We start from the raw sequence: 56,686 nt of genomic DNA, 5'->3' as shown, positions 1-56,686 counted from the left end.
TACGTCCCGGTCGCCGTCCTGCTCGGCATGATCGCCGCCGGCCTCCAGTCGATGCCGCCGATCCTCGCCGGGTACCGCGAACACGGCATCCTGCGCCGCATGTCCACCACCCCGGTGCGGCCCTCCGCCCTGCTCGGCGCCCAGATGACCATCCACGGCGCCGCGATCCTGATCTCCGCCGCGCTCTGCCTCGCCGTCGGCCGGATCGCCTTCCACGTCGCGCTGCCGCGCCAGTTCGCCGGGTACGTCCTCGCGCTCCTCCTCGCCGTGGCCGTCGCCCTCGCGCTCGGCGCCCTCGTCAGCGCCCGGGCGACGACCGCCAAGGTCAGCGCCGCGATCGGCACGGTCGTCTTCTTCCCGTCCATGTTCACGGCGGGCGTCTGGCTCCCCGTACGGGCCATGCCGCACACCCTGGGCCGCATCGTCGAACTCACGCCGTTCGGCGCCGCGTCCCGCGCGCTCGACCAGGCCGCCGCCGGGCACTGGCCGGGCCTCGTCCATCTGCTCGTCGTCGCCGGGTGGGCGGTCCTCCTGAGCGGGGCGGCGGCCCGCTGGTTCCGCTGGGAGTGAGCATGACGCGGCGCCCGCCGATGCAGACTGGGGCCATGCCCGTCCCACCCATGGACCCCGCCCCCGACACCGGCACGGGCCCCGCCCCGGGCTCCGGTGCCGGGGTCTCCGTGCCGCCCGCCGACGCCCCCGTACCGCCCGCCGGTGCCGCCGCGGCCGGCGGGCTGCCCGGCGACTCCTGGCACGTCGTCCACCGGTACGGACCCTACGTCCTGCTCGCCGTCAGCCTCCTGCTGAGCGCCGCCACCTCCGCCCTCGTCGGCATGGACCGCCTCGACTGGACCGTCGTCGGCGCCCTCAGCGTCCTCGCCCTCGGCGTGCAGCTCTGGCTCGGGCGGCACGAACGGCTCCGGCCGGGCCAGGACGCGGCCACCACCTGCGCGTACGCGGTCCGCTGGGGCGCCGCCTTCGTGTGCGCGCTCGCCAACCCGTTCTTCGCGTTCTTCGCCGCCTGCGGCTACTTCGACACCGACCGCTTCCTGCCCCCGCGCCTGCGCACCGCGGGACTGTTCGGCTCGGTCGTCATCGTCGCCGGCGCCCAGAGCGGCGGCTTCCCGCCCGGCAGCCCGCTCGGCTGGGGCGTCTTCGGCGGACTCGTCGTCGCCAACATGATCTTCGTGGTGGTCAGCGGCCGGCTCCAGGAGAAGGAGCAGGAGCGCGCCCTCGTCCAGCACCGCACCATCCAGGAACTGGAACGCACCAACAAGGCCCTCCAGGCGGCCCTCGACGAGAACGCCCAGCTCCACGCCCAACTCGTCCTCCAGGCACGGGAAGCGGGCGTCGCCGACGAACGCCGCAGGCTCGCCGCCGAGATCCACGACACCATCGCGCAGGGCCTGACCGGCATCATCGCCCAGCTCCAGGTCGTCGCGGGCGCCCGCACCCTGGAGACCGCCCGCACCCACCTCGGCCGCGCCAGCGACCTCGCCCGGCACAGTCTCGGCGAGGCCCGCCGCTCCGTACGCAACCTCGCGCCCGCCGCCCTCGACGACGCCACGCTCGCCCAGGCCCTGGCCCGCACCGTCGCCGACTGGTCCGAACGCACCGGCGTCCGCGCCGACTTCACCCTCACCGGCCCCGCCGAACCCCTCCACGACGAGATCGAGGCGACCTTGCTGCGCATCACCGAGGAGGCCCTGTCCAACGCCGCCCGGCACGCGGGGGCCGGCCGTGTCGGCGTCACCCTGTCCTTCATGCCCGGCGAGGTCACCCTCGACGTCCGCGACGACGGGCGCGGCTTCGACCCGCTCGCCGTCTCCCACCGCACCGCCCGCTCCGGCGCCACCGGCGGCTTCGGCCTCGACGGCATGCGCGCCCGCGCCGAACGCCTCGCGGGCGAGGTCACCGTCGAGTCGGAACCGGGCGGGGGCGCCGCGATCTGCGCTCGCGTACCGTTGGTGCGCCATGACTGACTCCGTGATCACCCTGCTGATCGTCGACGACCATCCCGTCGTACGGGACGGCCTGCGCGGCATGTTCGACTCCGCGCCCGGCTTCACCGTGCTCGGCGAGGCGGCCGACGGCGTGGAGGGCGTCGAGCGGGCCCTCGCCCTCGACCCGGACGTCGTCCTGATGGACCTGCGGATGCCGGGCGGCGGCGGGGTCGACGCCATCAAGGAGCTGGCCAGGCGCGGCGCCCGGGCCCGCGTCCTCGTGCTGACCACGTACGACACCGACTCCGACACGCTGCCCGCGATCGAGGCCGGCGCGACGGGCTACCTCCTCAAGGACGCGCCCCGCGAGGACCTGTTCACGGCCGTCCGCGCCGCCGCCGACGGCCGCACCGTGCTCTCCCCGGCCGTCGCGTCCCGCCTGGTCAGTGCCGTACGCGCGCCCGCCGCACCGGTCGACGACACGCTGTCCGCCCGCGAACGCGAGGTCATCGCCCTGGTCGCGCGCGGCACCGCCAACAAGGAGATCGCCCGCGAGCTGTTCATCAGCGAGGCGACCGTGAAGACCCATCTGACGCACATCTACACCAAGTTGGGCGTCAAGGACCGCGCCGCGGCCGTCGCCGCCGCCTACGACCGGGGCATCCTCGGATAGGGCCGAAAACTGGCCGGGCGGCCCGCCCGCTTCCATACTGGAGGCATGAGCACCGGCTCCCGCGCCTTCGTGCGCGCCGCGCCACGGCCCGGCGGCCCGGTCGTCTCGGCGGTCGGCTACCGCACCCGGGGCGTGCGCCCGGCGCTCCACCGCGGTCTGCCCTCCCCGTACCTCACGGTGATCTTCTCCCTGGACGGGCCCGTCGTCAGCGGCGCCACCCCCGAGCAGGCCACCGGCCCGGACGCGGACCGCACCGAGATCGTCGTCGGCGGGCTGCACCAGAGCCCCGCGTTCATCGCGCAGCCCGCCCACGAGGCCGGCGTCCAGCTCGCCGTGCACCCGCTCGCGTCCCGCGCCCTGTTCGGCGTGCCTGCCGCCGAGCTGACCGGGCGGACCGTCACCGACGGCAGGGATCTGCTCGGGCCCGAGGCCGCCCTGCTGCACGAGCGGCTGTGCGAGACGCCGGACTGGCGCGAGCGCTTCGACCGGCTCGCCGGGCGCTTCGCGCGCCACGCCGACGACCCGTACGCCGGGGTGCGGCCCGAGGTCGCCGAGGGGTGGGCCTGGCTCACCGCGCGCCGGGGCGCGGGCCCGCTGCCCGCGCTCGCCGCGCACGTCGCGCTCAGCGAACGCCGGCTCACCACCCTGTTCCGTGCCGAGACCGGGCTCAGCCCCGGGCAGGCCGGGCGGCTGATCCGGTTCCAGCACGCCAAGGCGGCCGTCGTCGCGTCCGTCGCCGCCGGCGCCGCGCCCGACCTCGCCCGGGTCGCCGCCGAGCACGGCTACAGCGACCACTCCCACCTCGTACGGGCCTTCCACCGCTACACCGGGCTCAGCCCCACCGCGTGGCTCGCCGAGGAGTGCCGGAACATCCAAGCCGGGGGGCATCTGAACGGCGAGAGTGGACCCCATGGACACCGACCGCAGCAGTGAGAACAGCGCCCCGCGCCCGCCCGCCGTCTGGCCCACCCTCCAGGCCAGGGACGCGCCCGCGCTCATCGACTTCCTCGTCGACACCGTCGGCTTCACCCGGACCGCCGTGTACGAGGACGGCGGCCTCGTCGCCCACGCCCAGCTCGACTGGCCCGAGGGCGGCGGCGTCATGCTCGGCTCCCACAAGCCCGACGCCGAACCCGGCACCTGGTGCCTCGCGCCGGGCACCTTCGGCTGCTACGTCGTCACCGACCACGTCGACGCCCTGTACGAGCGGCTCGTCGCGGCCGGGGTGAAGATCCTCCGCGAGATCGCCGACCAGCCGTACGGGAACCGGGAGTTCGCCATCCTCGATCCCGAGGGCAACCGCTGGTCCTTCGGCTTCTACCGCGGCGAACCGGCCCCGCCCGCCGCCTGAGCCCGCCCCGCAGCCTGAACCGACACCGCCCGCCGTCTGAGGCGGCCCCTCACAGGACGGCCTCGAACAGCAGGACCGTACGCGGCGCGAGCGTGACCGTCGCGCCGGGCGCCCATGTCTCGTCCGGTGCGGCGGCCTGCTCCTCGCGCGCGGTGTCGACCACCAGCCGGTACGAGGACGCCCACGGCCCGGCCGGCAGCACGAACGGCTGCGGATGGGCGCCCGCGTGCAGCACGGCGAGGAAGCTGGTGTCGCGCACCGGCAGCCCCTGCTCGTCCCGGCCCGGGATGTCCCGACCCGACAGATACATGCCAAGCGTGGCGGCAGGCGCGTACCAGTCGCCCTCCGTCATCTCCGTGCCCCGCGCCGTGAACCAGGCCAGATCCCGCAGCCCGTCCGCCGCGTGCGCCCGCCCCGAGAAGAACGAGCGCCGCCGCAGCACCGGATGCGCGCGCCGCAGCGCGATCAGCCGCGCCGTCAGCTCGTACAGCGCCCGCCAGCCCGGCTCGGCCAGCAGCTCCCAGTCGACCCAACTCGTCTCGTCGTCCTGGCAGTACGCGTTGTTGTTGCCGCCCTGCGTACGCCCGAACTCGTCGCCCGCGACCAGCATCGGCACGCCCGTCGACAGCAGCAGCGTCGTCAGCATGTTCCTCAACTGCCGCCTGCGCAGGGCCCGTACGGACGCGTCGTCGCTCTCGCCCTCCGCGCCGCAGTTCCAGGAGCGGTTGTCGTCGGAGCCGTCCCGGTTGCCCTCGCCGTTCGCCTCGTTGTGCTTGCGCTCGTAGCTGACGAGGTCGCGCAGCGTGAAACCGTCGTGCGCCGTCACGAAGTTGACCGACGCGTACGGCCGCCGCCCGCCCCACGCGTACAGGTCGCTGGAGCCCGACAGGCGGTACCCGAGGTCCCGCACATCGGGCAGCGCGCCGCGCCAGAAGTCCCGTACGGCGCCCCGGTAGCGGTCGTTCCACTCCGTCCACAGCGGCGGGAACGCGCCCACCTGATAGCCGCCCGAGCCCACGTCCCACGGCTCCGCGATCAGCTTCACCCGGCGCAGCACCGGATCCTGCGCGATCACCGCGAGGAACGGCGAGAGCATGTCGACGTCGTGCATCGAGCGGGCCAGCGCCGCCGCGAGGTCGAAGCGGAACCCGTCGACGCCCATCTCGGTCACCCAGTACCGCAGCGAGTCCGTGATCAGGCGCAGCACATGCGGCTGCACGACGTGCAGGGTGTTGCCGCAGCCGGTGTAGTCGGCGTAGCGGCGGGCGTCGCCCTGGAGGCGGTAGTAGCCGCGGTTGTCGATGCCCTTCAGGGAGAGCGTCGGGCCCAGCTCGCCCGCCTCCGCCGTGTGGTTGTAGACGACGTCGAGGATGACTTCGATGCCCGCCGCGTGCAGCGCCCGCACCATCCGCTTGAACTCGCCGACCTGCTGCCCGGCCGTCCCGAACGCCGCGTAGCCCGCGTGCGGCGCGAAGTAGCCGATCGAGTTGTACCCCCAGTAGTTGCGCAGGCCCCGGCGCAGCAGATGGTCCTCGTGCGCGAACTGGTGCACCGGCAGCAGCTCAACCGCCGTCACCCCGAGCCGCGTCAGATGCGCGAGCGCCGCCGGGTGCGCGAGACCGGCGTACGTGCCCCGCAGCTCCTCGGGGACGTCCGGGTGGAGGCGCGTGAAGCCGCGTACGTGCAGCTCGTAGATGACGGTGTCCGCCCACGGCGTCTTCGGCCGGTGGTCGTCCGCCCAGTCGTCGTCATCGTGCACGACGACGCCCTTCGGCACGTACGGCGCCGAGTCCCGGCCGTCGCGCACGGTGTCCGCCACATGCTGCTCGGGCCAGTCCCGGACATGCCCGTACACCTCCGGCGGCAGCGTGAACTCCCCGTCCACGGCACGGGCGTACGGGTCGAGGAGCAGCTTCGCCGGGTTCCAGCGGGCGCCGGTCCACGGGTCCCAGCGGCCGTGCACGCGGTACCCGTAGCGCTGGCCGGGCAGCACCCCGGGCACGAAGCCGTGCCAGATCTCGTGCGTCGAGTCCGCGAGCGGGGAGCGGCGCTCGCGGCCCGCCTCGTCGAACAGACACAGCTCGACCCGCTCCGCGCCGCCCGCCCACAGCGCGAAGTTGGTGCCCGCGACGCCGTCAGGGCCCACCCGGAAGCGGGCGCCGAGCGGCACCGGCGTACCCGGCCTGAGCGGCGGCAGCGGGGGAGTGCGCTCACGGCGCTCCCTCGCCGCCCTCGGGGTCACCACGCTCCGGGCGTCCGGCCCGGACCGCACTTCCTCCTGCTCGGGTGCGCTCGACACCGGTCAGCCTCCCGCGGCTCCACGACTGCGGGGAGCTGCGGCGTCCCGGCCGCGGCTCCCCGACACAACGTCCTCCCTCTGTTCTGCCCACAGCGCGCCTCGCACTCACGTTTCCCCGCCGGGGCCCGCGTCGTTGGGCTCACGTGACAACTGCTGTGAGACGCGCGCGACGCGCGAAAGCGGCCCTGGCCGCCCTGCTGACCTGGGCCGCACTGGCCGGCGGACTCGCCGGCTGCGACGGAGACGGCACGTCCGACAAGCCGCGCGGACCGAAGGAACTGATCCAGGTCACCCCCGACGACGACACCAAGGACGTCAGAAGCGACGACACCCTCCAAGTACGCGTACCCGAAGGCAGGTTGGAGACCGTCACGGTCGTCCGCTCGCGGGACGCCCAGGACGCGCGGGTCCCCGGCAGGATCGACGACGACGGCACGCGCTGGCGCCCGAGCGGCCCGGGCGCCCACCACCTCTCCCTGTCCGCCCAGTACACCGTCGACGCGGTGGCCGTCGACGGCACCGGGCGCCGCGTCGCCCGGCACACCACCTTCACCACGTCCGTCCCCGCCCGCCGCTTCATCGGCTACGTCACCCCGGAGGACCGCGCCACGGTCGGCACCGGCATGATCGTCCGTCTGCGCTTCAACCGGGAGATCCGCGACCGCGCCGCCGTCGAGCGCGCCGTACGCGTCACCGCGCGCCCCGCCGTCGAGGTCGCCCCGCACTGGTTCGGCCGCACCCGCCTCGACTTCCGGCCCCGCGCCTACTGGAGACCCGGCACTCAGGTCACCGTCCGGCTCGGGCTGCGCGACGTGGAGGCGGCGCCCGGCGTCTTCGGCCTCCAGCGCAAGTCCTTCACCTTCACCGTCGGCCGCAGCCAGGTGGCGACCGTCGACGCCGCCGCCCACACCATGCGCGTCGTGCGCGACGGACGCCCCCTCGCCACCGTGCCGATCACCGCCGGGGCGCCCTCGTCCACCACGTACAACGGCAAGATGGTCGTCTCCGAGAAGCTGGAGGTGACGCGCATGAACTCCCGCACGGTCGGCTTCGGCGGCGAGTACGACATCCCCGACGTGCCGCACGCCCTGCGGCTCACCGACTCCGGCACCTTCCTGCACGGCAACTACTGGTCCGGAGGCGTCTTCGGCACCGCCAACGTCAGTCACGGCTGCGTCGGGCTGCGGGACGTGAAGGGCGGCGCCGCGACCACCCCGGCCGGCTGGTTCTACGCCCGTACCCTCGTCGGCGACGTCGTCGAGGTCCGCCACAGCGCCGACAGGACGGTCGCCGCGGACAACGGGCTCGGGGGCTGGAACATGAGCTGGGCGGCCTGGAGAGCGGACGGCGTACGGGGGTGACGCGGGGCCCGCGTTGGAACGGAACGGTGACACAACGGGGGCTCCGTTTCCCCAGGTCGTGCGGTTAATCTGACGCTGTGCGCGGGGACGCGCGGGGGTGCGGGCCCTGGACCTGGGCCCGGCGAGGGGAGAAGACCATAGTGAACGGGCGACGGCCGATATCGGCCACTCTGCTGGGATCGGCGCTGCTGTTGGTCACCGCATGCGGGGGCGGTTCGGACGCGGGCGACGACGGCAAGAACGACAAGGCCGGCGAGGCGAACAAGCCGTCGGTGGCCGTCGTCACCGTCGCGCCGAGGAACGGCGCGGACGACGTGGCGACCAGCGGGGCGCTCCAAGTCAGCGCGGCCAAGGGCAAGTTGACCGAGGTCAAGGTCGCCGACACCAAGGGCAACGAGGTGCGGGGCGCGCTCGGCGCCGACGGCACGAGCTGGAAGCCGGCGCATCACCTCGCGGCCTCCACCACGTACAAGGTGCACGCGGTCGCCAAGGACAAGGACGGGCGGCAGTCCGCGAAGGACTCCACGTTCACGACGCTGACGCCGAAGAACACGTTCGTCGGCACGTTCACGCCGGAGGACGGGTCGAAGGTCGGCGTCGGCATGCCGTTCTCGGTGCGGTTCACGCGCGGCATCACGAAGCCGGAGGACGTCGAGAAGGCCATCACCATCAAGACGCGGCCGTCCGTCCCCGTCGAGGGCCACTGGTTCGGCAACGACCGGCTCGACTTCCGCCCCGAGAAGTACTGGGCGCCGGGCACCAAGGTCACCGTCACGATGAACCTGGACGGTGTCGAGGGCCGGCCCGGCGTCTACGGCAAGCAGGTGCGCACCGTCGACTTCACCATCGGGCGCAGCCAGGTCTCCACGGTCGACGCCAAGACGCACAAGATGACCGTCCGCCGCGACGGCAAGGTCATCAAGACCATCCCCGTCACGACCGGCAAGCCCGGGTACGAGACGTGGAACGGGCAGATGGTCATCAGCGAGCGGCTCCGGGTGACCCGGATGAACGGGGAGACGGTCGGTTACGGCGGGGAGTACGACATCAAGGACGTGCCCCACGCGATGCGGCTCACCGACTCCGGCACGTTCATCCACGGCAACTACTGGGGCGGGGGCGCCTTCGGCAACTTCAACGCCAGTCATGGGTGTGTGGGGTTGCGGGATGTGCGGGGCGGTTACGACAAGAAGATCTCCGCGGCCTGGTTCTTCGACCACTCCATGGTGGGGGACGTGGTGATCGTCAAGCGCTCCCACGATCGTACGGTGGCCCCTGAGAACGGCTACAACGGCTGGAACATGCCCTGGTCCGCTTGGAAGAACTGACCCGCGTCCTCTGACGGGGGGTCCTCCAGCACGGGCCCGCTGCCCTGACCGTTCGCGCAGTTCCCCGCGCCCCTATCGAGGCTGCCCCTTCGGGCGGTTCTTCGACTGCGGGCGCGTCGTGGCCGCTCGCGCAGTTCCCCGCGCCCCTGAGGGAGCGGGGCTTCGCCCCAGCTCCCCAGGGGAGGAGGTGGCGACGAAGTCGCCCCTCCAGGGGCGCGGGGAACTGCGCGAGAAGCCCCCACCCACCCGCAGGTGATCGACTACTCAGGGGCGCGGGGAACTGCGCGAGAAGCCCCCACCCACCCGCAGGTGATCGACTACTCAGGGGCGCGGGGAACTGCGCAATACGGTCACTGCAACTGGCCCGCACCCGAGAACCGCCCGACCAGCCCCGCCGGAGGCCGGAGGCGCCCCGTGATGAAGGACTCAGCGTCCCCGGGCCGGGAGGCCGTTAGCCTGCGGGCATGACTGTTCACCTGGAAGTCGCCGAAGGCGTGGGCACGATCCGCCTGGACCGCCCCCCGATGAACGCCCTGGACATCGCCACCCAGGACCGCATCAAGGAACTGTCCGAAGAGGCCACGACCCGCGCCGACGTGAGAGCCGTGGTCCTGCGCGGCAGCGAGAAGGTGTTCGCGGCCGGCGCGGACATCAAGGAGATGCAGGTCATGGACCACGCGGCCATGATCTCCCGGGCCCGCGCCCTCCAGGACGCGTTCACCGCGGTGGCCCGCATCCCCAAACCGGTCGTCGCCGCGGTCACCGGCTACGCCCTGGGCGGCGGCTGCGAACTCGCCCTCTGCGCGGACATCCGCATCGCCGCCGACAACGCGAAACTGGGCCAGCCCGAGATCCTGCTCGGCCTGATCCCCGGCGCCGGCGGCACCCAGCGCCTGTCCCGCCTGGTGGGCCCCTCCCGCGCCAAGGACCTGATCTTCACGGGCCGTCAGGTCAAGGCGGACGAGGCGCTCGCCATCGGCCTCGTCGACCGTGTCGTACCCGCCGCCGAGGTCTTCGACGCGGCACACACCTGGGCGGCGAAGCTCGCGCAGGGCCCGGCCATCGCGCTGCGCGCCGCGAAGGAGTCCATCGACGCGGGCCTGGAGACGGACCTGGAGACGGGTCTCGCCATCGAGCGGAACTGGTTCGCGGGCCTGTTCGCCACCGAGGACCGCGAGCGCGGCATGCGCAGCTTCGTCGAGGACGGTCCGGGCAAGGCCAAGTTCGTCTGACGGGACACCCCGGGGGCGTGGTCAACTGCCGGGCGTGGACACCGAGTTGATCACGTACCCCGTTGGGGCGCATTATCCCTGCCTTAAGGCAACCTTAAGAGATCCTCACCGGAGTCGATCCAGCAGCGAGTGTCCGCCATCGGTCGCCGCAGGTCAGATGGGCCGTATCGCATGCTGGCATGCCATTGACATATGCCGGAACGCCCCTCCGGAATGGAGCGTTCCGGGGGGCTTATTCCTCCGGAACGGCCCCACGGACCCCGCCGGGCGGCCATCATGGGGGGCATGGCGGGGCTTGAGGGTGTCGAACAGCCGCGGCCGAACGGGAGTGCGACCGCGGCGCGCTGGTCTCCCGCGGTCGAGGACGAACACGCGCTGCGCGCACTGGAGTTGTTCGGAAATCCGACCGAGGGCGAGGTGTCGTTGCCCTCGCGCCCGGAATCCGCGGCGACCGCCCGCAGGCTCGCCCAGGTCGTCGTCCTGCGTCAGTGGGGCCTCAGCCCGAAGATGACCGAGGACGCGGTCCTGCTCGTGTCCGAACTCGTCGGCAACGCCGTCCGGCACACCGGCGCCCGCGCCTTCGGCCTGCGCATGACGCGCCGGACCGGCCGGCTGCGGATCGAGGTCCGTGACCCCTCGCGCGGCCTGCCGTGTCTGATGCCGGTGCATGAGCTGGACATCTCAGGGCGCGGCCTGTTCCTCGTCGACAAGCTCGCCGACCGCTGGGGCGTGGATCTGCTCCCGCGCGGCAAGACCACCTGGTTCGAGATGCGCGTCAGCGACCGCTGAACCGCGCGCCCCCGGCCACCGAGTCCCGCGGCCCCCCTCCCCGGGACGCGCGGAAGCCCCCGTTCTCGCCGTCGTGCGGCGCCGCGGGGGCTTCCGTGTGATGCGCCGCGGACAGTGGGGGTGTAGTCCACGGCGTCTGATGACGACCTGGCCCGGGTCAATGGGGGTCGTGTTCACTGATCATGACAGAAGGACCCGGGAAGGTCCAAATGAATCATTGGTGACATGAGCCACCAGCCTCGTAAATGAAGATTAATTACAGCGGGCATCCAGTAAACGTTAAGGCCCTCGGGTCGATAGGCGGCTTTTGTCGCTTCTCGCCCTTAAATGGGGCGGGTGACCCAGGCCGAACCGATCCCACGCCGGTCGGCGCTGCTCCTCGGCGCCTCGCTCACCGCAGCCGCCGCCACCGGCTGCGCCGCCACCGCGCGCACGTCCACCGCACCTCCCGCCCCCGCGACCGCCGACCCGTCCGCCGGCCGCACGAGCACCAGCCCCGCACCGGCCCCCGGCCCGCGCCGGCTGCCCGGCCTCCCCGTACAGATCGACCACGGGCCGCGCACCCGCGACCGGGTCGCCCTCACCTTCCACGGGCAGGGCGACCCCGCCGTCGCCCGCGCGGTGCTCGCCGAGGCCGAACGCGCCCACGCCCGCGTCACCGTCCTCGCCGTCGGCACCTGGCTCGACGCCCACCCCGAGATGGCCCGGCGCGTCCTCGACGGCGGCCACGACCTCGGCAACCACACCCTCCACCACCGCGACATCAACGCCATGTCCGAGGCCGACGCCACCGCCGAGATCACCGGCTGCGCCGACCGCCTGCGCCGGCTCACCGGATCCGTCGGCACCTGGTTCCGGCCCTCGCGCACGCCCCGGGCCAGCCCGCTGGTCGCCCGCCTCGCCGCCCGCGCCGGTTACCCGCACGTCCTGTCGTACGACGTCGACTCCCTCGACTTCACCTCGCCGGGCGCGGGCACCGTCGTACGCAACGTCGACACGGCGGTGCGGCCCGGCTCCATCGTCAGCCTGCACTTCGGGTACGCCGACACGGTCGCCGCGCTGCCCGCACTCCTGGACCACCTCCACCGCCGCGGGCTCACCGCGGTCACCTGCACGGAGCTGCTCACATGACACCCATCCGCCGCACCGGACCGCTGTCCCTCGCCGCCGCCGTCCTCGCCCTCGCCGCGCTCGCCGGGTGCGGGGCCGCGCAGGACGCGGGGCACTCCACGCAGGACGCCGTGAAGCCCGTCAAGCCCGCCGCGCCCGCCCGGCAGGAGGTCAAGGGACTGCCGGGCATGCCGCCCGTCCTCGACCCCAAGGACGTCTACGCCGCCGACCGGCCCGGCCGCCTCTCCCCGGTCGTCAAGGACTTCCCCTCGCGCGTGTACGTCCCCAACACCGAGTCCGACTCGGTCTCCGTCATCGACCCGAAGACCCACAAGGTCATCGAGACGATCCCGGTGGGGCGGCAGCCGCAGCACGTCGTGCCGTCCTGGGACCTCAAGACGCTCTGGGTCAACAACGACCGCGGCAACACGCTCACGCCCATCGACCCGAAGACCGGCAAGGCGGGCAAGCCGGTGGACGTGCACGACCCGTACAACCTGTACTTCACGCCCGACGGCAAGCACGCCGTCGTCATGGCCTCGCTCGACCGGCAGCTCGTCTTCCGCGACGCGCACACCATGAAGATCGACCACACCGAGCCCGTGAGCTGCTACGGCGTCAACCACGCCGACTTCTCCCTCGACGGGCGCTACTTCATCGTGAGCTGCGAGTTCAGCGGCGAACTCCTCAAGGTCGACACCGCCCGCATGAAGGTCGTCGCGCAGCAGAAACTGCCGTTCCACGGGGCGATGCCGCAGGACGTCAAGATGTCGCCGGACGGGAAGAAGTTCTACGTCGCGGACATGATGGCGAACGGGATGTGGGTGCTGGACGGCGCCACGTTCTCCAAGCCGGAGCTGCTGCCGACGGGGAAGGGGGCGCACGGCCTGTACGTCAGCCGCGACTCCCGCGTCATGTACGTCTCCAACCGGGGCGAGGGGTCGATCTCCGTGTTCGACTTCGCGCATGGCAAGGTCGTCAAGAAGTGGCACCTGCCCGGGGGCGGCAGCCCCGACATGGGGGGCGTCTCGGCGGACGGCAACACGCTGTGGCTGTCCGGGCGGTACGACTCCGAGGTGTACGCGATCGATACGCGGAGCGGCGCCGAAGTGGCCCGTGTTCCGGTGGGCCGGGGCCCGCACGGTCTGGCGGTCTACCCCCAACCGGGCCGCTACTCCCTGGGCCACACCGGAATCTTCCGCTAGCAATTCCGATCCCCACTCAGGTCAGCGCCCTCAGGGGCGCGAGGAACTGCGCGAGCAACCGACGACGACTCGCAGCCGCGAGGGGCGGGTCATGTGGCAGACGCGTCTGCGGGTCGGTCGTGGCGGGCCGCGCAGTTCCCCGCGCCCCTGGCGGGGCTGGTTTGCACCGGAGTCCCCGGGTGCGGTCAGCGCCCTCAGGGGCGCGAGGAACTGCGCGAGCAACCGGCGACGACTCGCAGCCGCGAGGGGCGGGTCATGTGGCAGACGCGTCTGCGGGTCGGTCGTGGCGGGCCGCGCAGTTCCCCGCGCCCCTGGCGGGGCGGTTCGCCCCGGAGTCGCCGGGTGCGGCCAGCGCCCTTGGGGGCGCGGGGAACTGCGCGAGTAACCGGCGACGGGTCGCGGCCGCGATGGGTCGGTGATGTGGCAGACGCGTCTGCGGGCCGGTCGTGGCCGATCGCGCAGTTCCCCGCGCCCCTGGCGGGGCTGGTCGCGCCGGAGTCCCCGGGTGCGGCCAGCGCCCATGGCGGGGCTGTTGGACCCCGGTGACATAGAACGGCTCAGGTGCGGAGCATGAGGGCCTCGGACGCCACCGGAACAAACCCCGCCCCAAGGAACGCGCGGACACTGCGGGCGTTCCCCGGCGACGTCTGGGCCCAGACGAAGTCACCGCAGACCAAGTGCCGCGCCGCAAGCGCGAGTTGGCGACCGAGCCCCCGGTGCCGTACCGCCTCGTCGACCTCGACGGCCACCTCCCACCGCCCTGCGATCCCACGCCCGAGCACAAGAACCCCCGCACCCCCGACCGTCTCCCAGACCCGCACCTCGTCCCGGTGCGTGAGCGCCCGCACGACCCGGGGGTGCTCCCGGTCCAGGATCTCCCGCAGCGCGACCGGCGCCGCCCCCGGGAGTGCCGGAGCCACGCTCAGCAGATCGATCGTGTCGTGCGCCCGCCCGGTCCTGTCCATGAACTCCGTGAGGAACCGCGCGTTCATCGTCGCCGCGAACGCGTCACAGTCGAGGGCGGCCAGCCGTTCCCGTACCCACTCCTCCGGCTCGTCCGTGAAGATCACGGAGTGCGCCGTGAACGCCAGCACCCCCGCGTCCCGCGCGCACGTCTGCGGCACGACCGTCGTGCCCCCGTCCGGCGGCGGGAAGACACCCTTCGCCGCCGCGTCCAGAATGTCCCGCAACCCCTCGCCCACGCCCGTCCCCGCTCCTCGCTTGAGTCTCCACCCACTGGAAGGCACAGACTCCCAGACATGACCGACGACGGCTCCCCCCTGCTCACGATCGGCCGGCTGGCCCGCCGTACGGGGCTGACGGTACGCACGATCCGGTTCTGGTCCGACGCGGGCGTCCTGCACCCCGTCGCCCGCAGCTCGGGCGGCTACCGGCTCTACGACGCCGAGTCCGTGGCCCGCCTCGAACTCGTCCGCACGCTGCGGGAGCTGGGCCTCGGTCTGGACGACGTACGACAGGTGCTCGCGGGGGAGAAGGACCTCGCCGCCGTCGCCGCCGCGCACGTGGCGGCGCTCGACGCGCAGATCCGTACGCTCCGGCTAAACCGGGCCGTCCTGTCGACCGTCGCCCAACGGAACTCGACCACGAAGGAGACAGCCCTGATGAACAAGCTGGCACGGCTCTCCGCCGCCGAACGCAAGCACATCATCGACGACTTCATGGAGCAGACCTTCGGCGGCCTCGACGCCGCCGACCCCGACATCCGTACCCGGATGACCATCATGGTGCCGGACCTGCCCGACGACCCGACCGCCGAACAGGTCGACGCGTGGGTGGAGTTGGCCGAGCTGATGCAGGACGCGGACTTCCGCGCCCACATGCGCCGCATGATCGAGTTCAACGCCGCCGACCGGGGCCCCGACGTGCCGCCCGGCAGCTCCCTGTGGTTCATGAGCCGGCTCGTGCAACTGGCGGGGGAGGCCCGCGAGCGCGGCGTCGCCCCCGAGTCGCCGGAGGCCGCCGACGTGCTGCGCGGCCTGATCGGCGACGGCGACCCCGGCGAGGTCCTGGAGCGTCTGGAAGCCGCCGCCAACGAGGACGTCGCCCGCTTCCGCGATCTCGTCTCCCGCGTACGGGGCATGGAGCCCGCGCCCCGGCACGAGGCGGAGTTCGCCTGGGTACTCGCCGCACTGCGCGCCGCCACCGCCCGCTAACCTTGCTCCGTCAACACGGCAGTACGTACAACGAGGGGTTGGTCGCGGTGGCGGACATCGAGGCGGCACGCAAGGCGTTCGAGCGGTTCGACGCGAACGGCGACGGCTACATCACGCCGGCCGAGTACAAGAGCGCCATGGCGCAGATGGGCGACTTCCACGTCACGGAGGCCGTGGCCGAGGCGCTCATAGCCAAGCGGGACACGGACGGGGACAAGCTCCTCTCGTTCGACGAGTTCTGGGCCGACCTGAACAAGAACTGAGCCCCGCGCACCGCGCACCATGCCACGTCCGCCGCTCCCGCCCGGGACCGGCGGACGTGGCATGTGTGCGGAGAGCGCCGGAATAGGCGACCCGGCAGGGGAGTTGAGCGGTCGTACGCGGCCCGGGGACCCGAACCCGGACCCGTATGCGAACCGGGAACCGGGAACCGGGACCTCTGATTTCGAAGGGCACGCCACGACATGAAGATCGGCATCATCGGCGCGGGCAACATCGGCGGCAACCTCACCCGCCGCTTCACGGCCGCCGGCCACGACGTCCACGTCGCCAACTCGCGCGGCCCGCACACCCTCACCGCGCTCGCGGAGGAGACCGGCGCCACCCCCGCGACCATCGAGGACGCGGTGCGCGACGCGCGGGTCGTCGTCGTCACCATCCCGCTGGGGGCCGTCGCCGGGCTGCCGAAGGGACTGCTCGACACGGCCGCGGCGGACGTCACCGTCATCGACACCGGCAACTACTACCCGCAGCGCGACGGCCGGATCGACGCCGTCGAGGACGAGGGGCTGACCGAGAGCCGCTGGACCGAGCGGCAGATCGGGCACCCGGTCGTGAAGGTGTTCAACGGGACGTACGCCCAGGACATCATCGACAAGGCGCGCCCGGCGGACGACCCCGAGCGCGTCGCCCTGCCCGTCGCGGCCGACAGCGCCGACGACCGGCGGACCGTCGTCGCCCTGCTCGACGAGATCGGCTTCGACGCGGTCGACGCGGGCGGCATCGACGACTCCTGGCGCCAGCAGCCCGGCACGCCCGTCTACGGCCTGGCCGGCGACGCGGACGCGGTCCGCAAGGCGCTCGCCGACGCGTTGCCCGAGCGGACCGCGGAGTGGCGGGCCTGAACCGCCGCCGGCCTCAGGGCGTGGCCCACTCCCGCAGCGCGGCGCGGGTCGAGAAGTGGGCCACGTTCTTGTCGAGCGGGTGGTCGGTGTACTGGTGGAACTTCCAGGACGCCTTGATACGGGGCTTGCCCGCGCTCACGTAGTCCGCGATCCACAGGCCGTCGCCCGCGTACGAGGTCGTGTCCACGTTCAGCCAGTAGTTGCGGTTGGTGTAGAGCAGCACCCGGTGGTGCGGGCGCAGCCGCTTGACCTCGCGGATGAACCGGTCCTTCTCCGCGTTGCTCGCGTGCGTGCCGTCGCCCGTCGTCTCCCAGTCCACGGCGAGGAGGTCGCCGGCGCGCTCGGGGGCCTTGCTGACGAAGTACTCGGCCTGGGCGGTCAGGTTGCCGGGCCACAGGAAGTGGTAGAAGCCGACGACGCAGTGGCCGTCGCGGGCGAGTTTCGTCTGGGCGGCGAGTCTCGGGTTCACGTAGGAGCGGCCCTCCGTGGCCTTGATGAACACGAAGGAGACTCCGTCGGTTTCGAAGGTGTGCTGGTGGGAGCTTACGTCGATGCCGTGGATCATGCGGGCTCCTGGTCGGTGGGGCGACTGGGGGTCCCCCCCATCGTCCCCGACGCCACCCTGTCCCCGGGCCCACTCTCCCCAACTCACCCGTAAGGGGCGGCCCCTTGACCGCCCCCCCGCGCGCCTGGGCAGCCGATCACCTTTCGGCCGGTGGGAGCTGATCGCGCAGTTCCCCGCGCCCCTGGGGAGTTCTCCAGCGGAGGCTGCTTGTAGCTGAGGTTGCGCAGTTCCCCGCGCCCCTGGGTGAGTGGGTGGCTCTGCCGGTGGGGATCCTCGACTCTCGTCGTGGCTGGTCGCGCAGTTCCCCGCGCCCCTAGGAGGGGCGGCTGCGCCGCCACCTCCTCCCCTGGGGAGCAGGGGCGAAGCCCCGCTCCCTCAGGGGCGCGGGGAACTGCGCGAGCGACCACGACGAGACCGCCAGTCGAAGAACCGCCCGAAGGGGCAGCCCCGTGAGGGGCGCGGGGAACTGCGCGAGCGACCACGACGAGACCGTCAGCCGAGGAACCGCCCGAAGGGGCAGCCCCGTGAGGGGCGCGGGGAACTGCGCAAGGTTGTGGCGCGGGGCACCCACCCAGCCGGCGGGCGCGATAGTCCAGGTCAACCCCGGAGGGACCCCGTTCCGTCGTCACGGTGGTTTGACCCCCCCGGCGCCCCCCGGCCCACCCCCCTCACCCCCACACTGAACCACCGCGGCAGCGAGAGCCGCAGCGGACGGCGGGAGCGCACATGACCGACAGCAAGATCCTGGTCGCGGTACCGGAACACCCCCGGGGCGAGGACGCCGGAGCCCAGCAGTTACGTAAGATCCGGGACGCGATCGAGGCGGCCGGCTTCGAAGTCCGCTGGGCGCTGACGGCCCAGGACGCGGAAGCGGTACTGCGCACGGAGGCCGGCCTCGCCGCGGCACTGGTGGCCTGGGACCTCCCCGGCACCGACGACGCCGAAGCGGACGGCACCCCCGGCGGCGGAGCAGTACTGCGTCGGATCGGACGACGGTTCAGGGACCTGCCGGTCTTCCTGGTGATGGCGGACGAGGGCCTGGGCGCCCTGCCCCTGTGGGTGTCCGAGTCGGTCGTGGGCTATGTCTGGCCGCTGGAGGACACCCCGGGCTTCATCGCGGGCCGCATCACCACCGCCGCCCGCGCCTACCGCGAAGCCGTGCTGCCGCCGTTCTTCCGTGCCCTGCGCCGCTTCGACGACGCCCACGAGTACTCCTGGCACACCCCGGCCCACTCCGGCGGCGTCGCCTTCCTCAAGTCGCCCGCGGGACGCGCCTTCCACGACTACTTCGGGGAGCGGCTGCTGCGCAGCGACCTGTCGATCTCCGTCGAGGAACTGGGCTCGCTGTTCGAGCACACCGGCCCGATCGGCGACGCGGAGCGCAACGCCGCCCGCGTGTTCGGCTCCGAACTCACCTACTTCGTCCTGCACGGCGACTCGACGTGCAACCGCCTGGTGGGCCACTTCAGCGTCACCCGCGACGAGATCGCCCTGGTGGACCGCAACTGCCACAAATCCGTCCTGCACGGCCTCGTCGTCTCCGGTGCCCGCCCGGTCTACCTCGTCCCCACCCGTAACGGCTACGGCCTCGCGGGACCGCTGCCCCCGGCCGAGATCGGCGCGGACGCGGTCGCGGCCCGTATCGCCGCGCATCCGCTCACCGAGGGCGCGGTGTCCCCGCACGCGCAGTACGCCGTGTTCACCAACTCCACCTACGACGGCCTGAGTTACGACGCCGTGGCCACCGCCCGCGCGTTCGCCGCCAGCACGCCCCGGGTGCACTTCGACGAGGCGTGGTTCGCGTACGCCCGCTTCCACCCGCTCTACGCCGGGCGCTACGGCATGTCGGTGGACGAGGACGCGTTCCCCGGCGAGGACCGCCCGACCGTGTTCGCCACCCAGTCCACGCACAAGCTGCTGGCGGCGCTGTCGCAGAGCGCGATGGTGCACGTGCGGTCTGCGCCGAGGGCACCGGTGGAGCACGACCGGTTCAACGAGGCGCTGATGATGCACGGCACCACCTCGCCCCTGTACCCGATGATCGCCTCGCTCGACGTGGCGACGGCGATGATGGACGGCCCGCAGGGCACGTGGCTGATCGACGAGGCGGTGACCGAGGCGGTCCGCTTCCGCCAGGAGATGGTGCGCCTGCGCCGGCGGATCGAACGCGCCGGCGACCGGCCGCCCTGGTTCTTCGGGGTGTGGCAGCCGGACACGGTCACCGACCCGGCGACGGGGGAGCGGCTGCCGTTCGAGGAGGCCCCGCCGCAACTGCTGCGCACCGAGCAGTCCTGCTGGCTGCTGGAGCCCGGCGCCGACTGGCACGGCTTCCCCGGTCTTACCGAGGGCCACTGCATGCTGGACCCCGTCAAGGTCACGCTGACCTGCCCGGGGATCAGCGCCACCGGCGAGATGGCCGATGAGGGCATCCCGGCCCGGGTGCTCACCGCGTACCTCGCCACCCGGAAGATCGTGGTGGAGAAGACCGACAGCTACACCACGCTGATCCTGTTCTCCATGGGCATCACCAAGGGCAAGTGGGGCACCCTGCTGGACGCCCTGACGGACTTCAAGGCCCTGTACGACGCCGACGTCCCGCTGGAGCGGGTCCTGCCGGAGGCCGTCGCCGCGCACCCCCGCCGGTACGCGGGTCTGACGCTGCGCGCGCTGTGCCGGGAGATGCACGAGCAACTGCGTTCGGCGCGGCTGGTGGCGCTTCTCGACACGGCCTTCCAACAGCTCCCGCGGCCCGTGGCGCCGCCCCAGCACTGCTACCAGCGGTTGGTACGGGGTGGGACCGAGCGGGTGCGGATCGCGCGGGCGGCGGAACGGGTGGCCGCCGCCATGGTGACGGTCACCCCGCCCGGCATCCCGGTCCTGATGCCGGGCGAGTCCACCGGCGCCTCCGGCGGGCCGCTGCTGCGCTATCTCATGGCGCTGGAGTCCTTCGACCGGCGCTTTCCTGGGTTCCGCAGCGAGACGCATGGCGTGACCATCGACGAGGACACCGGCGACTATCTGATCGAGTGCCTGCGCTAGGGCGTCCCGCCCGTGGTTCCTCGCCTGCGGGCCGGTGGGGGCTGATCGCGCAGTTCCCCGCGCCCCTATCGGGGCACGACCGTGCGTTGTTTTCTGCGGGCCGGTGGGGCGTCTCGCGCAGTTCCCCGCGCCCCTGAAGCATGCACTTCGTGCAGCTTCCCCAGGGGGGAGGTGGCGGCGCAGCCGCCCCTCCAGGGGCGCGGGGAACTGCGCGGCCAGCCACGACCGGAGTCGAGGCCGAGGAATCCACCCGAAGGGGCACTCACCCAGGGGCGCGGGGAACTGCGCGCTCAGCCACGACGCGAGTGGAGGCCAAGGAACCCGTCCGAAGGGGCTGTCACCTCAGGGGCGCGGGGAACTGCGCGGCCAGCCACGACGAAAGCCGAGACCGAAGAACCCGTCCGAAGGGGCTGTCACCTCAGGGGCGCGGGGAACTGCGCGATCAGCCACGACGAAAGCCGAGGCCGAAGAATCAGCCGCCCGCGCCCAGCGCCGCGTCGAAGCGGGCGCGGTGGGCCGACACCTCGTCGCAGTGTTTCCCGGCCCAGTCGATGAGCGCCGTGACCGCCACGATGAGGGACGCCCCGAGCGGCGTCAGTTCGTACTCGACCCGGGGCGGCACCTCCGCGTACGCCGTCCGCGTCACCATCCCGTCCCGGCGCAACTGCCGCAACGTATGCGTCAGCATCCGCTGCGAGATCCCCGGGACCCGGCGCTGCAACTCCGTATAACGCAACGGCCCGCCCTCCAGCGCGCCGATCACCAGCACCGCCCACTTGTCCCCGGCCCGCTCCACGAGCTGCCGGATCGTGTCCGCCTTCGCGGCGGGCCAGCGCGCGCACGGCCCCGACACCGCCGCCGCTCCCTCCGAGACCTCCATGACCGTCCCGCCCTCCACTCGACTCCCCGCTCACGCACACCGGTGTGCCTTTTGTACCGGCTCCCATACTGACGCACAGTGGGGCTACGCACCAACGGTAAGTGTCCAGCTCACCGCCCCATGTACTCCTACGTCTCCCCATGTCTTGGAGGTCCCCCCGTCATGTCCCTCACCCCTGTCCCCACCATGCGCGCCGCCGCGGTCACCCGTTTCGGCGGTCCGGAGGCCGTCCTCGTCGTCCGCGCCGAGGTGCCCGCGCCCGGCCCCGGCCAGGTCCGTATCAAGGTGAGCGCCGCCGCACTCAACCCCGTCGACGCCGCCATGCGCGAGGGCGTCTTCGGCCCCGGCGGCGCCCGGATCGGCCTCGGCTGGGACGTCGTGGGGACCGTCGACGCGGCCGGCGAGGGCGCGCCCTTCGCGGCGGGTACGCGCGTCGTCGCCCTCGCCACCGGGCACCACAAGCCGCTCGGCACCCACGCCGAGTACGTCGTCCTCGACGCCTCCGCCGTCGCCCCCGCGCCCGCCCGCCTCGACGACGCGCACGCCGCGACCCTGCCCCTGAACACCCTCACCGCCGCCCAGGCCCTCGACCACCTCGCGCTCACCGCCGGGCAGCACGTCCTGGTCACCGGCGCCGCCGGGGGAGTGGGCGGCCACGCCGTCGAACTGGCCTACCACCACGGCCTGACGGTGACCGCCCTCGACAACGCCGAGACCGCCGACGCCGTACGCGACCGAGGCGCCGACCACTTCCTGCCGCGCGGCACGGACCTGCCGGACGCCACGTACGACGGCGTCCTCGACGCTGCGGGCCTCGGCCGGGCCGCCCTCGCCGCCGTCCGCGCGGGCGGCACCTACGTCAGCCTGTGGCCCGGCTCGGAGCCCGCCGCCGCACGCGGCATCCGGGTCCACGCGCTCAGCGTGCGGGCCGACGGGGCCCGGCTCGCCGAGCTGAGCCGCCTCGCCGACCAGAACGTCCTGACCACCCGCGTCGCCGAGGTCCACCCCCTCGACGAAGCCGCCCGCGCGCACGCCCGGCTCGCCGAGGGCGGCCTGCGCGGACGCCTCGTCCTCGTCCCCTGACCCCACCGCCTCGCCCCCTGACACCCATCGCCCCCGCCCGTGCGCGCATGACCTGCGGCAGACTTGGAACACGCTTTGCACGCAGGGACGCAACTACCACCGCCACCGCGACTGTCTGAGACAAGGACGCCCCGCGGGAACGCCCGCCATCAGGGCGGGGACCGCGGGGGCGCGAGTGACGGAGACTTGGGGGCAGGCCGTGGAACGGCGCACGGGCAGGGGCATGGGCATCGCACTGGCGACCATCGCCGCACTGGTGGGCGTGAGCGCCTGCGGAGGCGGCGCGCAGAGCGGCGCCGACGCGAAGACGCCCGGCAAGGACAAGGCGAGCGCGGCCTCGCCGAAGCCGGCGAAGCCCAAGGGCCCGCCGATGCTGCTGGAGACGATAATGCCGCAGACGGGCGCCACGGTCGGCGTGGCCATGCCCGTCTCCGTCGTCTTCACGAACCCGGTCGCCGCGAAGGCCCGGGCGAACGTCGAGAAGCACCTGAAGGTCAGCGCCTCCAAGCCGGTCGAGGGTGCCTGGCACTGGTTCGGCGACAGGCGCGCCGACTGGCGCCCCAAGACGTACTGGCCCTCCGGTACGAAGGTGAAGGTCGACGCCGACATGAAGGGCGTCAGCAACGGCAACGGCCGCTACGGCGTCCACGGCTACACGCACACCTTCACCGTCGGCGACGACGTGCGCGCGGACGTCTCCGTCACCGGCCACACCATGAAGGTCACGAAGAACGGCAGCACGCTGCGCACCCTGTCGATCAACGCGGGCAGCGCCCAGTACCCCACGTGGAACGGCACGATGGCCGTGATCGACAAGCAGGAGAAGGTCCATATGACCTCCTGTAGCGTCGGCATAAGCTGCGACAAGGGCAGCCCGAACTACTACGATCTGACGCTGCCCTGGGACGTCCACCTCACCCAGTCCGGCACGTACGTCCACTACTCCACCGGCGACCCGAACCCGGGCAGCGGCAGCGCGCGCGGCTCGCACGGCTGCGTCCATCTGTCGATGTCGGACGCCAAGTGGTTCTACGGACAGGTCAAGCAGGGCGACCCGGTCACCATCACCGGCTCGCCCCGCGCCAAGGCCCCCGCCGACAACGGCTACGCCGCGTTCAACCTGAGCTGGGACCAGTGGCTCCAGGGCAGCGCCTCCGGCGAGGGCACTACGGCGTCGCTGTGAGCGTGCGCCACGGCACCGCGCCGATGTCGGCCGGCGTACCGTCCAGCACGCGGGCGGTACGCGCGGCCGGGTCCAGGGTGACCGTGGCGAGACTCGCCCAGCGCTGGCCGAGCGGCTTGTCCGGGTCGGGCACACAGGTCACCGGCGGCTCGCCCGGCCCGGTCACGAGCAGCGCGGCCATCGCGTCCACGTCCGCCGGGAGCGACTTCGCGGCCGCGAGGCGGGCGGCCACGAAGTCGCGGCGCTCGCAGGAGTCCGGCTGGTAGAGCCACGACTTCTCCTCGGCCGTCAGCGACGGCGTCAGGAAGTGGTTCGTGCGCAGCAGGACGCCCCGCTCGTCCGGCCGGATCTCGTGCACGCCCACCGGACTGATGTCCAGCAGTACGGCGCCGCCCGCCGCGTCGAACAGGGCGAACGACCCCGACGACGCCAGCGGCGCCGACCGTACGATCTCGACGGCCTCCGCCACGTCACCGGCCTCGGCCAGCACGACGGCCGCCAGGACGTGCATGGGGACGCCGCCGATGGCGTCCCGCCGGTGCCCGAGGATGTTGAAGTGCAGGGCGAGGCCCGCGCTGTTGACGCCGATCTTGCCGAGGATGCCGTGTTCGGTGAGGCCGACGACCGTGTGCCGTCCGTCGCCGCCGCGCGCCTCCAGCGTGTGCCAGTACGGCTTCAGCTCGACATGCCAGTCCCAGGTCTGTACGCCGATGCCGCCGAGGACGACGGTGGTGCATTCGCCGGGCGGCACGGTCGTCGAACGGGCCAGGATCTCGGTACGGGCGTTCAGCACGCCGGCCTGCCACTCCTCTACGCCGGCGCCGTCGGCGATCCCGGCGATCTCCTCGCGGGCCCAGGGGCGGAACGCGCCGACGGTGTCCAGCGCCCGCTCGGCGCCCTCCCGCGCGGCGGCCGCGTCGATGCCGCCGAGCGCGAACAGTCGTCCGTACACCTCCAGCGCGCCGGTCACACCCGAGCGCAGGGCCGCCCCCCGCGCGGCCCCCCGAGCGCGAGCGCCCTGACCCTCGACTACAACGTGCGGTCGTTCCATGACAGTTACCTTTCAACGAGATTCGGGGCGGGCCCCGGGGTCGGGTGCCGGGTGCGGGTTTCGTCGTGGCTGGTCGCGCAGTTCCCCGCGCCCCTGAGGGGGCTGACCTGATCGTCCGCTTCCAGCCTCTCGGGGAGGCCCGCGCCCGTCAGGCCGTAGAGACCGAGGTCAGAACTCCCGGACCCGCCCCCCGACCACCGTCGCCCGGACGGGATTGACCGCCTGCTCCGCAGGACCCAGCGCCAGCGGATCCTCCGCGAACACCGTCAGATCAGCCACGTACCCCACCCTGATCCGCCCGACGGAGTCGGAGACACCCCCGGCGACGGCAGCCGCCCGCGTCATCCCCACGTACGCCTCCCGCGCGGAAACCGCCTGCCCGGGCTGCACCGGCGCCACCCCGGGCTCCTCGACGGGCCGCCGCAACTGGCAGTCCGCCAGCCCGACGCGCGGGTCCCCGGGCCCGATGGGCCAGTCGGAGCCGAGCGCGACGACGGCGCCATGGTCGAGGAGGTCCCGCGTACGCCACCCCCGCGCGGCCCGCTCGGGCCCGATCCGCCGCGACCAGTTGTCACTGCCGTCGGCCCGCGTGTGCCGCGTCCCGTGCACGGGCTGGAGCCCGGCGACGACCCCGAGCTTCTCGAACCGCCCGAGCTGGTCGTCCGGCAGCGACTCGATGTGCTCGATGCGGTGCGGGGCGCTGCTCCCGGCCGGCGGCCCGACCTCCTCCAGGACGTCGAGGGCGTACCGCACGGCCTGGTCGCCGATGGCGTGCGTCGCCGTAGGGATGCCGCGCTCGCTGAAGAACCGTACGGCCGCGCGGTACGCGTCGAGGTCGTGCCAGAGAGGGGCGCGGTTCTCGCCGAGGCAGTCGGGGTGCTCGAACCAGGCCGTGCCGTTGTCGGCGGTGCCGTCGAGCATGAACTTGGCGCCCTCGACGTGCCAGCGCCGCCCGCGCAGCCCCTGCTGACCTGCGACCGTCTGCCAGACGTCGGGGGAGGAGTCGGCGGGCACGAGCGGCGAGCACCGCACCCGCAGCGGCAGTTCGCCGTGCGCCTCGATGTGGCGGTAGACGTCCTCGGAGGGCTCGGTGAAGTCGAGGGCGTGCAGCCCGGTCAGACCGCTCGCGGCGAGCTGTTCGAGCTGGTCGAGGACGTACCCGGCGCTGGTGGCGAGCGGCAGCTCGGGGTAGTGGGCGAAGACGAGGTCCATGGCCTGGAGTTCGAGGACGTACCCGGTGGGCCGCCCGTCCGGTCCTGTGACGACGGAGGAGGCGTCGGAGAAGGTCTCGCGCCCGGTGAGCCCGGCGAGTTCGACGGCCCGGGGGCTGATGACGAGGGCGTGGGCGTCCTGCGTCATGAGGGAGACGGGCACCCCGGGGAACCGCTCCCCGAGGACCGCGCCGGACGGCTCCCCGTCGAAGACGTTGACGTCGAGGTCGTACCCGGTGATCCAGTCGCCGCCGGAGCCCGGGACCGCATCGGCGACCCGTGCCAGGACGGCGTCCAGGGTCCCCGCGCCGGACAGGTCCACGCCCCGCCCGATCTCGATCGAGCCCCACACGGGGTGGGCGTGGGTGTCGACGAGCCCGGGCAGGACGGTCGCGCCGGGGAAGTCGTGGACGCGGGTGCCGGGCCCACGCAGGGCGGCGATCTCGGCGGCGGTGCCGACGGCGACGATCCGCCCGTCGGTGACGGCGAGCGCGTCGGCGGCCGGGGCGCCCGGCGCGTCCGGCTCCAGCGTCTGGACGCGGCGGGCCGTCAGGATGACGTCGGCGTGCACAGGGTCCTGCCTTCTTCCGTGGGGGTGGGGGCGACGGGCTCGACGGTGCGCAGGGCGCGGGCGAGCCCCCAGTAGACGAGGGCGGCGACGAGCATCCCGGCGGGGATCGCGAGGTCCAGGCCGCCCAGGGCGGTGGCGATCGGGCCGACCCAGAACGTGGTGCTCACCCACAGCAGCGAGACGACCCCGCCGGCGACGAGCGCCGCGATGCCCGGCCAGTGCACCCCGCCCCGGTACCAGAACGCGCCGCCGCGCTCCTGGCGTAGCAGTTCGGCGCCCCGGTAGCGGTTGCGGCGCAGGGCGAGGTCGGTGACGGCGACGGCCATCGCCGGGCCGGTGATCACGACGACGAGCTGGAGCATCGTGTTGACGCTGGTCAGGAAGTCGAAGACGAGGATCGCGTAGAGGGTCATGGCGGTGCCGAGCGCGCCGATGACGAGGACGGCGGGGATACGGGCGAGCTTCACGCCGACCGACTGGATGGACAGGCTCGCGCTGTAGGCGGTCATGCCGTTGTTGGCGACCGTGTTGAAGACGACCGCGATGACGAAGACGGGCACGAACCAGCCGGGGAGCACCGACTCCAGGGCCGTCTGCGGGTCGGCCATGTCGAGGGTGGTCGCGGCGAGCGCGCCGATGGTGGTGAACACGACGCTCGGCAGATACGCGCCGAACGCGGTCCACCCGGCGATGGCCTTGAGGGAGCTGGAGCGCGGCAGATAGCGGGCGAGGTCCGGGCTGTTGCTGTACGACAGGGCGGTCGAGCCGATGATGGTGAACCCGGTGCCGAGGGCGGCGGCGAGGGCCGTGCCGTGCAGCGGGGCGTCCGGTACGTAGGAGAAGTCCGCGGAGCCGAGCACGTACCCCGTGACCACGACGAAGACGACGGTCAGCAGGATGCTCAGCGCCGCGTACAGGCGCACGATGGTCGCGTAGCCGTAGATCGCCACGAGCAGGGTGATCGCGGCGATGACGCAGATGACGACGGCGTCGAGGCCGGGGGACTCGGGCAGCCCCCACTCCTTGGCGAGTCCGATGCCGGCGACGGAGGCGGCGGACCAGTTCAGCGCCAGGTAGGCGGAGGCGATGAGCCAGCCGGTGACCACGAGGACGATCTTGTTGCCGAGTACGCCGTAGAAGGCGCGGGAGATGACCGAGCCGCTGGTGCCGGCGGCCGGGCCGCTCGCGGCGACGACGCCGGTGGCGATCCACAGCAGGTTCCCGGCGAGGATCACGCCGACGGCCTGCGGCAGCGAGAGCCCCATCAGCACGAGGGAGGCGCCGACGGCGAAGCTCAGATAGCTGACGTTCGGGGCCGCCCAGACGGCGAACAACTGGCGGGGGTGGCCGATGCGCTCCTCGTCCAGGACGAGGTCGATGCCCCTCGTCTCTGGCTGACCTGGGCGTTCGGTCGGTGGTGTGCTCATGGGTGGCCTCTCGGACTGCGGCGGCGCTGCCGCACGTACCGGTTATTGGTTGAGTGCCCAATAATCTGTTGGTCGCCCATCCAATAGGCTGCGCACCATGACGTCAAGACCTGTCGGGGAAGCGACGCGGGAGCGGCCGCGGCGTGTACGCAAGCCGCCCGGCGAGCGGCGCGCGGAGATCGTGCGGACGGCGGCGGGGATCGCGCTCGCGGAGGGTCTGGAGCTGATCACGCTGCGTCGCGTCGCCGACGACCTCGGGGTACGCCCCGGACTCATCGGCCACTACTTCCCGGCGGCCGACGATCTGGTCGCGGAGGCGTTCACGTACGCGGCCGAACGGGAGCGGGCCGCGCTACTGCCGCCCGCGGAAGGGGAGTTGGCGCCGCTGGACCGGCTCGCGCTGTTCCTCGTCCGGCTCACCGGAGGCGCCCACACCGACCTCAGCCGGCTCTGGCTCAACGCCCGCCACCTCAGCCGCTTCAAGCAGCCGCTACGGGAGGCGGTCGCCGCCCAAGAGGCGGTGACGCGAGGGGAGTTGGTGGCGCTCGTCGAGGCCGGGGACTTCCGCGCCGGGGGCGGGGCGCTGCGCGCCGCGCTGCACATCCTGGTCGCCGTCGACGGCATGGGCACCTACGCCAACGCGGACCCCGACGCACCCGACAGCGACCTGTCCGACCTGGACCTGTCGGCCCTCGTCCTCGAAACGGCGGAGCACCAACTGGGCCTGACCCGCGGCACGCTGAGGACCCGGGCCCACGCCCACGGAGTGAACTGACCGAGCCCGGCCGAACCTTCCCGGCGCCCGGGAACCCGCCGTACGGGCCCCCGCGCCGGGGAGGCGGTCAGCACTCGATGATGTTCACCGCGAGGCCGCCGCGCGCGGTCTCCTTGTACTTGACGGACATGTCCGCGCCCGTCTCCTTCATCGTCTTGATGACCTTGTCGAGGGAGACCTTGTGGGAGCCGTCGCCGCGCATCGCCATCTTCGCGGCGGTGACGGCCTTGACCGCCGCCATGCCGTTGCGCTCGATGCAGGGGATCTGCACGAGGCCGCCGACCGGGTCGCAGGTCAGGCCGAGGTTGTGCTCCATGCCGATCTCGGCCGCGTTCTCCACCTGCTCGGGGGAGCCGCCGAGGACCTCCGCGAGCGCGCCCGCCGCCATCGAGCAGGCCGAGCCGACCTCGCCCTGGCAGCCGACCTCGGCGCCCGAGATCGACGCGTTCTCCTTGAACAGCATGCCGATCGCGCCCGCCGCCAGCAGGAAGCGGACGACGCCCTCCTCGTCGGCGCCCGGCACGAAGTTCACGTAGTAGTGCAGGACCGCCGGGATGATGCCGGCCGCGCCGTTCGTCGGCGCGGTCACGACCCGGCCGCCCGCCGCGTTCTCCTCGTTGACGGCCATCGCGTACAGGGTGATCCACTCCATGGCGAGCGCCAGCGGATCGCCCTCGGCGCGCAGCTTGCGGGCCGAGCCCGCCGCGCGCCGGCGCACCTTCAGGCCGCCGGGCAGGATGCCCTCACGGGACATGCCGCGCGAGACGCACGCCTGCATGACCCGCCAGATGTCGAGCAGGCCCGAGCGGATCTCGTCCTCGGTGCGCCACGCCTTCTCGTTCTCCAGCATCAGCGCGGGGATCGACAGGCCCGTCTCCCGCGTGAGCCGCAGCAGTTCCTCGCCGGACCGGAAGGGGTACTTGAGGACCGTGTCGTCGGGGACGATCGGGTTCTCGCCCTCCGCGCCCTCCTGGGCGATCACGGTCTCGTCCACGACGAAGCCGCCGCCCACCGAGTAGTACGTCTTGGTCAGCAGCTCGGCGCCGTCCCCGTCGTACGCCCACAGCGTCATGCCGTTGGCGTGGTACGGGAGCGCCTTGCGGCGGTGCAGGACGAGGTCGTCGTCGTAGGAGAAGGCGATCTCGTGGGCGCCGAGCAGGCTCAGGCGGCCCGCCTCGCGGATCGCCTCGACGCGCTCGTCGGCGTGCTCCACGTCGACCGTGCGGGGCGACTCGCCCTCCAGGCCGAGCAGGACCGCCTTGGGCGTGCCGTGCCCGTGCCCGGTCGCGCCCAGCGAGCCGTACAGCTCGGCGCGGACCGAGGCGGTGTGGGCCAGCAGGCCCTCGTTCTTGAGGCGGCGGGCGAACATGCGCGCCGCCCGCATGGGGCCGACCGTGTGGGAGCTGGACGGGCCGATGCCGATCGAGAACAGGTCGAAGACCGAGATGGCCACGGTGAGAACTCCAATGATGGTGGTAGACGCCGTTGTCTGCCGGGTGGTGCGGAACGAGCGGATGAAACGGTTTTTCGGGGACGGATCCGCGAGCCGGACCCGCCGGGGTGCGCCGGGAGGTACCGGGGTGCGCCCGGAAGCGGTCGGGGCACCGCGCCCCGGACACGGTCCCGCCGTGTCCAGTGTGCGCGGTGCCCCGCACGTCCGTACGTACGAAAGCGTACGAAGTTACGAAAGGCCGGGGTACAGCGGGTGCTTCGCCGCGAGGGCGCTCACCCGGTCCTTGAGGGCCTGCGCGTCGTACGAGGGCTTGAGCGCCTCGGCGATCACGTCCGCGACCTCGCGGAAGTCCTCGGCGCCGAATCCGCGCGTGGCGAGCGCCGGCGTGCCGATGCGCAGCCCGGAGGTGACCATCGGCGGGCGCGGGTCGTTCGGGACGGCGTTGCGGTTGACCGTGATGCCGACCTCGTGGAGGCGGTCCTCGGCCTGCTGCCCGTCCAGCTCGCTGTCGCGCAGGTCCACGAGGACCAGGTGCACGTCGGTGCCGCCCGACAGCACGTTCACCCCGTGCTCGCGCGCGTCCTGCGAGGTCAGACGCTCGGCGAGGATGCGGGCACCCTCGATCGTGCGCTCCTGGCGCTCCTTGAACTCCTCGCTCGCCGCGACCTTGAACGAGACCGCCTTCGCCGCGATGACGTGCTCCAGCGGGCCGCCCTGGAAGCCGGGGAAGACCGAGGAGTTCAGCTTCTTGGCGAAGTCCTTCTTGGCGAGGATGATGCCGCCGCGCGGACCGCCCAGCGTCTTGTGCGTGGTCGACGTCACGACGTCCGCGTACGGCACCGGGTTCGGGTGCAGACCGGCCGCGACCAGGCCCGCGAAGTGCGCCATGTCGACCCACAGGTACGCCTCGACCTCGTCGGCGATCCGGCGGAACTCGGCGAAGTCGAGCTGGCGCGGGTACGCCGACCAGCCCGCGATGATCACCTTCGGGCGGTGCTCCTTGGCGAGCCGCTCGACCTCGGCCATGTCGACGAGGCCGGCCTCGTCCACGTGGTACGCGACCACGTCGAACTGCTTGCCGGAGAAGTTCAGGCGCATGCCGTGCGTGAGGTGACCGCCGTGCGCGAGGTCCAGGCCGAGGATCGTGTCGCCGGGCTTGGCGAGCGCGAACAGGGCGGCCTGGTTGGCGGAGGCGCCCGAGTGGGGCTGCACGTTGGCGTACTCGGCGCCGAACAGCTCCTTGACCCGGTCGATGGCGATCTGCTCGGTGACGTCGACGTGCTCGCAGCCGCCGTAGTAGCGGCGGCCGGGGTAGCCCTCCGCGTACTTGTTCGTCAGGACCGATCCTTGCGCCTCCATGACGGCGACCGGGGCGAAGTTCTCCGACGCGATCATCTCCAGCGTCGACTGCTGGCGGTGCAGCTCGGCGTCGACGGCGCGCGCGACCTCGGGGTCGAGCGCGTGCAGGGACTCGTTCAGTACGGACATCTCGGTCAGCTCCCGGAGAACGCGGTGTACTCGTCGGCGGAGAGCAGGTCCTTCGGCTCCTCGCTCAGCCGGACCTTGAACAGCCAGCCGCCCTCGAAGGGGGCCGAGTTCACGAGGGCCGGGTCCTCGACGACGTCCTGGTTGGTCTCGGTGACCTCACCGGAGACGGGGGAGTACAGGTCGGAGACCGACTTCGTCGACTCCAGCTCGCCGCAGGTCACGCCCGCGGTCACCGTCTCTCCGACCTCGGGGAGCTGGGCGAACACGATGTCACCGAGCGCGTTCGCCGCGTGCTCCGTGATGCCGACCGTGGCGACGCCGTCCTCGACGGCCGACAGCCACTCGTGCTCCTTGCTGTAGCGAAGCTGCTGGGGGTTGCTCATGATGCGAATTCTCCTGTACGCGGGGCGGTGCTGGTGACAGAGGGGTCGGGCGCCTGCGGCGGGCTGCCTCCGGCGCCGGGGGCGGGGCTACTTCTGGCGCTTGTAGAACGGCAGCGCGACGACCTCGTACGGCTCGTGCGTACCGCGGATGTCGACGCCGACGCCCGCCGTGCCCGGCTCGGCGTGCGAGGCGTCCACGTACGCCATGGCGATCGGCTTGCCCAGCGTGGGGGAGGGGGCGCCGGAGGTGACCTCGCCGACGACCTGGCCGTCCGCGACCACCCGCATACCCGCGCGCGGCACCCGGCGGCCCTCGGCGATCAGGCCGACGAGCTTGCGGGGCGGGGCGCTCTCGGCGCGCGCGGCGGCGGCCTTGAGGGCGTCGTGGCCGACGAAGTCGTCGCCGTGCGAGGTCTTCTCGAACTTCACGACCCGGCCGAGCCCGGCGTCGAACGGCGTGAGGTCCGTCGTCAGCTCGTGCCCGTACAGCGGCATGCCCGCCTCAAGGCGCAGCGTGTCGCGGCAGGACAGGCCGCAGGGGACGAGGCCGAGCCCGGCGCCGGCCTCGGTCAGCGCCTGCCACAGCTTCTCGGCGTCGGCGGGGGCGACGAACAGCTCGAAGCCGTCCTCGCCGGTGTAGCCGGTGCGCGCGATGAGCGCCTCGACGCCGGCGACGGTGCCCGGCAGGCCCGCGTAGTACTTCAGGCCGTCGAGGTCCGCGTCGGTGACCGACTTGAGGATGGACGGCGAGTTCGGGCCCTGGACGGCGAGCAGTGCGTACGCGTCGCGGTCGTCGCGGACCTCGGCGTCGAAGCCGGCGGCGCGCTCGGTGAGGGCGTCGAGGACGACCTGCGCGTTGCCCGCGTTGGCGACGACCATGTACGTGGTCTCGGCGAGGCGGTAGACGATGAGGTCGTCGAGGATGCCGCCGTCCTCGCGGCAGATCATCGTGTAGCGGGCGCGGCCCGCGCCGACCGAGCCGATGTTGCCGACGAGCGCGTGGTTGAGCAGGTCCACGGCCTGGGGGCCGCTGACGGTGATCTCGCCCATGTGCGACAGGTCGAAGAGGCCGGCCGCGGTGCGCACGGCGTTGTGCTCGTCGCGCTCGCTGCCGTAGCGCAGCGGCATGTCCCAGCCGGCGAAGTCGGTCATGGTGGCGCCGAGCGAACGATGCAGGGCGTCCAAGGCGGTGGTGCGGGTCATAACAGGTGCTCCCGGGCATGACGGCGATGGCGAGGGTCCCCGTGAAAGGGCCTCCACGAAGGAGGTTCCTCCCCATCTGTCATCGGAACCTGAGAGGTTCGCCCCGAGGGGCTTGCACCTTGGGTGGAACCGCCGAACGGCAGGGGGCGGTCCGCTTTTCAGATGTGCCTCGCCCGCGCGGTACGGGGCCTGAGAGATTCAAGGGAGGGACTTGCTCCTTCGGCGCCCGGCCGTCCTTGGACGTCCGGAACTCTCCCGCGCGGATTCAAGCGGCCGGTATGCAGTTTGCGGGCACATCATTGCATGCCTGTCCGGCGGGCAGACCCCTTGTACCGCATTACCTTCTCTTTACACTTGGCGGGCAGGAGAAGGGTGACCCGAGGGGGAGGGCGATCACGGTGCACAAGTCAGTCGCAGCGGTCTGCGGGGCGGCGCTCACGGGGATGCGGGTGCCGCGGCAGCGGACGGTACGGGACCTGCGCGGGCGGCGCGGGCGCACGCCCCGCCGGATCGGGTTCGCCGAGGGGGACGTGGTCGTCCTGTCGGGGCTGCCCGGCAGCGGCAAGTCCACGCTGATGCGCCGGGCGGTGCCCGCGGGCCCGGTGCTGCTCGTCGACTCCCAGGACACCCGCGACCGCTGGGCCGCCCGGCTGCCGCGGTTCTTGCCGTACGCGCTCTACCGGCCGCTGGTCCGCGTCGCGCACTACAGCGCCCTGCGCCGGGCGATCCGTTCCGGCGCGAGCGTCGTCGTCCACGACTGCGGCACCCAGGCGTGGGTGCGCCGCTGGGTCAGCCGCACCGCGCGGCGCCGGGGCGTCGCCGTCCACCTCGTACTGCTCGACGTCCCCGCCGGCCAGGCGCTGCACGGCCAGCGCGAGCGCGGGCGGGCGGTCTCGCGGTACGCGTTCGCCCGGCACCGCAGGGCCGTCGGCGCGCTGGTCACCGCCACGGAGCGCGGGGAACTGCCCGAGGGGATCGCGTCGGCGGTGCTCCTGGACCGGGCGGCGACCGACGCGCTCAGCGGCATCACGTTCACGCTGACATGAGCGGCCTCGCGGGCGGGGTCGGCGGTACCCGGGCCGGGGCGCGCGGCCACCCGTTATCGTCGGCGCCTATGGAACACCCGGCTACGGAACACGCGGCGACGACACCCCCGGCACACCCGGGCCACCAGGCATATCCGGCGCATCAGTCACCCCTGGACCCTCAGGCACATCCGGCCCACCCGGACCCTCAGGCGTACCCGGATCACCAGGCGTACGCGGATCACCAGCCGTACCCCGAGCACCAGCCGTACCCGGACCACCAGGCGTACCCCGACCACGGGAGTGCTCCCGCGCCCGAGCCGGCGGCCGCGCACGCCCCTCCGCCCGCGCCCGCGCACGCCCACGCGCACCCGCACCCCGCGCAGGGCTGGCCGGCCAACGAGATGGAAGAAGTGCTCGCCGCAGCCCTCGGACAGCCGGGCGCGGGCGGCCGCATCGTCGAGGCGCTCGGCCGCAGCCATCTGTGGATACCCCTGCCCAAGGGCGGCAGCACCGCCAGCCGCGACCTGGACCTGCCCACGCTGGAGATCGACGGGCAGGCGTACGTCCCCGCCTTCACCTCCGAGCAGCAGTTCATGCAGGTCACCGGCGGCCGGATGGACTGCACGGTCGCCCCCGCCGTCGACTTCGCGCGCGGACTGCCCGCCCAGGTCGGCCTCGCCCTCAACCCCGACGGCACGGTCGGCGTCCCGCTGCCCCCGCCCGCCGTCGCCGCGCTGGCCCGCACCGGGCACTCCCCGCTCGACGGCCCCGCGACCGGCGGCCGTGTCCTGCTCTCCGAGCCGGACTGGCAGATCGACCCCGTGGACCTCCTCACCGCCGTCCGCGAGGAGTTCGAGGCCGTCGGCACCGTCCTCACCGCCCGCCGCTGCCTCGCCGTCGTCGAGGACGCCGAGCCGTCGCTGTTCATCGGCGTGGAACTCGTCCCGTCCGACGGCGCGGTCGGCGACATCCCGCTCGACGCGCTGGGCCGCGCGCTCGGCCGGGCGCCCGTCGCCTGGCCCGTGAACCTGGTGTTCCTCGACGTCACACAGGACCCGGTCGCGGACTGGCTGCGCTCCCACGTCCGGCCCTTCTACGTACGGCAAGCGTGACGGCGTGCGTCAAGTCGCTGTCGACGACGCCGCTTAAGCTGGTTTCATGACCTGACCGGTCGGCGCGAGGCCCCGGTCACGCGGGACACGGACGTATCGAAGGGGCGGTTACGGGTGAGTGCGTCGGGCGCGTCCGCGGCCAGTGGGGCCTCCCCCGGCCGGGCGGAGTCGAGACCTTGGGGCAAGGTCGAGCACATGCTGCGCCAGGTCGCCCCCGGGCGCTACGACGCGTACGAGGAACTGCTCCAGGCCCTCGCCGACCCCGCGTCCGGCCAGGTGTGGATGCTGCTGTGGCACGGCCAGGCCGGCTCGCCCGACGCTCAGTACGGGAACATGGAGGTCGACGGCTTCTCGTACGCCCCCTGCGTCACCTCCGCCCAGGAGCTGTCCGCGTCCGGCTGGTCCCGCGCCTACGAGGTGGTCGGCGGCGTCGACGCGGCCCGCACCCTCTACCCCGACCACTACGGGCTCTGGCTCAACCCGCACGCCCCCGGCGGCGGCGTCGGCATCCCCTGGCTCGACCTGCGGCGCATCGCGGGCGGCCTCGACCGGCAGCCCGCGGGCCCGCTCCGGCTGACCGAGCCGACCATCGAGATCCCGCAGTTCTACGCCCTCCTCACGCAGAACGCGCACCGCACGAGCGCCGTCCGCTCGCTGCGCCGCGCCTGGGTGCAGCCCGCGCTCGGCGCGCCCTACCTCGCCATCGGCCTCGACGTGTACGACACGTCCCCGGCGTCCGTGGACGCGGTCCGGGCGATGATGCAGCAGTCCGTCCCGGCCGTGCCCGAGGGGCTGCCGGTCTCCACCGTCGCCATGTCCGACGCGCACGACCCGGTGGCGATGTGGCTGCGGGCCCACGCCCGCCCGTTCTACGACCGCGACGCCCACGCGGCCCCCGCCGCCGGCGCACCCGGCGGCTACGGCTACCCGCCGCCGTACGGCGGGGCGTACTGAGCCTTTCCGCCGCTTTTCCGCTACCTTCCGCCGCCTTCCGCGCTCCGAACTCCCGCCGCGCGCGGACGATTTCGGGAACAGGACGGTTGGACAGGAGAACCGCACCTGTGGGCCCTATGTCCGACCTGGCGCCGATTGGGCCCCAACTGCCCACTGTCCGCACGCCGTTCACGGCCGTCCGGATAACGGAACCCCCCAGACAGCATCACGTTTAGGCATCCATTCCCCGCCGGGTCTGGCTACAGCTCATACCCAGGTTGAAGACTCCCGCACCAAGGGGCTTCGCCTCTGTGTACGACGAGTTCGACGGACTGAACCACGCCGCTACAGCGGCAAGTGCGGGCCGGTCACCGCCGGTTGAGAGGGGTCCTTGCCACGATGACGGCACCATTGCACGACACGACCGCGGAAGCGGAGCCGACCGCGCCGGTCGACGCCGCCGCGAGCGACGCGGGTCGCAAGGTCGAGGGGCGGTCCCTGAAGCAGATCGCCTGGAACCGTCTCAAGCGGGACAAGGTCGCCCTGGGCGGTGGCATCGTTGTCGTACTCCTCATCCTCGTCGCGGTCTTCGCGCCGCTGATCGTGGGCCTGCTCGGCCACCCGCCGAACGACTTCCACCAGGACAAGCTGGACCCGCTGACGAACATGCCCCAGGGCGCGCTCGGCGGCGTCAGCGGCGACTTCCTCTTCGGCCTCGAACCGAACAAGGGCCGCGACGTGTTCAGCCGCATCGTCTACGGCGCCCGCATCTCGCTGCTCGTCGCGTTCCTCGCGGCGATCGTCGCCGTCGCCCTCGGCACGCTGTTCGGCATCATCGCCGGCTACTTCGGCGGCTGGGTCGACGCGCTGATCAGCCGCGTCATGGACCTGCTCCTGTCGTTCCCGCAGCTCCTGTTCATCATCTCCCTGGTCTCGGTCCTCCCCGACGACCTGCTGGGCCTCACCGGCAGCGGGGTGCGCATCGCCGTCCTCGTCATGGTCATCGGCTTCTTCGGCTGGCCCTACATCGGCCGCATCGTCCGCGGCCAGACGCTCTCCCTGCGCGAGCGCGAGTACGTGGAGGCGGCCCGCTCCCTGGGCGGCGGCTCCCGGCACATCCTCTTCCGCGAGCTGCTGCCGAACCTCGTCGCCCCCATCACCGTCTACACGACGCTGATGATCCCGACGAACATCCTCACGGAGGCGGCCCTCAGCTTCCTCGGTGCCGGTGTCCGGCCGCCCACCGCGTCCTGGGGCGGCATGCTCCGCGACGCGCTCGAGACGTACGAGCACGACCCGATGTTCATGGTCTTCCCCGGCGTCACGATCTTCGTCACCGTCCTGGCGTTCAACCTCTTCGGGGACGGGCTGCGTGACGCGCTCGACCCGAAGGGTTCCCGGTGACCGATCCAACAGGCTTGCCCAGTAAGCCCCCTGCCGCACCGTCAGGTGGCCCCAACTCCCTGGTTCTTCGGCGCTTCGCCCAGGACCGCGATCTCGGAGGTTACGAGAAAATGTCCACAGGTACCTCGAAACGACGGCTCGCCGCCGGCGCGGCCCTCGTTGTCGCGGCGCTGGTGTCGACCACGGCGTGCGGCGGCGGCAACGGCGACGACTCCAAGGGGTCGTCGAAGGGCGCGGGCTACGACGCCGCGTACAACAAGGTCGCCAACCCTTCGACGAAGAAGGGAGGCACGCTGAAGATGGTCGGCAAGCAGGACCTCGACTCCGCCGACCCGCAGCGCGCCTACTACGGCATGACGTGGGACTTCATGCGCTTCTACACCCGTCAGCTCGTGACGTACGCGCCCAAGCCGGGCAAGGCGTCCACCGAGCTGGTCGGTGACCTCGCCGAGGCCCCCGCCAAGATCACCGACGGCGGCAAGACCTACACGTACAAGCTGCGCGACGGCATCACGTGGGAGGACGGCTCCCCGATCACCGCGCAGGACGTCAAGTACGGCATCGAGCGCGGCTGGGCCACCGACACCATCACCGGCGGCCCGCAGTACATCAAGCAGAACCTCGACCCCAAGAGCGAGTACAAGGGCCCCTACAAGGACAAGTCCAAGGACAAGCTCGGCCTGAAGGCGATCGACACGCCCGACGCCAAGACGGTGATCTTCCACCTGCCGAAGCCCAACGGTGACTTCGAGCAGTTCCTCGCCATGCCGACCGGCTCCGCGGTCAAGCGCGAGAAGGACACCGGCGCCAAGTACACCCAGCACCCCTTCTCCGCGGGCCCGTACAAGTTCCAGTCGTACAAGGCCGGCAAGAAGATCGTCCTCGTGCGCAACGACAAGTGGCAGAAGTCCTCGGACCCGGTCCGCGCCGCGCTGCCCGACAAGATCGACGTGACGATCTCCGCCAACCTGGAGGAGAACGACAAGCGTCTGATGGAAGGCGACTACGACGTCGACCTGAACGGCACGGGCATGACCCAGTCGGGTCGCGTCACCGCCGTCCAGGACCACAAGAACAGCGTCGACAACATGCGCACCGCCTTCGTGCGCTACGTCGCCCTGATCCACACCGCGAAGCCGTTCGACAACGTCCACTGCCGCAAGGCCGTGTTCTACGGCACGGACTTCGCCGGTCTCCAGCAGACCCGCGGCGGCAAGCTGGCCGGCGGCGACATCGCCAACTCCACGCTGCCCGTCTCCATCAAGGGCCACAGCGACTACGACCCGTACGGCGTCCTCGCCCGCAAGGGCAAGCCGGACGTCGCCAAGGCCAAGGACGAGCTGAAGCAGTGCGGCAAGCCCGGCGGCTTCTCCACGAAGATCACCGCCCGTAACAACAACCCGGGCGAGGTCGACACCGCCGAGGCGCTCCAGGAGCAGCTCGGCAAGGTCGGCATCAAGCTGGAGGTCGACGCCCTCGACGGCGCCGAGACCTCCGCGATCACCGGTTCCCCGAAGGTCGTCAAGGCTCGCGGCTACGGCATGACCATGAGCGGCTGGGGCCCGGACTTCCCGTCCGGCCAGGGCTTCGGCCAGCCGCTGTGGGACAGCCGCTTCCTCGCCTCCACGGGTAACTACAACGAGTCCCAGATCAAGGACAAGAAGATCGACGGCCTCTTCGACAAGGCCATCGCGGAGACCGACCCCGACAAGGCCGGCAAGATCTACGAGGAGCTGGACCACCGCATCCTCGACCAGGCCGACTGGATGCCCTTCATCTACGAGAAGAACATCACCTGGCGTGGCCCGCGTCTGACCAACGTCTACATGTCCGACGCGTACAGCGGTCGCTACGACTACGCCTCGCTCGGCGTCGTCAAGTAACACCCCCAGCCGGGCGGCGGACCGCGTCCGCCGCCCGGCCCCGCTCCGCTCCGCCGCCGAAACCCGCCAGTCCGAAGGGCAGGTGATGGCCCCGGGCGGCGACCACGACCCTCACGAGGGGCCGGGTCCGCCGCCGGGCCGCGCACAGTGCTTGCTTATCTCATCCGGCGCCTGTTCGCCGTAGTCATCATGGTGCTCGTCGTCCTGCTCGCGACCTTCACCATCTTCTTCATGCTGCCCAAATGGGCGGGTCAGGACATCGCCGTCCTCTTCGCCGGCAAGGCCACGGGAGCCGAGCAGCTCGCGGGCATCCGGATCAAACTCGGTCTGGACGACCCCGTACTGGTCCAGTTCTGGGACTTCATCAAGGGCATCCCGATGGGGCGCGACTACGTCAACGGCAACGACGTGACGCACTGCGCCGCCCCCTGCTTCGGGTACTCCTTCCGCACGGAGGAGCCCGTGTGGAACACCCTGAAGGACGCCCTGCCCGTCACCGGCGCCCTCGCCGCCGGCGCCTGCGTCCTGTGGCTCGCCGCCGGCGTCGCCACCGGTGTGCTCTCCGCCCTCAAGCGCGGCACCCTGTGGGACCGCGCCGCGATGTCGACCGCCCTCGGCGGCGTCTCGCTCCCCGTCTTCTTCACCGGCATGGTCGCCATGGGCGTCTTCGTGCACAGCCTCGGCTGGGTCCGCATCGCCGACTCCCTGTCCACGGACGACTCGGTCGGTACGTGGTTCCAGACGCTGATCCTGCCGTGGATCGTGCTCGCCTTCCTCAACGCCGCCATGTACGCCCGCCTCACCCGCGCCACCATGCTGGAGATCCTGGGCGAGGACTACATCCGTACCGCGCGCGCCAAGGGCCTCGGCGAGTCCGCCGTCATCACCCGGCACGCCCTGCGCTCCGCGATGACGCCGATCCTCACCGTCTTCGGGCTCGACCTCGGCGTGCTGCTCGGCGGCGCCGTGCTCACCGAGTCCACGTTCAACCTGCCGGGCCTCGGCCTCGCGGCGGTCCAGGCCATCAGCAACAAGGACCTGCCCGTGATCCTCGGCGTGACGCTCATCGCGGCCCTCGCGATCGCCGTCGCCAACCTCGTCGTGGACCTTCTGTACGCCGTCATCGACCCGCGAGTGAGGCTGGGATGACCGAACTGCACAAGACCGGAGCGGCGGTCGGCGAACCCGTCCCCGCCTCCGGCACCCCCAGCGCCTTCCTCGAGGTCCGCGACCTCAAGGTGCACTTCCCGACCGACGACGGCCTGGTCAAGTCCGTCGACGGGCTCTCCTTCTCGCTGGAGAAGGGCCGCACCCTCGGCATCGTCGGCGAGTCCGGCTCCGGCAAGTCCGTCACCTCGCTCGGCATCCTCGGCCTGCACACCGCCGGCCAGTACGGGCGCGGCAAGGCCCGCATCAGCGGCGAGATCTGGCTCGACGGCACGGAACTGCTCTCCGCCGACCCGGACAAGGTGCGCAAGCTGCGCGGCCGGGACATGGCGATGATCTTCCAGGACCCGCTCTCCGCGCTGCACCCGTACTACACGATCGGCAAGCAGATCGTGGAGGCGTACCGCGTCCACCACGACGTCGACAAGAAGACCGCGCGCAAGCGGGCGATCGAGATGCTCGACCGCGTCGGCATCCCGCAGCCCGACAAGCGCGTCGACGCCTACCCGCACGAGTTCTCCGGCGGCATGCGCCAGCGCGCGATGATCGCCATGGCGCTCGTCAACAACCCCGAACTCCTCATCGCCGACGAGCCGACCACGGCCCTCGACGTGACCGTGCAGGCGCAGATCCTCGACCTGATCCGCGATCTGCAGAAGGAGTTCGGCTCCGCCGTCATCATGATCACGCACGACCTCGGGGTCGTCGCGGAGATGGCCGACGAACTCCTCGTCATGTACGGCGGCCGGTGCGTCGAGCGGGGCTCCGCCGAGAAGGTGTTCACCGAGCCGCAACACCCGTACACCTGGGGCCTGCTCGGCTCCATGCCGCGCATCGACCGGGCCCAGACCGAACGGCTCACCCCGGTCAAGGGCTCCCCGCCGAGCCTCATCAACCTGCCGGACGGCTGCGCCTTCAACCCGCGCTGCCCGTACGCGGACGTCCCCAAGGACAACATCACCCGCACCCAGCGCCCCGAACTGCGCGAGGTCGGCCCCGGACACTTCTCCGCCTGCCACATGTCGGGCGAGGAGCGGGAGCGGATCTGGACCGAAGAGATTGCGCCGAAGCTGTGACGGACGCCAAAGGACCCGAGACCGAGATGACGATCCCTCAGCAGGCGAAGGACACCCCGGCGACCTCGCCGGAGCCCGCCAAGGGCGAGCCGCTGCTCAAGGTGGACGGCCTCGTCAAGCACTTCCCCATCAAGAAGGGCCTGCTCAAGCGGCAGGTCGCCGCCGTGCAGGCCGTCGACGGGCTCACCTTCGACGTCCGCTCCGGTGAGACCCTCGGCGTCGTCGGCGAGTCCGGCTGCGGCAAGTCCACGATGGGCCGGCTCATCACGCGGCTGCTCGAACCGACCGGCGGGCGCGTCGAGTTCGAGGGCAAGGACATCACCCACCTGGGCACCGGCGCCATGCGGCCCTACCGGCGCGACGTCCAGATGATCTTCCAGGACCCGTACTCGTCGCTGAACCCGCGCCACAACATCGGCACGATCGTCGGCGCGCCGTTCCGGCTCCAGGGCGTCAAGCCCGAGGGCGGCGTCAAGAAGACCGTGCAGGAACTCCTGGAGCGGGTCGGGCTCAACCCCGAGCACTACAACCGCTACCCGCACGAGTTCTCCGGCGGCCAGCGCCAGCGCATCGGCATCGCCCGCGCGCTCGCCCTGCGGCCCAAGCTGGTCGTCGCCGACGAGCCCGTCTCCGCGCTCGACGTCTCCATCCAGGCGCAGGTCGTCAACCTCCTCGACGACCTCCAGGCCGAACTCGGCCTCACGTACGTGATCATCGCGCACGACCTGTCGGTCATCCGGCACGTCTCCGACCGGATCGCCGTGATGTACCTCGGCAAGATCGTCGAACTCGCCGACCGGGACGACCTGTACGCCACGCCCATGCACCCCTACACCAAGGCGCTGCTGTCGGCCGTGCCGGTGCCGGACCCGAAGCGGCGGGGGGCCAAGAGCGAGCGGATCCTGCTGCGCGGGGACGTTCCCTCGCCGATCGATCCGCCTGCCGGGTGCCGGTTCCATACGCGGTGCTGGAAGGCGACGGAGGTCTGCGCGACGAAGGAGCCTCCGCTGATTCAGCTTGGCGCTGGGCATCAGGTGGCTTGTCATCATCCCGAGAATGCGGTGGATCAGGAGCCGGGGGATACGAAGTTGTTGGCGGCGGCGAAGGAAGCGATAGACGTCGTAACAGTCCCGGCCCCCACGCCGGCTCCGGAAAACTAACGCCCCGCATTCGGCTGGGGCGGGGTCCCGGGGCGCGGGGTGCGTCGTGGCTGGCCGCGCAGTTCCCCGCGCCCCTGGCGGGGCGATCAGCACCGGTGCCCTGGGGGAGCCGCCCCCGCCTTGGGCAGTCTGCCGCCTGGGGCGGCACGGGTGGGCAAGGCGGCACCCAGCGCCGGGTGCGTTGATGTTGTGCGTTCAGTTCAGCCCGGTGGGGCTTCTCGCGCAGTTCCCCGCGCCCCTGAGGGGGCTGGCCTCAGCGCCCGCTCCCAGCCTCCGGCCCTGGCGGGCTGGCCTCGTCCTCAACTCCCAGCCCCTCCGGCGATTGAGGAGCGGGGGCTGGCCTCGGCGCCGGTTGGGCAATCTGGCCGGGATTGGGTGTGGGGGAGGCATGTACACGGCGGGAGCCAGACGGCAGAGTCTCCGTGTCCGAATCAGCGGAACCGCACGAAGGGACCCCGATGGCTCTCTCCCGTACGGCAAGACTGGCCGCCCTCACCCTGGCAGCCACCTCCTTCACCCTGATCGCCGCCGCCCCCGCCCCCACCCCCGGCACCGCCGGCATCGGCGACCCGTACTTCCCGACCCTCGGCAACGGCGGCTTCGACGTACGCCACTACGACCTCGACGTCGCGTACGACCCCGCCACCGCCCGCCTCGACGGACGTACGACCGTCACCGCCCGCGCCACGAAGGACCTGTCCTCCTTCGACCTGGACCTCCAGCAGCTCACCGTCACCCGCGTCGACGTGGACGGCAGACCCGCCGCGTTCACCCGCGACGGCGACGAGATCGTCATCACCCCGCGCTCGCCCCTGCGCAAGAACCGCGAGTTCACCGCCACCGTCACCTACGGCGGCGTGCCCCAGCCGCTCAGCGGGCCCATCGTGTTCGGCTCCAGCTACGGCTGGATGAAGACCGACGACGGCGTGTTCGTGGCCTGCGAGCCGAACGCCGCGTCCACCTGGTTCCCCTCCAGCGACCACCCCTCCGACAAGGCCACGTACGACATACGCATCAAGGCCCCCACGGGCCTCACCGGTGTCTCCAACGGCCGGCTCGTCGGCACGTCCCGTTCCAAGGACGGCGCCACGACCGTCCACCACTGGCGCGAGTCGAAGCCCATGGCGAGCTATCTGGCGACCGCCACCATCGGCAAGTTCGACGTGAAGACCGGCCGCACCCCCGCCGGCACGCCCGTCTACGTCGCCATCGACCCCGTACTGGCGAACAGCAACAGCGTCGACGTGTACGCGGTGACCGCCGAGGCCACCGACTACTGGTCCGGTGTGTTCGGCCCGTACCCCTTCGAGGAGACCGGCGCGATCGTCGACGACATGCCCGAGGCCGGGTTCTCGCTGGAGACCCAGTCCAAGCCGATCTACTCCGCCGTCCGCTCCGAGTCGACCATCGTGCACGAACTGGCCCACCAGTGGTTCGGCGACGCCGTCTCCGTCGACCAGTGGAAGGACGTCTGGCTGAACGAGGGCTTCGCCACCTACGCCCAGTGGCTGTGGGCGGAGCACAAGGGCGTCCGCTCGGCGCACGACTCGTTCCGCGCCGCCTACGACTCCCGCCCGGCCACCTCCCCGTTCTGGGACATCGTCGTTGCGGACCCGCAGCGCGACACCATGTTCGCGTCGGCCGTCTACCAGCGCGGCGCGATGACGCTCCAGAGCCTGCGCGAGCGCATCGGCGAACGCGCCTTCTTCCGCCTGCTCCCGGCGTGGACCAGGCTCCACCGGTACGGCAACGCCGACACCGCCGACTTCCAGCGCCTCGCCGAGAAGGTCTCGGGACAGGACCTCGACGACCTCTTCACGACCTGGCTGCACAAGGCGGGCAAACCCGCCCTGTAACAATCGTCGGGTGATCCAGGAACTGTTCACGCCCTCCGTCCAGCATTCGCTCGACCTCGTCGGCATCTTCGTCTTCGCCATCTCCGGTGCCCTCATGGCCGTGCGCAAGAACTGGGACGTCTTCGGCATCGCCGCGCTGGCCGAGGCCACCGCGCTGGGCGGAGGGCTGTTCCGTGACGTCGTCATCGGCGCGGTCCCCCCGGCCGCCTTCACCGATCTCGGCTACTTCGTGACCCCGCTGTTCGCGGCGGCCCTGGTGTTCTTCCTGCACCCGGAGGTCGAACGCACCCAGACCGCCGTCAACGTCTTCGACGCGGCCGGCCTCGGCCTGTTCTGCGTCACCGGCACGACCAAGGCGTACGCCCACGGGCTCGGCCTCACCGCGTCCGCCGCGCTCGGCGTCGCCACGGCGGTCGGCGGCGGCGTCGCCCGCGACATCATCGCCAACGAGGTGCCCTCCCTGGTCCGCTGGGACCGCGACCTGTACGCGGTGCCCGCCATGGTCGGCGCGGTCATCGTCGTCGTGTGCATCCGCCTCGACACGCTCGACGCGTTCACCAGCGGTATCGCGGTCCTGACCGCGTTCGTGCTGCGGCTGCTCGCCATGCGCTACCACTGGCGGGCCCCGCGCGCCTGGAACCGCCGCTCGGCCGCCGTCGAGGTCACCGACGAGACCCCGTAGACCCCGTAGACCCCGTAGATCCGTAGAGCTGTGGGTGCGGTCCATTCAGGCCCGGCGGCCCGCCGGCAGCGACCGCGCGAGCAGCAGCACGCTCAGCCCGAACATGAGCACGCCCAGCGGGACGTGCGCCGCCGGGACGTGCGCGATGCCGAGGACGACCTGCGCCGAGGCGAGGGCCAGGAACCCGGCCGCGTACGCGATCGGCCGCGCCGGGCCCCCGCCCGGCCGCCAGGCGAGCACGGCCGCGACGACGTACAGCATCGACGCGGCGTACATCACGCGCGCGCCGATCCCGTGCAGCGTCTCGCCGCCCGCTCCCGACAGCAGCAGCCCGGCGGTGACGGCCTGCGCGAAGACCGTCACCGCCTGGAGGGCGAGCGCGACGCGCAGGAACAGCGTGGTGCGCGGCGTGGCGGCGGTGGGCGCGGTGGCGGTGGGCGTGGTGGTGACGGTCATGGTGAAGACCCCTGTTCTGCCTGGCGGCGTGATCGATAGGCTCGCTCGACCTGTCGACGACACAGCCCCGCGAAATGTGAGGCGGCGTGCGCGGCGGGCGCCGGGGGAGGGCGGGGGCTGTGGCGGGGGACAGGGCGGATACGGGATCGGACGCGCTGGTCGCGGGGGAGCGGCGGCGCCTGATGGACGTGGCGTACCGGCTGCTCGGCTCGCTCGCCGAGGCGGAGGACGCCGTCCAGGAGACCTACGCCCGCTGGTACGCGCTGGAGCCCGCGCGCCGCGCCGCCGTCCGCAACCCCGGCGCCTGGCTGACGACCGTCGCCGGCCGTATCTGCCTCGACGTGCTCACCTCTGCGCGGGTGCGGCGCGAGCGGTACGTGGGGGCCTGGCTGCCCGAGCCGCTGCCGCGCCCGGTGCCCGCGCCCGGGCCTGCGGGCGCGGGGGCCGACCCCGCCGAACTGGTCACCCAGGATGAGACCGTGAGCATGGCGTTCCTCGTCGTCCTGGAGGCGATGACCCCGGCCGAGCGCGTCGCGTTCATCCTGCACGACGTCTTCGGCTACCCCTTCGCCGAGATCGCCGAGGCGGTCGGCCGCTCGCCCGCCGCGTGCCGTCAGCTTGCCTCGTCCGCCCGGCGCCGGGTGCGCGCCGCGGGGGCGCCGCAGCCGCCGGGGGCACAGGAGGCGGCGCGGGTACGGGAGTTCAAGCGGGCCTGGGAGGCGCGGGACATCCGGTCGCTGGTCGGGCTGCTCGACCCGGACGCGGTGCTGGTCGCGGACGGCGGCGGGCTCGTCGGCGCGGCGCCCCGGCCGGTCGTGGGCGGGGAGCATATCGCCCGGCTGCTGGTGGGCATGGCCGAGAAGGCGCCGGGCACGACCCTGCTCGAGCGGGAGGTCAACGGGCGGCCCGGGCTCGTCGGCGTGCGCGAGGGGCGGGCCGTGACCGTGGCGGCCCTCGCGTACGCCGGCGGGCGCGTCACCCGTATCTGGGCGGTCCGCAACCCGGAGAAGCTGGGGCCGTGGGCGGCGGTGTGAGGCGTCCGCAGGCGGCCGGTCCGCTGGAAAGCTACCGCTTAGTAGTCTCGTGTTGTACGTTTCCGGTATGGCAGACGCAGTTTCGACGCAGGACCGTGCGGCGCGCATCGGCGACAGCGAGTTCGACCGGGACACCGCCGTCACCGCGCGCGCGGACGAGCCCGGGGTCTACGACATCGACCTCTCCCCGGGCTGGACCATCATCAACGCCGTCAACGGCGGCTACCTCCTCGCCGTGCTCGGCCGCGCCCTCGGGGACGCGCTGCCGCACCCGGACCCGTTCACGATCACCGCGCACTATCTGACGGCGTCCACGCCAGGACCGGCCGTCGTCCGCACCGACCTCGTCCGCGCCGGGCGCACGCTCTCCACCGGGCAGGCGTCCCTGTTCCAGTACGGGGAGGACGGCTCGGAGATCGAACGCATCCGGGTCCTCGCCTCCTACGGCGACCTCGACGCGCTCCCCGACGACGTACGCACCAGCGCGAAGCCGCCGGCGTTCCCGCCGATCGAGCAGTGCTTCGGTGCGGGGGACGCGCCCGAGGGGGCGCCGGCCGTGCCCGGGTCCTCGGCGATCACCGAACGGCTGGCGCTGAAGCTCGACCCCGCGACGCTCGGGTGGGCGCTGGGCGCGCCGTCCGGCAAGGGGGAGATGCGGGCGTGGTTCGGGCTCGCGGACGGGCGGGAACCGGATGCGCTGGCGCTCTTGCTGGCGGTGGACGCGTTGCCGCCCACGGCGTTCGAGATGGGGCTCATGGGGTGGGTGCCTACGGTCGAACTGACTGTTCATGTGCGGTGCCGGCCTGCGCCGGGGGCTTTGCGGGTCGCTGTGCGGACGCGGAATCTCGCGGGTGGGTTCCTTGAGGAGGACGCGGAGGTGTGGGACTCCGCGGACCGCCTGGTAGCCCAGTCCCGCCAACTGGCCCGCCCCCGCGTCCCGACTGAGTCCCGCCCCTGACGTCCCCCGGGCTGAGGCCAGCCCCCCCGCGTCCCTGTCGGGGCGGTCCTGTGCGTGGTTCACCTGTGGCCCGGTGGGTGGCTGATCGCGCAGTTCCCCGCGCCCCTGACGGGGCGGACCTGGTGCGTGGTCACCTGCGGGTGGGTGGTGGCTGGTCGCGCAGTTCCCCGCGCCCCTTCGGGGCACGACCGTGCGTGGTCGTCCTCCGGCCGGTGGGGCTTCTCGCGCAGTTCCCCGCGCCCCTGAAGCATGCACTTCGTGCAGCTTCCCCCAGAGGGAAGCGGGGCTCCGCCCCAGCTCCCCAGCGGGAGGGTGCGACGCAGTCGCCCCTCCAGGGGCGCGGGGAACTGCGCGCTCAGCCACGACGAAAGTCGAGGAAACCCACCGGCCGGAGCCACCCACCCACCCAGGGGCGCGGGGAACTGCGCGACCAGCCATGACGCGAGTCGAGGATTCCCACCGGCCGGAGCCACCCACCCGCTCACCCAGAGGCGCGGGGAAGTGCGTGGTCAGCCGCGATGAGAAGGGCCCGGGGTCGAGAGGAAGGCGGTCAGGGCGGACGCCAGTTCCGCCGGCGCGTCCTCCTGGACGAGATGCCCCGCCCCGGCGATGACCGAAAGCCCCGCCCCCGGCATCCGCCCCACCAACTCCCGCCCCCGCGCCAACGGCACCCACGTATCCTCCGCACCCCACCACACCCCCACCGGCACCCCCAACTCCCCGTACCGCCCCTGGATGTCATCCGTGAACCGCTGATCGTTCTGCTCGATCTGCCGATAGAACGCCGCCTGCCCCCGCTCCCCGAGCCACGGCTCCACCAACCGCGCCAGCGTCCCCGGACGCAACCCCCGATGGCTGGCGGAACCGACGTACTCCCGTACGAGCGCCTCATGCAGCGCCCCCGGCAACTGCCGGAACACGTCCCCGTGCCGGGCGAACAGCCGATACGTGGGCGACCCCCAGGGCGAGAGCGCGACGGGATCGACGAGGGCGAGCCGCTCGTAGGCCGCGCCGTGCACGAGATGGGCGCGCAGCGCGACGCACCCCCCGAAGCCGTGCGCGACGACGGCCGGCCCGGGCCCCTCTGACAGCCCCCAGTGGGTGAGGAGTTCCGTCATGACGCGGGCCTGCGCGTCGAGCGTGACGTCCTGCCCCTCGAACATCGCGGAGCGCCCGTACCCCGGCAGGTCCCACACGTACACCCGGCGCTCCGCCGCGAGCGCCCGCGCGACCCCGCGCCAGACGTACGAGGAGAACGGCGTGCCGTGGACGAGGACGACGGGCGGCGCGTCCACCGGCCCGAGCGCGGCCCAGCGCACCTCGCCGGAGGCGGTCGTCGTGACGCGGTCGAGCACCCACTCCCCGGCGCCGGCGTCGGTGGGGGCCGAGGGCATGTCCGTACCGTATGTCATGACCGTAAGGCTAGTTGCTCCTTACGTATCGAGCCAGTGCCGACGCCCGACGTGGACGAGCCGGAGCTGGCGTTCCGCCCGGCGCGCGGCGGGCCCGAACTCCTCGGCGGGCGTGGTCAGCAGCACCGACGCCGTGCTCACCATGTGGTCCACGTACAACCCCGCCAGCATCAGCAGATCCTCGGCGCTCCAGCCCGCCGACTCGGGGTCCCGCTCCAGCGCCCGCGCGACCTCCCGCGCGAACCGGTCGAGCTGCGCGCCGATCTCGTCCCTGACCGCCCGCACCCCGCCGTGCCGTTCACGCGCGATGAACCGGACGTGCGCGGGCCGCTCCCGCACGTACGCGGCGATCAACTCGACGGTGCGCGCGATGCGTTCGTCGCTGTCCCAGGTGCCCGTGAGGACGGCCGAGACCACCGCGTGCAGGCTGTCGAGCGCCTCCTCGACGAGCGCCACGCCGAGGTCGGCGACCGAGTCGAAGTGGCGGTAGAACGCGGTCGGCGTCACCCCCGCCGCGCGCGTCACCTCCCGCAGCCCGAGCCCGCCGAGGCTCTGCTCCGCCAGCAGTTCGAGGGCCGCGTCGAGCAGGGCCCGCCGGGTCTTCAACTTCTGGGCCTGCCGGGTGCCGAGGGTGGTGTGACTCATGTCATCCAGTTAACAACTGTTCTCTGGAATCGGAAAGTCCCGCACCGCGCTAGACTGAGAAGTCAGTGAACAGTTGTAACCCAACCTGAGAGGTTCCCCATGCTGTTCCTCGTCGCGGCCCTCCTGCTTCTGGGCTTCGCACTCGGCACCGTGGCGCACGCGCCGGTGTCCTTCACGCTGGTCGCCGCCGCCGTCATCGGCGTCTGGCTGGCCGTCTTCGCGGTGCGTGAGCGTCACGCCCGCCGCCACCAGCACTGAGCTGAGCAGTCAGTACCGCGCTGAACCGTCGGCGCCGAGCTGAACCACCAGCCAACCAGGGGGTATTCATCATGCGACTCACCGCAGAACCCGACACCGACCGGACGGCCGTCGCCCCTGCCGGCACCCCGTCCGCGCACCGGCTCGCCGCCGAGGCCCAGGCTCCGGAGCGGGCGGCCGCCCCGGACCGGGAGCCGGCGCCGCGCGGGCGCCGCGACACCGACGGCATGGCCGTCGCCTCGTTCGTCCTCGGCCTCGTCGGCCTGCTCGTCCTGAACGTCTTCCTCGGCCCGATCGCCATCGTGCTCGCCGGGCTCGCCCTGTGGCGCGGCACCGCGCGCCGCGGCCGCGCCCTGCTCGGCCTCGGCCTCGGCATCGCCGACCTCGTCGTGCTGGCCGCGCTGATCGCCGTCGACGGCACCATGTCGTGGAGCATCACGGGCTGACCGCACGGCACTTCACGCCGAAGCGGAGCCAAGTCGCCCGTCAGGTGCGGGAGTCGGCGGCGAAGAGCGCGGGGGCGGCGGCCGTGAGCGTCGACTCGATCCGCTGCCAGGTCGTCAGATCCCGTTCCAACGGCGGCAGTTCGCGGCCCGTCCCGGCGCCCCACGCGGTGGCGAGCGCCACCGGGTCCTCGCCGGTCGCGGCCGACGCGGCGAGCGCGGCGGCGCCCAGCGCCACCAGCTCCCGCGTCGCCGGGAGCACGACCGGCCGCCCGGAGAGCCGCCGTACCGTCTCCACCCACGCCCGGCCCTGCGCGCCACCGCCCACCAGGCGCAGCGGCACCGGCTGGGCCGGGTCGGCGCCGCATGCGGCCAGGAGCCCGTCCAGCGCGCGCAGCACCGTGAACGCGGCACCCTCGTAGGCCGCCCCGAGGATCTGCTCGGGGCTCGTCGCGTGCCGCAGGCCCGTCAACAGGCCCGTGGCGGACGGAAGATCGGGCGTCCGCTCGCCGTCCAGGTAGGGCAGCACCACCACCTCGCCACCGGGCGCGCACCGCTCCCTGTCCAGGCCGAGCAGCACGGCGACCTTGTCCACGGCGAGCGTGCAGTTGAGGGTGCAGCCGAGCGGCAGGTACGTACCGTCGGCCGCCGCGAACCCGGCCAGTTCCGCCACCGCGGGCCGCGTCCGGGTCGCCGCGAACACCGTGCCCGAGGTGCCGAGGCTGACCACCGGATGATCGAGCAGCCCGGCGCCGCCGAGTCCGAGCCCCACCGCCGCCGCCATGTTGTCCCCGGTGCCCGCGGCCACCGGCACGCCCGCGGGCAGCCCGAGCGCGTCCGCCGCGGCCGGCGTGAGCAGCCCCGCGCGGGCCCCGCCGCCGGACGCGACCGCGGGCAGCAAGTCGGCGTCCACACCCGTGAGTTCGAGCAGTACGGGATCGTAGGCGCCGTCCGCCGTCGAGTACCACAGGGTGCCCGACGCGTCGCCGGGGTCGGTGACGGCGGCGCCGCACAGCCGCTCGGTGAGGAAGTCGTGGGGGAGTCTGATCCTGGCGGCGGCCTCGGCGGCGCGTGGCTCGTTCTCGCACAGCCACCGCCACTTCGCCGCCGTCATCGACGCCACCGGCAGGGATCCCGCCCGGGCCAGCCAGCCGTCCGCGCCGAGCGCCTCGCCCAGCGCGCGGGCCTGCGGCGCGGACCGCGTGTCGTTCCACAGCAGGGCGTCGCGCAGCGGGCGGCCCGCCGCGTCCAGGACGACCAGGCCGTGCTGCTGTCCGGCGACCGCGATCCCGGCGACGTCACCGCCCCGGGCGCCCGCCGCGCGCAGTCCGTCCGCGACGGCCGCAGCGAGCGCCCGCCACCACTGCTCGGGGTCGGACTCGCGGGCGCCGCCCGTGCCGGTGACGGTGTGCGGGGCGCGCCCGAGACCGAGCAGGGCGCCGCTCGCCGCGTCGACGACGGCTGCCTTCGTGGACTGCGTGGAGCTGTCCACGCCGATCACCACGGGTGTGCGTGCCGGGCCCTGGCCGGGGCCGGTGCCCTGCTCGGGGCTGCGCGCCATCGCGTACCTCCGGGAGTTCGACGGGCTTGCGGCCCGTACACGGGGATGCCGATTTTGATCGTACACACAACAAATCGCGTCGTCGGGGGGTGTCGTGGCGGCCGGGATCGCGGCACAGTCGGGGGGTGGGGCGCTGGCGGCAGGGTCTGGAGGGTGTCGACTCGTGCGGATCGTCGCGCGCCGGGACGGCAGGAGCTCTGGCGCGGAGAGGCAGTCTTGACGTATTAGTAATGCCAGAAAACAAATTCGCTGCGACGAAGGGGCGACCATGACGGACCGCTTCACCCCCACCCCCGAGGACAGGTTCACGTTCGGTCTGTGGACGGTCGGCTGGCAGGGCGTCGACCCGTTCGGCACCGCCACCCGGCCCGCCCTCGACCCCGTCGAGTCGGTGCACCGGCTCGCGGAGCTGGGCGCGCACGGCGTGACCTTCCACGACGACGACCTCATCCCGTTCGGCTCGTCCGACGCCGAACGCGACGCCCTCGTCAAGCGGTTCCGCGCCGCGCTCGACGCCGCCGGCCTCAAGGTCCCGATGGCCACCACGAACCTCTTCACCCACCCCGTCTTCAAGGACGGCGGCTTCACCTCCAACGACCGCGACGTACGCCGCTTCGCGCTGCGCAAGGTCATCCGCAACATCGACCTCGCCGCCGAACTCGGCGCCACCACCTACGTCGCCTGGGGCGGGCGCGAGGGCGCCGAGTCCGGCGGCGCCAAGGACGTACGCGCCGCGCTCGACCGGATGAAGGAAGCGTTCGACCTGCTCGGCGAGTACGTCACGCGGCAGGGCTACGACATGCGCTTCGCCATCGAGCCCAAGCCCAACGAGCCGCGCGGCGACATCCTCCTGCCCACCGTCGGCCACGCCCTCGCCTTCATCGAGCGCCTGGAGCGCCCCGAGCTGTACGGGGTCAACCCCGAGGTCGGCCACGAGCAGATGGCCGGCCTCAACTTCCCGCACGGCATCGCGCAGGCGCTGTGGGCGGGCAAGCTCTACCACATCGACCTCAACGGCCAGTCCGGCATCAAGTACGACCAGGACTTCCGCTTCGGCGCGGGCGATCTGCGCCAGGCGTTCTGGCTCGTGGACCTGCTGGAGAGCGCCGGATACGGGGGCCCGCGCCACTTCGACTTCAAGCCGGTGCGCACGGACGGCTTCGACGGGGTGTGGGAGTCGGCGAAGAACTGCATGCGCAACTACCTGATCCTGAAGGAGCGTTCGGCCGACTTCCGCGCCGACCCGGCCGTCCAGGAGGCGCTGACCGCCTCCCGGCTCGACGAGCTGGCCCGCCCGACCGCCGACGACGGCCTCGACGGGCTGCTCGCCGACCGGGGCGCGTATGAGGAGTTCGACGTCACCGCCGCCGCCGAACGCTCCATGTCCTTCGAGCGGCTCGACCAACTGGCCCTGGAACACCTGCTGGGGCTCGCGGGCTGAGCTGTCCCTCCGTGCACGGTGCCCTCGGTGTGCCGGGTGCCCTTCGGGGTGCCCGGCACGCTCCTTGTGCGCTTCTTTTTGTGATCCGGGTCACAGTTAAAGTCCCCTTAAGGCGCGAGATCATCATGTGTCCGCTTTCGCGCCTGTTGTGGCAGTTGACTCCCGGTTTTCGCCTCGGCCAAGATCCACCCATCTTGATTCCCCCCTCACTTTCCGGAAACCCGCGTTCCTGACCAGAGCGCGTGGTTTGCGGCTCGCCCCCACACGTCGCCCGGGAAAGCGGCGTCGGGCGGGCCGGCCGTGCAGTCTTCTGAGGAGTTAGATAAGAGTGGGATCCCAGCCCTGCTGCGATTGCGGATTCACCCATGAGACCCTTCCGGGTCACGCTCCGGCCTGCCCTGCCCGTATACCCGGCGGCGTGTTCGGAAAGGTGACGGCGGAACCCGTCGACCAACGGGGGCCGCGGGAACAGGATCTGGACCTCTTCGACTCCACCGTGCGTCTGCCCGCCGTCCCGGGCGGCCCCGCCCCCGAGCGGCCCGGCGCCGCCCGGCACGCCGGACACGGCAGGCGCCGCCCCCGCCCGCACGCCCGCGCCCGCCGGGCGAAGGACCCGCACGCGGCGCCCGCGCCCCTGCCTGACCCGGCCCCCGGCCCCGTCGAGCGGGCCGCCGGCAGGCGCCGTGACCAGGCCGCCCGCCCCACCCGGTTCGTCCTCGGCCTCACGCTCCTGGCCGGTGTCGGCGCCGCGCTCACCATCTTCCTGGTGACCGGCGCCCCGCCGCAGCAGCAGGCCGTGGCCCAGCCCCGTACGCCACCTCTCCTGCCCGCAGGACCCAGCGCCGAGCCCGGTGCCGACGCCTCGCCCTCCGCGCCGGCGGACCCCACACCGTCCGGCACGGCGACCGCCTCCACCCGGGCCCCGGCGAGCACGTCCGCCCCGGCGACCGCCTCCGCGTCCGCCACGGCCGCCGCGTCCGCCACCGCCTCCGCGCCGCCCACCGAGGGATCGCGGCTGCACCCCGACGGCCGGCCCTCCCACCGCCGCCCCGGGCGCGACGACCACCCGCACGGGCCGCAGGGCACCCTCCGGGCCGGCGACCGGGGGCCCGGGGTCGCCGACCTCCAGCGGCGGATGCAGGACCTCGGCCTGTATCTCGGCTCCGCCGACGGCTACTTCGACGCCTCGCTCGAAACCGCCGTACGCCGCTTCCAGGTCGCCCGCAACATTCCCCAGGAGGACGGCGCGTACGGGCCGCTGACCCGAGCGGTACTCCTCGCGGAAACGAGCTGACGGCCGGGCCCGCGCCCTTCACGGTTGTGGGCCGGGGCCCGAAGTCCCTTTCCTTGTAATCCGCGTTTCGCACGCTGAACGCTTGACTCCGAACGCGCCTTACGTGGCGGGCTATTCCGGCCTGCCTGAAAAGTCGCGCTCCGATTTCTTTCCGTCCGGCCCGCCGATCTCCGGTTCGCCGAATTCAGGTTCGCCGTATTCCGTCCGGGCGTTTTCCCGGGTGCGGCACTGACCAGCCGCGCCCACACCCGCACCCCGTCACTCCCAGCCGCACCTAGGAAAAGAAGAAATGAAGCAGAGAGCCTTCCGCAGCAGCACCCCCTACCGGGCCATCGGCGCCGTCTCCCTCGGCCTCGCCCTCGGCGTCTGCGGCACCGGCGTGGCCCACGCCGCGCCCGCCACCGGTCCCTCCGCCTCCTGCCCCGCCGATGGCGAGGCCCCGGGCATCGGCCACGACCCCCGCTTCACCGACAACAACGTCGCCCTCTACGCCGGTGGCGACTACACCGTCGACGGCGGCTCCGCCGAGGCCGAAGGACTCCTCGTCGTGAAGGGCGACGCGACGTTCGCCAAGAACGGCGGCGGCATCTTCAACGTCGGCCGCGTCGGCGCCGGTTCGGGCATCCTGCCGACCTCCGGCTCGCCCATGCTCACGGTCGGCGGCGACCTGACCATCGCTGACGGCACCACCGTCGACGTCGGCCACGGACTCACGCAGGGGCCCGGTTACGGCGGTGCCGTGCGCGCCGGCGGGAAGATCGACGAGAAGGGCACCCTGGAGACCAACGGCGGCTCCCGCTCCTCCGGCGCCGGTGTGCGGGCCGCGCTCACCCCGTACGAGGACTTCGGCTCGACCCTCACCGACGCCTCCGCCTCCCTCGGCGCCCGCAAGGCCACGGGGACCGCCGAACGCTCCGGCGACACCGTCACCTTCACCGGCAAGGGTGACGCCGCGCTCCAGGTCTTCGACATCGATGCCAAGCAGCTCGACGGCGCCTCCACGTTCGACTTCCGCGCCATCCCCGGCAAGGCGTCCGTCGTCGTCAACGTCACCGGCGGGCAGAAGGTCTCCATCGCCCCGATGAGCGTCGGCTACAACGGCAAGCGCGCCGACACCTACGACTCGCCCGTCTTCGGCGAAGCCGCCTCCCGCGTCCTCTACAACTTCGAGAAGACCAGCGACCTCACGCTCTCCGGCGGCGGCAACTTCATGGGCTCCGTCCTCGCGCCCAACGCCTCCGCCGACCTCACCGCCAGCACCAACGGGCGCGTCTACGTCGGCCATGACGTGCGGATGCACGGCACGGGGAACGAGACCCACAACTACCCCTGGACCGGCCCCGGTTCCTTCACCTGCAAGCCGACTCCGGACCAGCCCGTGAAGCCCGGCAAGCCGGAGCAGCCGGGTACGCCCGCGGCCAGTACGCCGGCGACGGCCACGGGGACGCCTTCCAGCGGGGAGTCGGCGCCGGCCGCGACGCCTTCCGCCTCCGCGTCGAAGGGGGCGAGCCCGCGGCCTTCCGGTACGGGGGGTGCGGCGACGCCGGACGTCTCCGCGAGCCCTGCCGGGGGCGGGGGTGGCGGTCCGCTGGCGCAGACCGGGGCGCAGGTGACGATGTACGCCGTCGGGGCGGTGGTGCTGGCCGCGGCGGGCTGGGGCTTCCTGGCCTACTCCCGCCGCCGCCGCGCCTGACCCCTGGCGGGGGGCTCGGGGTTCATCGCTGGTCGGGGTCGACCCGGGGTGCCGTGGCCGGCGGGTTCTTCGTCTGTCGGCCCGTCGTGGCTGGTCGCGCAGTTCCCCGCGCCCCTGAGGGAGCGGGGCTTCGCCCCAGCTCCCCCGGGGAGGAGGTGGCGACGCAGTCGCCCCTCCAGGGGCGCGGGGAACTGCGCGAGAAGCCCCACCCACCCGCAGACAACCACGCACGGCAGTGCCCCGTCAGGGGCGCGGGGAACTGCGCGGGCAACCACGACGCACCCGCACG

The 56,686-nt window shown here is 72.4% G+C and carries 49 protein-coding genes, 1 pseudogene and 2 riboswitches (1 of these 52 cut by a window edge); of the genes and pseudogenes, 35 read left to right on the top strand and 15 right to left on the bottom strand.

All coding sequences use genetic code 11. The annotated features are described in order from the left end of the window. The 5 genes in view from ACZ7LY_RS21050 to ACZ7LY_RS21030 are tightly spaced (at most 45 nt apart) and all read left to right on the top strand, a layout consistent with a single transcriptional unit that may run on beyond the window. Positions 1–570, top strand: partial view of an ABC transporter permease gene (locus ACZ7LY_RS21050; RefSeq protein ID WP_471626162.1) — the 3' portion only. 219 nt of this gene lie to the left of the window's left edge; the window shows 570 of its 789 coding nt (coding positions 220–789); its start codon lies off the left edge, out of view; its stop codon occupies positions 568–570. A 35-nt stretch (positions 571–605) separates the two neighbouring features. Beyond that, complete coding sequence (locus ACZ7LY_RS21045) at positions 606–1,982, top strand: sensor histidine kinase (protein ID WP_471626161.1); 1,377 nt, start codon at positions 606–608, stop codon at positions 1,980–1,982. Continuing rightward, positions 1,975–2,616, top strand: a complete 642-nt coding sequence (locus tag ACZ7LY_RS21040) for a response regulator (RefSeq protein ID WP_471626160.1) — start codon at positions 1,975–1,977, stop codon at positions 2,614–2,616. The genes ACZ7LY_RS21045 and ACZ7LY_RS21040 overlap by 8 nt, the downstream gene beginning before the upstream one ends. Positions 2,617–2,661: 45 nt before the next feature. After that, the gene (locus tag ACZ7LY_RS21035; RefSeq protein WP_471626159.1) at positions 2,662–3,549 is read left to right on the top strand and encodes an AraC family transcriptional regulator; all 888 of its coding nucleotides are present in this window, start codon (positions 2,662–2,664) and stop codon (positions 3,547–3,549) included. Continuing rightward, positions 3,527–3,967: a VOC family protein gene (locus tag ACZ7LY_RS21030; protein WP_471626158.1), complete on the top strand. Its 441-nt coding sequence runs from the start codon at positions 3,527–3,529 to the stop codon at positions 3,965–3,967. Before ACZ7LY_RS21035 ends, ACZ7LY_RS21030 begins: the two co-directional genes overlap by 23 nt. A 49-nt stretch (positions 3,968–4,016) precedes the next feature. On the opposite strand, the gene glgX is transcribed toward ACZ7LY_RS21030, so the two are convergent. Continuing rightward, entirely contained in the window at positions 4,017–6,266 is a 2,250-nt protein-coding gene (gene glgX, locus ACZ7LY_RS21025) for a glycogen debranching protein GlgX (RefSeq protein WP_471626157.1), read from the bottom strand. Positions 6,267–6,421: 155 nt separating this feature from the next. On the opposite strand from glgX, the gene ACZ7LY_RS21020 reads away from it, so the two are divergent. The 6 genes from ACZ7LY_RS21020 to ACZ7LY_RS20995 all read left to right on the top strand — a co-directional run bounded on the left by ACZ7LY_RS21020 (position 6,422) and on the right by ACZ7LY_RS20995 (position 13,291). Then, complete coding sequence (locus ACZ7LY_RS21020; protein WP_471626156.1) at positions 6,422–7,627, top strand: L,D-transpeptidase; 1,206 nt, start codon at positions 6,422–6,424, stop codon at positions 7,625–7,627. Between the two features lie 140 nt (positions 7,628–7,767). Then, positions 7,768–8,955 carry a L,D-transpeptidase gene (locus tag ACZ7LY_RS21015; protein WP_471626155.1) on the top strand — a complete coding sequence of 396 codons (1,188 nt, stop codon included), beginning with the start codon at positions 7,768–7,770 and terminating at the stop codon, positions 8,953–8,955. A gap of 464 nt (positions 8,956–9,419) precedes the next feature. Further along, on the top strand, positions 9,420–10,187 hold the full coding sequence (locus ACZ7LY_RS21010; protein WP_471626154.1) for an enoyl-CoA hydratase/isomerase family protein: 768 nt from the start codon (positions 9,420–9,422) through the stop codon (positions 10,185–10,187). A 285-nt stretch (positions 10,188–10,472) separates the two neighbouring features. Further along, a complete protein-coding gene (locus tag ACZ7LY_RS21005; RefSeq protein WP_471626153.1) occupies positions 10,473–10,976 on the top strand; it encodes an ATP-binding protein in 504 nt (167 codons plus the stop codon). A gap of 327 nt (positions 10,977–11,303) precedes the next feature. After that, positions 11,304–12,107 (top strand): polysaccharide deacetylase family protein, encoded by an 804-nt coding sequence (locus tag ACZ7LY_RS21000; protein ID WP_471626152.1) that lies wholly within the window; start codon positions 11,304–11,306, stop codon positions 12,105–12,107. After that, a complete protein-coding gene (locus ACZ7LY_RS20995; protein ID WP_471626151.1) occupies positions 12,104–13,291 on the top strand; it encodes a YVTN family beta-propeller repeat protein in 1,188 nt (395 codons plus the stop codon). The genes ACZ7LY_RS21000 and ACZ7LY_RS20995 overlap by 4 nt, the downstream gene beginning before the upstream one ends. 557 nt (positions 13,292–13,848) lie before the next feature. On the opposite strand, the gene ACZ7LY_RS20990 is transcribed toward ACZ7LY_RS20995, so the two are convergent. Next, entirely contained in the window at positions 13,849–14,493 is a 645-nt protein-coding gene (locus ACZ7LY_RS20990) for a GNAT family N-acetyltransferase (protein WP_471626150.1), read from the bottom strand. 57 nt (positions 14,494–14,550) lie between these two features. On the opposite strand from ACZ7LY_RS20990, the gene ACZ7LY_RS20985 reads away from it, so the two are divergent. From ACZ7LY_RS20985 to ACZ7LY_RS20975, 3 genes are all read left to right on the top strand, one after another. Continuing rightward, positions 14,551–15,465, top strand: coding sequence for a helix-turn-helix domain-containing protein (locus tag ACZ7LY_RS20985; protein WP_471626149.1), 915 nt, complete (start codon positions 14,551–14,553; stop codon positions 15,463–15,465). Positions 15,466–15,512: 47 nt separating this feature from the next. Beyond that, positions 15,513–15,728, top strand: a complete 216-nt coding sequence (locus ACZ7LY_RS20980) for an EF-hand domain-containing protein (protein WP_471626148.1) — start codon at positions 15,513–15,515, stop codon at positions 15,726–15,728. Between the two features lie 201 nt (positions 15,729–15,929). Then, the gene (locus ACZ7LY_RS20975; RefSeq protein WP_471626147.1) at positions 15,930–16,589 is read left to right on the top strand and encodes an NADPH-dependent F420 reductase; all 660 of its coding nucleotides are present in this window, start codon (positions 15,930–15,932) and stop codon (positions 16,587–16,589) included. Between the two features lie 13 nt (positions 16,590–16,602). On the opposite strand, the gene ACZ7LY_RS20970 is transcribed toward ACZ7LY_RS20975, so the two are convergent. Beyond that, positions 16,603–17,154, bottom strand: coding sequence for a glycoside hydrolase family 25 protein (locus tag ACZ7LY_RS20970; RefSeq protein ID WP_471626146.1), 552 nt, complete (start codon positions 17,152–17,154; stop codon positions 16,603–16,605). Positions 17,155–17,880: 726 nt separating this feature from the next. Between ACZ7LY_RS20970 and ACZ7LY_RS20965 the strand changes: the two genes are divergently transcribed. Next, positions 17,881–20,193, top strand: a complete 2,313-nt coding sequence (locus ACZ7LY_RS20965) for an Orn/Lys/Arg family decarboxylase (protein ID WP_471626145.1) — start codon at positions 17,881–17,883, stop codon at positions 20,191–20,193. Between the two features lie 472 nt (positions 20,194–20,665). Here the strand turns inward: ACZ7LY_RS20965 and ACZ7LY_RS20960 are convergent, their stop codons facing one another. After that, the gene (locus tag ACZ7LY_RS20960) at positions 20,666–21,073 is read right to left on the bottom strand and encodes a winged helix-turn-helix transcriptional regulator (RefSeq protein ID WP_471626144.1); all 408 of its coding nucleotides are present in this window, start codon (positions 21,071–21,073) and stop codon (positions 20,666–20,668) included. Positions 21,074–21,259: 186 nt separating this feature from the next. Here ACZ7LY_RS20960 and ACZ7LY_RS20955 point away from each other — a divergent pair, with 186 nt between their 5' ends. Beyond that, entirely contained in the window at positions 21,260–22,156 is an 897-nt protein-coding gene (locus ACZ7LY_RS20955) for an NADP-dependent oxidoreductase (protein ID WP_471626193.1), read from the top strand. A 223-nt stretch (positions 22,157–22,379) separates the two neighbouring features. Further along, positions 22,380–23,339, top strand: a complete 960-nt coding sequence (locus ACZ7LY_RS20950) for a L,D-transpeptidase (RefSeq protein WP_471626143.1) — start codon at positions 22,380–22,382, stop codon at positions 23,337–23,339. On the opposite strand, the gene ACZ7LY_RS20945 is transcribed toward ACZ7LY_RS20950, so the two are convergent. From ACZ7LY_RS20945 to ACZ7LY_RS20935, 3 genes are all read right to left on the bottom strand, one after another. Then, positions 23,323–24,390 carry a C45 family autoproteolytic acyltransferase/hydolase gene (locus ACZ7LY_RS20945; protein ID WP_471626142.1) on the bottom strand — a complete coding sequence of 356 codons (1,068 nt, stop codon included), beginning with the start codon at positions 24,388–24,390 and terminating at the stop codon, positions 23,323–23,325. The two genes, ACZ7LY_RS20950 and ACZ7LY_RS20945, sit on opposite strands and share 17 nt — an antisense overlap. A gap of 168 nt (positions 24,391–24,558) precedes the next feature. Beyond that, complete coding sequence (locus tag ACZ7LY_RS20940; protein WP_471626141.1) at positions 24,559–26,172, bottom strand: amidohydrolase; 1,614 nt, start codon at positions 26,170–26,172, stop codon at positions 24,559–24,561. Next, positions 26,151–27,599 (bottom strand): purine-cytosine permease family protein, encoded by a 1,449-nt coding sequence (locus ACZ7LY_RS20935; RefSeq protein WP_471626140.1) that lies wholly within the window; start codon positions 27,597–27,599, stop codon positions 26,151–26,153. Before ACZ7LY_RS20935 ends, ACZ7LY_RS20940 begins: the two co-directional genes overlap by 22 nt. 97 nt (positions 27,600–27,696) lie before the next feature. Between ACZ7LY_RS20935 and ACZ7LY_RS20930 the strand changes: the two genes are divergently transcribed. Further along, positions 27,697–28,374 (top strand): TetR/AcrR family transcriptional regulator, encoded by a 678-nt coding sequence (locus tag ACZ7LY_RS20930; protein WP_471626139.1) that lies wholly within the window; start codon positions 27,697–27,699, stop codon positions 28,372–28,374. 67 nt (positions 28,375–28,441) lie between these two features. On the opposite strand, the gene ACZ7LY_RS20925 is transcribed toward ACZ7LY_RS20930, so the two are convergent. The 4 genes from ACZ7LY_RS20925 to gcvT all read right to left on the bottom strand — a co-directional run bounded on the left by ACZ7LY_RS20925 (position 28,442) and on the right by gcvT (position 32,901). Next, positions 28,442–29,827, bottom strand: coding sequence for an L-serine ammonia-lyase (locus tag ACZ7LY_RS20925; RefSeq protein ID WP_471626138.1), 1,386 nt, complete (start codon positions 29,825–29,827; stop codon positions 28,442–28,444). A gap of 228 nt (positions 29,828–30,055) precedes the next feature. Continuing rightward, positions 30,056–31,315 (bottom strand): serine hydroxymethyltransferase, encoded by a 1,260-nt coding sequence (glyA, locus tag ACZ7LY_RS20920; protein WP_471626137.1) that lies wholly within the window; start codon positions 31,313–31,315, stop codon positions 30,056–30,058. Between the two features lie 5 nt (positions 31,316–31,320). Continuing rightward, positions 31,321–31,698, bottom strand: coding sequence for a glycine cleavage system protein GcvH (gcvH, locus tag ACZ7LY_RS20915; RefSeq protein WP_471626136.1), 378 nt, complete (start codon positions 31,696–31,698; stop codon positions 31,321–31,323). 87 nt (positions 31,699–31,785) lie between these two features. After that, positions 31,786–32,901, bottom strand: coding sequence for a glycine cleavage system aminomethyltransferase GcvT (gene gcvT / locus ACZ7LY_RS20910; protein ID WP_471626135.1), 1,116 nt, complete (start codon positions 32,899–32,901; stop codon positions 31,786–31,788). Positions 32,902–32,967: 66 nt separating this feature from the next. Beyond that, positions 32,968–33,069: riboswitch (glycine riboswitch) on the bottom strand. Continuing rightward, positions 33,070–33,169: riboswitch (glycine riboswitch) on the bottom strand. Positions 33,170–33,344: 175 nt separating this feature from the next. Between gcvT and ACZ7LY_RS20905 the strand changes: the two genes are divergently transcribed. From ACZ7LY_RS20905 to ACZ7LY_RS20860, 10 genes and pseudogenes are all read left to right on the top strand, one after another. Beyond that, positions 33,345–33,947 (top strand): AAA family ATPase, encoded by a 603-nt coding sequence (locus tag ACZ7LY_RS20905; protein WP_471626192.1) that lies wholly within the window; start codon positions 33,345–33,347, stop codon positions 33,945–33,947. Positions 33,948–34,285: 338 nt separating this feature from the next. After that, positions 34,286–35,041, top strand: a pseudogene (locus ACZ7LY_RS20900) (enhanced serine sensitivity protein SseB); the annotation flags it as partial. A 114-nt stretch (positions 35,042–35,155) separates the two neighbouring features. Then, positions 35,156–35,995, top strand: a complete 840-nt coding sequence (locus ACZ7LY_RS20895) for an enhanced serine sensitivity protein SseB C-terminal domain-containing protein (RefSeq protein WP_471626134.1) — start codon at positions 35,156–35,158, stop codon at positions 35,993–35,995. 378 nt (positions 35,996–36,373) lie between these two features. Further along, the gene (locus tag ACZ7LY_RS20890; protein ID WP_471626133.1) at positions 36,374–37,378 is read left to right on the top strand and encodes an ABC transporter permease; all 1,005 of its coding nucleotides are present in this window, start codon (positions 36,374–36,376) and stop codon (positions 37,376–37,378) included. Positions 37,379–37,488: 110 nt separating this feature from the next. Further along, a complete protein-coding gene (locus ACZ7LY_RS20885) occupies positions 37,489–39,261 on the top strand; it encodes an ABC transporter substrate-binding protein (protein WP_471626132.1) in 1,773 nt (590 codons plus the stop codon). A 147-nt stretch (positions 39,262–39,408) separates the two neighbouring features. Beyond that, entirely contained in the window at positions 39,409–40,410 is a 1,002-nt protein-coding gene (locus ACZ7LY_RS20880) for an ABC transporter permease (protein WP_471626131.1), read from the top strand. Beyond that, positions 40,407–41,504: an ABC transporter ATP-binding protein gene (locus ACZ7LY_RS20875; RefSeq protein ID WP_471626130.1), complete on the top strand. Its 1,098-nt coding sequence runs from the start codon at positions 40,407–40,409 to the stop codon at positions 41,502–41,504. The genes ACZ7LY_RS20880 and ACZ7LY_RS20875 overlap by 4 nt, the downstream gene beginning before the upstream one ends. Before the next feature lie 26 nt (positions 41,505–41,530). Further along, complete coding sequence (locus tag ACZ7LY_RS20870; protein WP_471626129.1) at positions 41,531–42,664, top strand: ABC transporter ATP-binding protein; 1,134 nt, start codon at positions 41,531–41,533, stop codon at positions 42,662–42,664. A 458-nt stretch (positions 42,665–43,122) separates the two neighbouring features. Beyond that, positions 43,123–44,520 (top strand): M1 family metallopeptidase, encoded by a 1,398-nt coding sequence (locus ACZ7LY_RS20865; protein ID WP_471626128.1) that lies wholly within the window; start codon positions 43,123–43,125, stop codon positions 44,518–44,520. 10 nt (positions 44,521–44,530) lie between these two features. Further along, on the top strand, positions 44,531–45,202 hold the full coding sequence (locus tag ACZ7LY_RS20860) for a trimeric intracellular cation channel family protein (RefSeq protein ID WP_471626127.1): 672 nt from the start codon (positions 44,531–44,533) through the stop codon (positions 45,200–45,202). Positions 45,203–45,247: 45 nt separating this feature from the next. On the opposite strand, the gene ACZ7LY_RS20855 is transcribed toward ACZ7LY_RS20860, so the two are convergent. Continuing rightward, positions 45,248–45,658 carry a hypothetical protein gene (locus tag ACZ7LY_RS20855; protein WP_471626126.1) on the bottom strand — a complete coding sequence of 137 codons (411 nt, stop codon included), beginning with the start codon at positions 45,656–45,658 and terminating at the stop codon, positions 45,248–45,250. 182 nt (positions 45,659–45,840) lie between these two features. Between ACZ7LY_RS20855 and sigJ the strand changes: the two genes are divergently transcribed. Together sigJ and ACZ7LY_RS20845 are read left to right on the top strand one after the other, a co-directional pair. Continuing rightward, complete coding sequence (gene sigJ, locus ACZ7LY_RS20850; RefSeq protein ID WP_471626191.1) at positions 45,841–46,692, top strand: RNA polymerase sigma factor SigJ; 852 nt, start codon at positions 45,841–45,843, stop codon at positions 46,690–46,692. Between the two features lie 67 nt (positions 46,693–46,759). Beyond that, entirely contained in the window at positions 46,760–47,650 is an 891-nt protein-coding gene (locus tag ACZ7LY_RS20845; protein ID WP_471626125.1) for a thioesterase family protein, read from the top strand. Positions 47,651–48,159: 509 nt separating this feature from the next. Here ACZ7LY_RS20845 and ACZ7LY_RS20840 read toward each other — a convergent pair. Then, entirely contained in the window at positions 48,160–49,062 is a 903-nt protein-coding gene (locus ACZ7LY_RS20840; RefSeq protein WP_471626124.1) for an alpha/beta fold hydrolase, read from the bottom strand. Between the two features lie 21 nt (positions 49,063–49,083). Further along, a complete protein-coding gene (locus tag ACZ7LY_RS20835; protein WP_471626123.1) occupies positions 49,084–49,707 on the bottom strand; it encodes a TetR family transcriptional regulator in 624 nt (207 codons plus the stop codon). A 99-nt stretch (positions 49,708–49,806) separates the two neighbouring features. Between ACZ7LY_RS20835 and ACZ7LY_RS20830 the strand changes: the two genes are divergently transcribed. Together ACZ7LY_RS20830 and ACZ7LY_RS20825 are read left to right on the top strand one after the other, a co-directional pair. Beyond that, positions 49,807–49,965, top strand: coding sequence for a hypothetical protein (locus ACZ7LY_RS20830; protein ID WP_471626122.1), 159 nt, complete (start codon positions 49,807–49,809; stop codon positions 49,963–49,965). Positions 49,966–50,036: 71 nt separating this feature from the next. Then, positions 50,037–50,411 (top strand): hypothetical protein, encoded by a 375-nt coding sequence (locus ACZ7LY_RS20825; RefSeq protein WP_471626121.1) that lies wholly within the window; start codon positions 50,037–50,039, stop codon positions 50,409–50,411. 40 nt (positions 50,412–50,451) lie between these two features. On the opposite strand, the gene xylB is transcribed toward ACZ7LY_RS20825, so the two are convergent. Further along, entirely contained in the window at positions 50,452–51,969 is a 1,518-nt protein-coding gene (gene xylB, locus ACZ7LY_RS20820) for a xylulokinase (RefSeq protein ID WP_471626120.1), read from the bottom strand. 268 nt (positions 51,970–52,237) lie between these two features. On the opposite strand from xylB, the gene xylA reads away from it, so the two are divergent. The 3 genes from xylA (at position 52,238) to ACZ7LY_RS20805 (ending at position 56,397) form a co-directional block, all read left to right on the top strand. Next, positions 52,238–53,410 (top strand): xylose isomerase, encoded by a 1,173-nt coding sequence (gene xylA / locus ACZ7LY_RS20815; protein ID WP_471626119.1) that lies wholly within the window; start codon positions 52,238–52,240, stop codon positions 53,408–53,410. Positions 53,411–53,828: 418 nt separating this feature from the next. Further along, complete coding sequence (locus tag ACZ7LY_RS20810; protein WP_471626118.1) at positions 53,829–54,704, top strand: peptidoglycan-binding domain-containing protein; 876 nt, start codon at positions 53,829–53,831, stop codon at positions 54,702–54,704. Between the two features lie 289 nt (positions 54,705–54,993). After that, positions 54,994–56,397, top strand: a complete 1,404-nt coding sequence (locus tag ACZ7LY_RS20805; protein ID WP_471626117.1) for a choice-of-anchor A family protein — start codon at positions 54,994–54,996, stop codon at positions 56,395–56,397. Positions 56,398–56,686: the final 289 nt, after the last annotated feature.

It is taken from the genome of Streptomyces sp. NPDC107550, from assembly GCF_055639095.1.
This window is presented reverse-complemented; position numbering and strand designations above follow the sequence as displayed.

What these genes read in the sequence shown, in the direction of transcription:
- ACZ7LY_RS21045 (WP_471626161.1), top strand. Translation starts at nt 606, where the DNA reads ATGCCCGTCCCACCCATGGACCCCGCCCCCGACACCGGCACGGGCCCC.
- ACZ7LY_RS21040 (WP_471626160.1), top strand. Translation starts at nt 1,975, where the DNA reads ATGACTGACTCCGTGATCACCCTGCTGATCGTCGACGACCATCCCGTC.
- ACZ7LY_RS21035 (WP_471626159.1), top strand. Translation starts at nt 2,662, where the DNA reads ATGAGCACCGGCTCCCGCGCCTTCGTGCGCGCCGCGCCACGGCCCGGC.
- ACZ7LY_RS21030 (WP_471626158.1), top strand. Translation starts at nt 3,527, where the DNA reads ATGGACACCGACCGCAGCAGTGAGAACAGCGCCCCGCGCCCGCCCGCC.
- ACZ7LY_RS21010 (WP_471626154.1), top strand. Translation starts at nt 9,420, where the DNA reads ATGACTGTTCACCTGGAAGTCGCCGAAGGCGTGGGCACGATCCGCCTG.
- ACZ7LY_RS21005 (WP_471626153.1), top strand. Translation starts at nt 10,473, where the DNA reads ATGGCGGGGCTTGAGGGTGTCGAACAGCCGCGGCCGAACGGGAGTGCG.
- ACZ7LY_RS21000 (WP_471626152.1), top strand. Translation starts at nt 11,304, where the DNA reads ATGGGGCGGGTGACCCAGGCCGAACCGATCCCACGCCGGTCGGCGCTG.
- ACZ7LY_RS20995 (WP_471626151.1), top strand. Translation starts at nt 12,104, where the DNA reads ATGACACCCATCCGCCGCACCGGACCGCTGTCCCTCGCCGCCGCCGTC.
- ACZ7LY_RS20985 (WP_471626149.1), top strand. Translation starts at nt 14,551, where the DNA reads ATGACCGACGACGGCTCCCCCCTGCTCACGATCGGCCGGCTGGCCCGC.
- ACZ7LY_RS20975 (WP_471626147.1), top strand. Translation starts at nt 15,930, where the DNA reads ATGAAGATCGGCATCATCGGCGCGGGCAACATCGGCGGCAACCTCACC.
- ACZ7LY_RS20970 (WP_471626146.1), bottom strand. Translation starts at nt 17,154, where the DNA reads ATGATCCACGGCATCGACGTAAGCTCCCACCAGCACACCTTCGAAACC.
- ACZ7LY_RS20965 (WP_471626145.1), top strand. Translation starts at nt 17,881, where the DNA reads ATGACCGACAGCAAGATCCTGGTCGCGGTACCGGAACACCCCCGGGGC.
- ACZ7LY_RS20960 (WP_471626144.1), bottom strand. Translation starts at nt 21,073, where the DNA reads ATGGAGGTCTCGGAGGGAGCGGCGGCGGTGTCGGGGCCGTGCGCGCGC.
- ACZ7LY_RS20955 (WP_471626193.1), top strand. Translation starts at nt 21,260, where the DNA reads ATGCGCGCCGCCGCGGTCACCCGTTTCGGCGGTCCGGAGGCCGTCCTC.
- ACZ7LY_RS20950 (WP_471626143.1), top strand. Translation starts at nt 22,380, where the DNA reads ATGGGCATCGCACTGGCGACCATCGCCGCACTGGTGGGCGTGAGCGCC.
- ACZ7LY_RS20945 (WP_471626142.1), bottom strand. Translation starts at nt 24,390, where the DNA reads ATGGAACGACCGCACGTTGTAGTCGAGGGTCAGGGCGCTCGCGCTCGG.
- ACZ7LY_RS20935 (WP_471626140.1), bottom strand. Translation starts at nt 27,599, where the DNA reads ATGAGCACACCACCGACCGAACGCCCAGGTCAGCCAGAGACGAGGGGC.
- ACZ7LY_RS20930 (WP_471626139.1), top strand. Translation starts at nt 27,697, where the DNA reads ATGACGTCAAGACCTGTCGGGGAAGCGACGCGGGAGCGGCCGCGGCGT.
- glyA (WP_471626137.1), bottom strand. Translation starts at nt 31,315, where the DNA reads ATGTCCGTACTGAACGAGTCCCTGCACGCGCTCGACCCCGAGGTCGCG.
- gcvH (WP_471626136.1), bottom strand. Translation starts at nt 31,698, where the DNA reads ATGAGCAACCCCCAGCAGCTTCGCTACAGCAAGGAGCACGAGTGGCTG.
- gcvT (WP_471626135.1), bottom strand. Translation starts at nt 32,901, where the DNA reads ATGACCCGCACCACCGCCTTGGACGCCCTGCATCGTTCGCTCGGCGCC.
- ACZ7LY_RS20905 (WP_471626192.1), top strand. Translation starts at nt 33,345, where the DNA reads ATGCGGGTGCCGCGGCAGCGGACGGTACGGGACCTGCGCGGGCGGCGC.
- ACZ7LY_RS20890 (WP_471626133.1), top strand. Translation starts at nt 36,374, where the DNA reads ATGACGGCACCATTGCACGACACGACCGCGGAAGCGGAGCCGACCGCG.
- ACZ7LY_RS20885 (WP_471626132.1), top strand. Translation starts at nt 37,489, where the DNA reads ATGTCCACAGGTACCTCGAAACGACGGCTCGCCGCCGGCGCGGCCCTC.
- ACZ7LY_RS20875 (WP_471626130.1), top strand. Translation starts at nt 40,407, where the DNA reads ATGACCGAACTGCACAAGACCGGAGCGGCGGTCGGCGAACCCGTCCCC.
- ACZ7LY_RS20870 (WP_471626129.1), top strand. Translation starts at nt 41,531, where the DNA reads ATGACGATCCCTCAGCAGGCGAAGGACACCCCGGCGACCTCGCCGGAG.
- ACZ7LY_RS20865 (WP_471626128.1), top strand. Translation starts at nt 43,123, where the DNA reads ATGGCTCTCTCCCGTACGGCAAGACTGGCCGCCCTCACCCTGGCAGCC.
- ACZ7LY_RS20855 (WP_471626126.1), bottom strand. Translation starts at nt 45,658, where the DNA reads ATGACCGTCACCACCACGCCCACCGCCACCGCGCCCACCGCCGCCACG.
- sigJ (WP_471626191.1), top strand. Translation starts at nt 45,841, where the DNA reads ATGGACGTGGCGTACCGGCTGCTCGGCTCGCTCGCCGAGGCGGAGGAC.
- ACZ7LY_RS20845 (WP_471626125.1), top strand. Translation starts at nt 46,760, where the DNA reads ATGGCAGACGCAGTTTCGACGCAGGACCGTGCGGCGCGCATCGGCGAC.
- ACZ7LY_RS20840 (WP_471626124.1), bottom strand. Translation starts at nt 49,062, where the DNA reads ATGACATACGGTACGGACATGCCCTCGGCCCCCACCGACGCCGGCGCC.
- ACZ7LY_RS20835 (WP_471626123.1), bottom strand. Translation starts at nt 49,707, where the DNA reads ATGAGTCACACCACCCTCGGCACCCGGCAGGCCCAGAAGTTGAAGACC.
- ACZ7LY_RS20830 (WP_471626122.1), top strand. Translation starts at nt 49,807, where the DNA reads ATGCTGTTCCTCGTCGCGGCCCTCCTGCTTCTGGGCTTCGCACTCGGC.
- ACZ7LY_RS20825 (WP_471626121.1), top strand. Translation starts at nt 50,037, where the DNA reads ATGCGACTCACCGCAGAACCCGACACCGACCGGACGGCCGTCGCCCCT.
- xylB (WP_471626120.1), bottom strand. Translation starts at nt 51,969, where the DNA reads ATGGCGCGCAGCCCCGAGCAGGGCACCGGCCCCGGCCAGGGCCCGGCA.
- xylA (WP_471626119.1), top strand. Translation starts at nt 52,238, where the DNA reads ATGACGGACCGCTTCACCCCCACCCCCGAGGACAGGTTCACGTTCGGT.
- ACZ7LY_RS20805 (WP_471626117.1), top strand. Translation starts at nt 54,994, where the DNA reads ATGAAGCAGAGAGCCTTCCGCAGCAGCACCCCCTACCGGGCCATCGGC.